Below are 54,985 nucleotides of genomic sequence, written 5' to 3'. Positions count from 1 at the left end.
GATCCGGATAGTCAAGGGGACCGATGCGGGCCGACGCCAGGAAGAACCGCGACCACCTGCTCGCAGTAGCGGGCACCGCTCTCGCCGAGGAAGGCGTCGAGGTGTCCCTGCGCGACATCGCGCGCAGGGCGGATGTCGGGCTCGCGACGCTGCTGCGGCACTTCCCGACGCGCGAGGCGCTGCTCGATGCCCTGCTCCGTACGAGCTTCGACGAGCTGACGGCGAAGGCGTGCGCGCTCGAGACGTCGAGTCCGCCCGAGGACGCTCTCGTCTCCTGGCTGCGCGACTGCGTCGCGTGGACGACCGAGTACCGGGGCGTGACCGTGCTGATGGCGGCCGCCATCGAGGACCCCGACTCCGCACTCCATGCTTCGTGCGTGACCCTGCGCGCGGCCGGTGCGCGGCTGCTCACGCGTGCCCAGGCGGCGGGCATGGCGCGCAAGGACATCGATGGCGCCGATCTGTTCGCGCTGGTGGCCATGCTCGCCTGGACGGGCGACCAACCCTCGCTCGCGCCAAGCGCCGATCACCTCTTCGAAGTTGTGGTGAGCGCGATTCTGACGACGGCGAGGAGCGGCGGTGCCGAGTAGTCGCCCGGTGCGATCGGCCGTCGAACGCCTCACCGCGCTCGTTCCGCCTCCGGGCCCGCGCCGCTCACGGGACTGGATCGCCGTGGAGCAACAGCTCGGCACGGCCCTGCCACAGGACTACAAGGAACTCGTCGAGGTCTACGGAGGCGGAATCTTCGACGAGGAGATCTGGCTCCTGGACCCCGAATGCCCCGACAAGGACTGCAACCTCCTTGACGAGGCCAAGGCGCGTGCGGAGATCCTGGCGAACTTGTGGGAGACCGAACCCAAGCCGCCTCAACTGCTGGAGGACGACGGCGCCCAGGTGCTGCCCTGGGCCTACGTCGAGGGCAGCGGCGCCATGCTGTACTGGCTGCGCCGTCCGGGGCAGCAGCCGGATGAGTGGACCACCCTGTTCAACGAGGGCCGGGGCCCTGAGTGGGAGCATCACCCGCACTCCTGCGCGCAGTTCCTCCTCCTGGTGCTCACCGGCGAAGCCGACACGGTCTACTTCGACGACTTGCCCCCCGAGCGGCACCAGTTCGAATCCAACGACGACGTCCTCTGACGGACGACCCGGGGGCAGGCCTTGAGGAAGCGGCGTCCGTCCTCGCGGCCAGGTGGCACCGGCTTGCCTACTGGGCGGAGCGGGGTATCCGGACGACGGCTGTGCCGCCCTCCAGATTCACCGTCGTCCTGTTCGGCGGCGCTCCGTCATCCTCGTTGTCGGGCATGACCAGAGCCGACTGCCGCTCCTTCAGTTCGTGCTGCTTGCCCGGTGACAGCGCCCCGTGCAGCTGCTCGAACCCGGTCGCCGACACCTGCCCCTGGCGGGCACTGTTGCGCCACGGCAGCATCCAGGCCTGTCCGGCGCGCAACAGCAGCTGATCGACGAAGGCCAGCAGCGTCAGCACCACGACCAGCCCGGGCAGCGTCATGAAGAAGACGAATTCCATACCGTCAGAACCCGCAGGGATGGCTCAAGGTTCCCTTGAGCCGCCTGCCGCCGCCTGCCGGCGCCATGCCGCCGTCTCGCCCGTGGCCGTGGAGCCCTCGCGATGATCCCCAGGTCACCCCACCAGATCAGGCGCACGCAGCAGCTGCGGCGGGATGCCCCAGGCGTCGACGAGGTCGGTGGCGAGGGGGCGGATCTTGCGGCACAGGTCGTTCACCTCGCGGCGGATCGCCTTCGAACGCTGTGTCGTCAGGCGGCCGTGTTCCATGAACCAGGCACGGTCCGCCTCGATGGTGGAGAGGGCGAAGAGGTCGCACAGCAGCCCCAGTGCGACCTTGTTGTCGCCGTCGGGCAACTCGCGCATCTTGTCGACGAACGCCTCGAGCACCAGGCGCTCCACATGAGCGTGGGCCACCGCGATGACGTGGTCCTGCACCTGCGAGAAGACGACGCCGGGATGGGTCTTCTGGTCCATTCCGCGCTTGAGGCGACGCGCGACGCCGGCGAGCATGTGTTCCTCGCGGAAGCGGAGCATGGCCAGTTGATACTCCGAGTCGAACAGGCCTGCTTCCTGGTCCCACTCGTCGCCGCCGGGCAGCAGGTCGCGTACCCGCTCGAGCAGTTTGTGGGCCGAGGTCTTCTCGATGACCGTTTCAACGGCGAGGTTGGTGACGTAGCGGACCATGCCGAGCTGGTCCAGGTTCTCGAACTCGCTGGCGTAGTGGGTGAGCAAGCCCTTCGCCACCAGCTGGAGCAGAACGTGGTTGTCGCCCTCGAACGTCGCGAAGACGTCGCTGTCGGCCTTCAGGGCGGCGAAGCGGTTCACGGCGAGGTAGCCGGCGCCGCCGCAGGCCTCGCGGCACTCCTGGATCGTGCGGGTGGCGTGCCAGGTGCCGAGTGCCTTGGTGCCTGCGGCCCGTGCCTCCAGTTCGCGTCGGGCGAGGTCGTCGTCATCGCCACCCGAGAAGACGTCGTGCAGCTGTGTGCGGACGACGTCCTGGGCGAAGTGCAGCGCGTAGGTGCGTGCGATGAGCGGGAGCAGTCGGCGCTGGTGCATGCCGTAGTCGAGGAGCACCTGCTCCTCGGTGTCCGAGGCGGCCTGGAACTGCCGCCTGCGCACGGCGTACTTGGTGGCGATCGCCAGGGCGACCTTGGCGGCGTTGATGGCGCCGCCGCCGACGCTGACCCGTCCCTGGACCAGCGTGCCGAGCATGGTGAAGAAGCGGCGGTCGGGGTTGTCGATCGGGCTCTGGTAGTCGCCTTCAGGGGTGACGTCGGCGAACTGGTTGAGCAGCGCCTCGCGTGGCACGCGTACGCCGTCGAACCAGATGCGGCCGTTGTCGACGCCGTTGAGTCCCATCTTGCGGCCGTCGTCCTCGATCCGGACGCCGGGGGCCACCTCACCGCCGACGCGGATCGGCACGACGAACGCGTGCACGCCCTCGCGCTTTCCGTCCACCTCGAGCTGGGCGAAGACGACCGTCAGCTCGGCGTGCCGGGCCGCGTTGCCGATGTAGTCCTTCCGAGCCTCGTCCCCGCCGGTGGTGATGACGAACTCCTGGCTGTCGGCGTCATACCGAGCCACCGTGCCGAGCGCCTGGACATTGGAGCCGTGCCCGGTCTCGGTCATCGCGAAGCACCCCATCAGCTCCCCGGTGATCAGGCGCGGCAAATAGGCTTCGTGGTGACGCCTGGTGCCCAGGTGCAGGATGGCTCCGCCGAAGAGCCCGAACTGCACGCCGACCTTCACCAGCACCGACAGATCGCCGAAGGCGAGCGTCTCGAACGCGGCGATCGACGCACCGATGTCACCGCCCCCGCCGTACTCCTTCGGGAAGCCCATGCCCGTCTGGCCCGTCGCCGCCATCTCGACGACGACCTCACGCACCCGCTCGCGGAACGCGTCGAAGCCGAGCTCCTCCGCTTCGTCCAGTACGCCCGCGTACGTCGTCAGGTTGGTGCGAACCAGATCGCGGACCTCGGCGTATTCGCCGTCGAGCAGCTCGGCGAGAGCCTGGACGTCGACGGTGGGCTGCGCGTAGCCGCTCGGGGAGGCAGAGCTTTCGGTGACCATGTCGCCCTGCTACCCGCGCGTAAGAGGATCAAATCGGTCGCCTGGTCCATCTGCGCCGCCGCCGCGAGGGTGCCCGATGAATGGAACCGTCGGGGGGCGGAATCGACGAGGGGGCGGAATCGTCGGCGGGGCGGTGCATGATCGGCGTATGACATGTCCTCCCACGTCGCTGAGCGGTGGCTGGGTCTGCTCCGTCCGGCTGTCCGGCTCGACGCGGCAGGGGAAGCGAGCACCGTGGTGGGCCGGCTCGGTGGTGTGCCGCGTCTCCCCGGCGGACGTGGAATGGCCGTCCTGGCAGGGGCACGGGCCCCTTTCCTTCGTGGCCTCGCTGGACTGCGGCGCGCTGCCCGTCGCCGAACTGGACATCGATCTCCCGTCCGAGGGAACTCTGTCGTTCTTCTACTTCGACGGACAGCTGGACGACGGCGACGCACAGGTGCTGGTGGAGGACCGCGAGAGCTGGGCAGGCGCGCGGGTCCTGTACACATCGCCCGACGAGACGGCGGCCGAGCGCGCCGCACCCCAGGGACTGCAGACGTATCCGCAGGTACTGCTCGCCGCCCGGCCCGGCCTGACCGCGGCCGAGCCCTGGCATCCTCAGGTCCGAGACGCCTTCGCGCCCGGGGCTCCGCTGGGACACCGTTACGACCATCCCGTGTGCGCGCAGGAATTCCTCGAGGCGGTGTGGGAGTTCGACGTCGCGGCGGGTCATCAGATCGGCGGTCACGCGCATGCGGTGCAGAACCCGGTGGAGATCGAGGTGGCGGAAGCGGTCCTCGGGGAGGCCGCGGCCGGCGACGCGCTGGCCCTCGGAGAGGAGGCCGGCAACTGGGTACTGCTGGCCCAGTTCGACAGCGACGACGACGCCGCCATGATGTGGGGCGACGCCGGCACGCTGTACTGGCTCATCCGCCCCACGGACCTGACCGAGCGGCGCTTCGACCGGGCGATGTTCACCTGGCAGTGCGGCTGATCAGTACGGCACTGTTCCGGTGCTTGGGCGCGTGTGCGCACGGAGCTCGCCGCACGGCAGACGTTGCTCCTGGAGGAAGGATCAGTCCGCAACGCCGCCCGCTGGCACCGCCTCACGGCTGAGAACCTCGACGAGGTGCGCGCCGGTTTCAGCCCGCGCGCCCTGCTGACCGTCTGGCCCGGCCTGGACCCCGAGGTCGGAGCGGTTCTCGCGGCGCTGCCCGAGGAGGGAACGGTGGACTTCGTCTGGGAGGCGCAGGACGGGACGATCAGCCGCATGATCGTCGACGACAGCGAGTACGAGGACCTCGCCGCCCTGGCCGCCGGCATGCGGGCGGCCTGCGCCCTGCCCATGGACCTCGACGAGCATCACCCGTTGCTCTGCGCCGCCCTGCCCGACAGCGACGGCGTGCTGCGCGCCACGTGGTGACCTGCCATCAGCCCCCGGGTGAGCCCGTGTGCGCGGGTTCTCAGCTCGCGGAGTATCTGAGTCTCCCGGCCCCCTTGCGCCGGACGTGGCTGCTGTAGTCCGCTGGCCCGCATGGGGAAGAGGAGCATTGCCGCAATGACCGCCGCCCTTGTCGCGGGGTCGCTTCTGACGGGCGTACCGCATGCCGGTGCGCAGGCCGCCGGGCATTCCGCCGAGAGCTCATCGCCGCCGACCGGGTCGCCTCACGTTGCCGGGGTCGACCTGGACACCGTGACGATTCCGGAGTTACAGGCGCGCATGGGGGAGGGGTCGCTGACCTCGTCGACGCTGACCAGGGCCTACCTGCGGCGCATCGCGCACGTCGATCCCAGGATTCACTCGGTGCTGCGCACCAGCCCGACGGCCCTGCGCCAGGCGGCCGCCAGCGATGTGCGCCACCGACGCGGGAAGACACTTGGGCCGTTGGACGGCATCCCCGTTCTGCTCAAGGACAACGTGAACACCCGGGACATGCCGACGACGGCCGGGTCGCTCGCGCTCGCCGGAAGCCCGCCGGACACCGACGCCGCGCTGGTGACCCGGTTGAGGAAGGCCGGGGCGGTGATTCTCGGCAAGACGAACCTGTCCGAATGGGCCAACTTCCGTGCCGCGAAGCCGACATCGGGCTGGTCGGCGGTGGGCGGCCAGACCAACAACCCCTACGTACTCGACCGCAATCCGTGCGGATCGTCCTCCGGTTCCGCCGCCGCGCTCGCCGCGTCCTTGTCGCAGGTGGCGATCGGCACCGAGACGGACGGCTCCATCGTGTGCCCGGCCGGGATGAACGGTGTCGTCGGCCACAAGCCAAGCCTCGGCCTGGTCAGCCAGTCAGGCGTGGTGCCGATCTCCGCCGAGCAGGACACCGCCGGGCCCATGGCGCGCAATGTGATCGATACCGCGCTGACGCTTTCGGTGCTGAGCGAGCGCGAGGGCTCGCGTGGTGACGGCGCCCGCTCCGGCACCCTCCCGGGCCTCTCAAGCCACCGCGGCCCGTCAGGCTTCGCGGCCAAGGACGCGGCGGCCGACCAGGCGGGCACCAGCCTCCGCGGCAAGCGGATCGGCCTGTGGCGCCTGCCCTCGCTGGGAGGGGACGTGGACGCGGTGATGACCCGTACGGCGAAGAAGCTGCGCAAGGCCGGAGCGGTGGTCGTCGAGGTGACACCCCCGTACCAGGCACGGCTGGCCGAACTCGAGTTCCCGGCGCTGCTCAGCGAGTTCCACCGGGACATCGACGCCTACCTCGGCACGCGCAAGGGGCCCCGTGACCTGGCCGAGCTGATCGAGTTCAACCGCGCCCACCCCGAGGAGCAGACCTGCTTCGCCGGACAGGAGCTGTTCGAGCAGGCCCTCGCGGCGCCGTCCACCAGCGACCCCGATTACCGGGCGATGCGCGCCGAACTGAAGGACCTCTCGAGGCGCTCCATCGACGAGACCATGTCCGCCCACCGCCTGGACGCCATCGCCGCGCCCACGAACCCGCCGGCCTGGACCACCGACTGCGCGCGCGGCGACAACGACGTCATCCCCTCCTCCACCCCGGCGGCCGTTGCCGGATACCCGTCCCTCTCGGTGCCCGCCGGGACCGTGAACGAACTGCCGGTCGGTCTGCTCCTGATGGCGGGCGACCATCAGGACGCCGAGCTCCTGTCACTGGGGGCCGGGGTGGAGGACCGTCTCAAGGCCTGGCGAGCACCGCGTTACCTGCCGACGGTCGGGTCCGGCGCGCAGAAGTGACCGGGCGGAGCTCGGCGAGCTCCGCCCGCGGCTCACTGCTTGATTCCTCACCAAGCTTTTTCCGTGGCCCTTAGGATTCACCGTTCGCGGAATGACAACAGGGGAGGGCGCGATGGCTGCGCAGGTCGCGGCAGTGAGCCGCAACGAGGTGTATTCGTTCAGCAAGCCCAATCGCGATGCCATCAACCTGCTCACGGGGCTCGGCGTGGAAGGAGACGTGCACGCAGGTAAGACGATCCGACATCAGTTCCGCATGACCTACGAGCCGGACCTGCCCAATGTGCGCCAGGTCCACCTGATGCACGAGGAGCTCTTCGACGAACTCGCGCTCAAGGGATTCACGGTCCGCGCGGGCCAGCTCGGTGAGAACGTCACGACGCGCGGGGTGGACCTGTTGGGGCTGCCCACCGGCGCTCTGCTGCATCTCGGAGAGCAGGCGGTGGTCGAGGTGACAGGACTGCGGAACCCATGCGCGAAGATCAACGACTTCCGCAGGGGTTTGCTCGGTGAGGTGTTCGCCATGGATCCCGTTTCCGGTGAGTTCACCTTCAAGAGCGGCATCATGGCTGTGGTCCGCCGTGGCGGGATCGTGCGCCCCGCCGATCCCATCCAGGTCGAGACCCCGCCCCTTCCGCACCACCCGCTCGAGCGGGTCTAGGGCCTACCGATGTCGTGTGTTCAACTGGCCGCACTGCGGGACTACTTGGCCTGGTAGGCCCGCAGAAAGGTCCGTACTCCCTCGACGATCAGCGGCCGGACCCGTGTGTCCTCCGCGGCGTTGGCCGAACCGAACCTGTTGAGCGCGACGTTGAAGGTCAGCGCGATGAACTGGTCGGCCGCGAGGCGGGCGTCGGGGACGTCGAGCAGGCCGGCCTCGGCGAGGGCGGCGAACCGCTCGGCGAGTGCCTCGTCGGGGGCGTCGGCCATGGAGTTCTCGCCGCCGTCCGGCAGTTGGCCGGACTGTGTTCGGACCAGCCTCTGCAGCGTGGCGTACTCCGCTGAGCCGAGCATGTCGGTCGCGATGCGCATCGAGAACGTGACCAGCACGTCCTCCAGAGCGGCGGTCTCGGTGAGGTCGGAGGGGTCGGTGAGGGTGTCGTCGAGGATGCGCCGGATCGTGGTGATCAGTGACTGGCCGATGCCGTCGACGACTGCTTGCAGCAGTGTCTGCTTGTCGCCGAAGTAGTCATAGACCGTCCGCTTGGACACCTCGGCCCGGGCGGCGACCGCGTCGACGCTGGTGCGGTCGAAGCCGTCGGCGAGGAACAAGTCCCGGGCCGCGGAGAGGATGGCGGCCCGCTTCTTCGTGGATCCCTCGCGCAGTGTCTTCGTGGTTGGCATGGCCGTATCTTAACTCGACTTTACTACACCGTGTAGTGTAATTCTTGGTCGAGGGGAGACCGCAACCCATCCGGCAACGAGGGAAGGGAAGTTCATGACCACCACAACCCTGGCGCCCCAAGTCCGTATCGGGAGAGCCGCGATCGCGGCTCTCGGTGCGCTGGCAGCCGCCACCGGGGCCCTGGAGTCGGTGGTGACACCGACGCTCCCGCTGCTGCAACGCGAGTTATCGATGAGCCGCGCGCAAGGGGCGCTTCTCGGCATCACCATGCTCATCACCGGTGCGCTCGTCACGCCCGTCGCGGGCAACCTCGGTGACCGCTACGGCGGAAAGCGCGTCATGATCCGGCTGATGGCGGTGGTCGCGGCGGGTGGTCTGGTGTCCTCGCTGGCCCCGAACCTGCCGGTGCTGTTGTTCGGTCAGGTACTGGAAGGCGCCATGGTCGGCGCGATGCCTCTTTCGTTCATCCTGGTACGCAAGCACCTCCCGTCGGGAGAGTCCCAGGTGGCCATCGGGGTGGTCAGCGGGCTGTTCGTGGGCGGAGGCATGCTGGGCACACTGATGGCCGGGCCCATCGCCGAAGGGCTGTCCCGGCACTGGATGTTCGCGATACCGACGATGGCGATCGTCGTGGCGACCCTGTTCGTCCACAAGCTGATGCCGGATGATCCGCCGGCCCGCTCGGACGCCAGGATCGACTGGCCCGGCCTTGCCCTGCTGAGCGGCATTCTGCTGACTCTCATGCTCGGGCTCTCGATGGCGCCCGAGGTCGGCAGCCGGCCGTTCGCGCTCGCCGCACTCGTCGTGCTCCTGGCCCTCCTGGTGACCGGATGGGTCGCCGTTCAGCGCCGGTCACCCTCGCCCATGGTCGATCTGCACCTGCTGGCCAAGCCCGCGATCTGGAGCTCGTACGTCGTCACCTTCGCCGTCTGCGTGGGTACCTCGGTGTCGATGTATCTCGTCCCGCAGCTGTTCGACGTGTCCGCCGACGGGTACGGCTTCGGGGCCAGCTCGACCGACATCGGACGGTATCTGCTGCCCGGCGCCATCGCGGGGGCGATCAGCGGGCCGCTGGGCGGGGCCGCGGCGCGGCGTTTCGGCTCAAGGACCGTGGTCGCGGCCGGAATCGGCGTCATGACGGCCACCCTGCTCTCCCTGGCGTTCCTGCACGCCGAGGTCTGGCAGCTCGTCGTCGGCAAGGCCCTGATCGCTCTGGCCAGCGGTGTCTGCATCACGGCGATGGTCGTCAAGACCGCCACCTCCGTCGATCACGAGAACACCGGAACGGCCACCAGCCTGGTCCTGGTGACGCGGGTGATCGGCTTCGCCGCAGGCGCCCAGATCTCCGGCGCCATCCTCACGGCCGGGACCCGCCCCGGAGCGGACGACCCGGCCGAATCGGCCTTCGCCACCGGCTTCGTCGTCGCCGGCACCGTCACGGCACTGTCCCTGCTCGCTGTCCGCGCCATGAACAAAGGAGTCAAGCGATGACCCGCACCGATCAGTTCACGGACAGCCGTACCGCGCCCAGGCGCAAGGTCCTGATATCGGGGGCCAGCATCGCGGGCCCCGCCCTCGCGTTCTGGCTGACCCGGCACGGATACGCGGTCACGGTGGTGGAGCAGGCGTCCACGCCGCGTAGCGGCGGCTACCCCATCGACATACGCGGCACCGCCCTGGAGGTCGTCCGCAGGATGGGCATCCTGCCCCAGCTACGGGACGCGCACATCGACACGCGCCGGATCACCTTCCTCGACGCGGACGGCGGCAAGGTGGCCGCGATCAACCCGCACACCGTCGCCGGCAGCGTCGCGGGCGAGGACATCGAGGTGCGGCGCGGGGACCTGACCGACGCTCTGTACGCGGCGGTCCGCGACGACGTGGAGTTTCTGTTCGACGACTCCATCGACACCCTCGACCAGTCCGGCCACGGGGTCGACGTCACCTTCCGCGGGGGCGGCAGGCGTACGTTCGACATGGTGTTCGGCGCGGACGGCCTGCACTCACGTACCCGGAAGCTGCTGTTCGGGCCCGAAGAACAGTTCCACCGATACCTCGGGTACTGCTTCGCCGTGTTCACCATGCGCAACACCTTCGACCTCTCCCACGAGGTCATGATGTGGAACACCCCGGGCAGAGCAGCCGCTCTCTACGCCGTGGAGAACACGGCCGCAGTGCACGCCTTCTTGAACTTCGCCCGACCGGAACCGCCCTTCGACGCGTTCCGCAGTCCAGAAGCCCAACGAGAGCTGGTGGCCTCGGCTTTCGCCGAGGCGGGGTGGGAGGTGCCGGGAATGATCGCCGCCCTGCACGACGCGGACGACCTGTACTGCGACGTGGTCAGCCAGATCCGCATGCCACGCTGGTCCAGCGGCCGGGTCGCACTGCTGGGCGACGCCGCGTACGCACCCTCGTTCCTCACCGGACAAGGCACCAGCCTCGCGCTCGTCGGTGCGTACATGCTCGCCGCCTCCCTGGCCGACCGGGACCCCACCGCGGGATTCGCCGCCTACGAACACAGCACCCGCGCGTTCGTGACCGTGAACCAGGGACAGATCAGCAAGGGGGAGGCCACCCTCTTCCCCACCACGACCCGCGCCCTCACCCAACGCAACAACATGCTGCGCAACCTCAGCACCATGCCCGCGAACCAGGGCCGACGGGCGCACGCGGCTCTCACCCTGCCCGAATTGACGCCCGTGAGGTGACGCGCTGCTCGCCGAGCGCGGGGGATCACTTCACACGATGCGGTCGGCCGGCCTTCCGTCCGCATCGTCGGCCAGGCCGAGAACCGCGGTGATGCGCTTGCCCGACGGTTCCCGGTCCACCTGGAGTTTGCGGCACACGGCCTGCACGACCTCCAGGCCGTGCTGTCCCAGGCGGTTCGGATCCGGCGCCGAGACCGCGGGCAGTGCGGAGTTGCTGTCCCGTACGGTGACCTTGATGTCGGCTCCCTGCACCGTGAGGGCGAGCAGACAGGGCCCTGGCGCGTACTTGCGGGCGTTGGTCACCAGCTCGCTGACCACCAGCTCCACCAACCCCGTGGTCTGACTGGACACGGGGAGCCCGTGAACGGAGCGTAGGTCTGCCAAGAAGTCACGGGCCAGATGCCGCGCGTGCGCGATCCCCTCGCTGCCCTCGAACAGCTGGGAGACCGACACCGCCCCGTTGGTTGCCGACGGCTGGCTGTCATCGCCCGCTGTTCGATCCATGCAGTCCGCCTTGCTCCTCGATCAGCCCGGCCTCATGCGGCCCGACTACCCCCATAACTGCGCTTAATCCGCCCCGGCGGAGGGCCTGGGCTCAGCGTACTGCTGCCGCCTGGCGCAAAGCTGTGAGGAGTTCCCTGTTGCTGGCACCTTTCAGTACGTAGGCAACGACGCCCGCGTTCTTCATCAGCTCGATGGAGCCCTTGTCGTCATAGGCGGAGAACGCCACGATGCGGCTGGCCGGTGAACACTGGGCGATGCCTTGGGCGACGACGTGGCCACCGCCGGGGAAGCGGAAATCCAGGACGACGAGGTCCGGTCGGCGGTGGGAGGCGAGTTGCAGCGCCTGCTCGCTGTCCCGCGCGGTGCCCACGACCTCCATGTCGGACTGTGCCCGCACGACCTCGCTCAGGGTGTCGAGGAGCAGTGCGTTGTCGTCGCAGAGTATGACGCTGAGAGGTGAACGGGGGCGGCCGTCCGCGGGAGTCGCCGCGGTCACGGCGCCTCGTCCGGTGCTGCCGCAGGTGACGGCGGAATCGGAAGGGGGTTCGGCAGCCAGAACTCGACGGTCGTGCCCGTGCCGGGACGGCTGTGCATGGACCACCAGCCGCCGGCCGTTTCGGCTCTTTCCCGCATTTCGATGACTCCGAAGTGATCACGGGCGCTGTCCCGGGAAATAGGTGCGCCGGTCCCGTCGTCCGCGACGCGCGTCACGATGCCCCCGTCGGCGGACGCGACACGCACGTCGACCCTGCTCCCACGCGCGTGCTTGTGCACATTCAGCAATGCCTCTTGGACGATACGGAAGATGGTGATGCCAGTCTCGGGTGAGGGTTCACGATCCAGCTGGTGCTCGAAGGAGTAGGGCATGCCCCAGGAATCGCCCACGACATCGGCCAAGTGGCTGGAAAGGCCGTCGACCAGGCCATGTCTGTCGATCCCGGGCGGATGCAGCCGGAAGGTCAGACTGCGCAGGCGGCTGATCGCCTCGCGCACCGATACGTCCAGGCGCTGCAGTTCCGCGGCGTACGACTCCGGCACCCGGTCCGCAAGGAGCTCCAGCCGCATCGCGACGGCGACCATGGCCTGGATGGAGTCGTCGTGGACATCCCACGCGATGCGGCGTCGTTCCGTTTCCTGCGCCTGGACCAGGTGATCGAACAAGCGTCGACGCTCGCTGAGGGCGTGCTGCGCCGCCCGCCGCTCCGACATGTCACGGGTGACCTTGCCGAATCCCCGTAGTACGCCCTTCTCGTCCCACAGGGCGGTGATGACGACGTTCGCCCAGAAACGGGAGCCGTCCTTGCGGACGCGCCACCCCTCGTCCTCCAGCCTGCCGTCGGCCACGGCGGTCTCCAGCTCCCATTGGGGCTTGCCGGAGGCCTGGTCCTCGGGCGGATAGAAGACGGAGAAGTGCTGTCCGACGACGTCTTCGGCTCGGTATCCCTTGATCCGTTCCGCTCCCGCGTTCCAGCTGATGATGTGGCCCTGGGGGTCGAGCATGAAGATGCCGTAGTCCAGCACGCCTTGAACCAGCAGGGTGAACGCGGCTTCCGACATCGGGGCCGCCTGTTTGCGCGCGCGCTTGTGCTGTCGCGGCTCCTGCATCAAGTGAGAAGCCCTTCACGTCGCGCGATCGTCACGGCTTCCAGCTGGGAACGCGCTCCCAGCTTCTCCAGCACCCGCTGGACGTGGTTGCGCCCGGTGTTGAGCGCGACTCCCAGCTGATCGCTGATCTCGGTGGTGCTGCGGCCTTGCCCCAGGAGCTGCAGAGCCTCCCGCTCCCGAGGAGTCAGGTTCGCGCCGAGGCTCGGCGTTCTGCCCGCCAGCCGTCCCAGTACGTCGCCCAGCAGCTCCTGGCTGAACACCACCTCCCCCGCCGCCACCCGGCGAACGGCATCCTCCAGTTCGCTCAGTCCACGGGCCTTCAGGATCAGGCCGGCCCCGCCCGTCTCCGCGACGCGCGCGGCCACCGATGCGCTGCCTTCGCCCGCCAGGACCAGTACCCGTGCATCGGGCCGGAGTGCCAGCAGATCGGCGATGGCGGTGACCCCGTCGCCGTCCGGCAGTCGTCGGTCCATCAAAACGACGTCAGGTTCACATCGCCCGGCATCGGCCAGCGCTGACGCCACCGACGCCGCGTGGCCCACGATCTGCAGATCGGGCGACCGCTCCAGGGCGAGGCGGATGGCCTCGGCCACCATGTCGTGATCCTCCACCAACAGGATTCTGATCGGTCGGCTGTGCGGGGGAGACGAAGGCATTAGTGCATCCTTGCAGGTGGCGGACTGCACGATCATGCCAGAAGGTCCCGAAGCGGCGACTCGTCGGTGGCCACAGCGCTACCGCGGTGGGTTGCGGCCGTGTCCGCAGCGTAGAGATCGGTTTCCGCCTCCGTGTCCGTAAAGGTGTTGCCCTCGGTGAAGATGCCGTCGGCCCCGATCAACGCGAGGAGCCGCGCCAACTGCGGCCCGACCCCTTCGACGTAAAGATCCACGCCACCGCGAAGAACGGAAATCCGCGCCGTCAACAAGGAGTTCAGGCCGGCGCAGTCGCAGAAGGAGATGCCGGCCAGATCGAGGCACAGGCTCGTCGGCTGCTTGGCCAGACAGGCGGCGACCGCCTCGAGGGCGCAGGGTGCGGTGTCGAAGTCGAGTTCACCGGCGAGCGTCACTCGGGCGTGGCCGGAGTGGACGACGGCGTGCGACGTGAACGGATAGAAGGTCACAGGGCCTCGCGCCTCTCAGTGCTCACGTGCGACGCGTACCGGCGCAGCGCGATCCCGCGGTCCCTGCCCGCGGAGGGAGCTCCTGCTGTCAGCTGCGGCATCACTACCTCATAGCCTCATAGTGCGAGGGCACCAGTTGCGCTCTAGTGAATCTGCACTAGGAGCGGAAGTCAACACGCGTCAGCGGAGGTTGACGGCGGCGAGTGGCGTGTGAGCTGCGGACGCCGGAGGGCCGACGTGTTGGGCGTGAGTGCTCCTGTGGCCGCTGGTGCGTCGGCCTCAGGGGTGGCGGCCCCATTTTGCGGACGGCGTCACCAGGGATCGCCCGACGAGTCCCAGGCTGAGGGCGGCCGGGCAACGGTCCTTATGGGTGCTCGGAGAGTCCCCGGCGGGCGGCCAGTCGCTCCATCAGGGCCGTGCTGCGCGCGAGCAACTCTCGCTCTTCGTCCGTGAGTTCCGCCTCGATGGCCAGGGCCAGCCATCCGGCCCTGCGGCCGCGTTCGGCTTCCAGCGCGGCCCGGCCCGCTTCGGACAAGTCGAGCAGGGTCTTGCGGCCGTCCGTGGGGTGGGGCATGCGGGTGAGCAGGCCCTGCTCGAGGAGGAGGCCGACCGCGCGGGCCATCGACTGCGGGCGTACGCGCTGGTCGGTCGCGAGGTCGCTGGTGGTCATGGCGCCGTCGCGGTCCAGGACGCCGAGTACGGCGACCTGCCCGTGCGGGATCCGGTCCTCGTGCTTCACGCGCCGGGTGAGCTTGCCCATCGCGGTGCGCAGTTCGGCGGCGACGGTGGCGGCTTGCGGGGTGGGCATAGGGCACTTTAACCCGGAACCGCCGTCATGCAGCAGAACTGAACAGCATGACTAAACAGCCGAACTGAACAGCAATGCTGTATTGTTCTGTCTCGTCGGGCCGAGCGCCAGCGTCGTCGCAGCCGCGGCCCGGCAGGCGACAACGGGAAGGAACTCCCATGCCCGCAGCTACAGTTGAGTCGACCAGTGTCCGCGGCGTCACCGCCCGCACCGTCCTCGACAGTCGCGGCAACCCCACCGTCGAGGTCGACGTCGTCCTCGCCGACGGATCGCTGGGCCGTGCCGCAGTCCCCTCCGGCGCCTCGACCGGTGCGCGGGAAGCGGTGGAGCTGCGCGACGGCGACCAGCAGCGGTGGCACGGCAAGGGTGTCGACCGGGCCGTGGCCCATGTGAACGGCGAGATAGCGGATGCCGTCACCGGGCGCGATGCCGACGACCAGGCCGGCCTCGACGCCGCGCTCGTCGCCCTCGACGGCACGCCCACCAAGGCGCGGCTCGGCGCCAACGCCCTGCTCGGGGTATCCCTGGCCACGGCGAAGGCCGCCGCCCTCTCGCACCGGCAGCCGCTGTACCGCTACCTCGGCGGGGCCGACGCCCGCGTACTGCCGGTGCCGATGATGAACATCGTCAACGGCGGCGCCCACGCCGACAATCCGCTGGACTTCCAGGAGTTCATGATCGCACCGGTGGGTGCGGGGACCTTCGCCGAGGCCGTCCGGATGGGCTCCGAGGTGTTCCACACGCTCCGCCGCGACCTGCTGGCCGCGGGCCACTCCACCGCCGTCGGCGACGAGGGCGGCTTCGCGCCTGCGCTGCGCACGGCCGAGGAGGCACTGGACTTCGTCATGGCCGCGATCGAGCGGACCGGGTATCGGCCCGGCCCGGACATCGGCCTTGTCATGGACCCGGCGTCGTCGGAGTTCTACCGGGGCGGCGTGTACGAGTACACGGGGGAGGGGGTGCGGCGTACACCCGCCGAGCAGGTCGACTACTTCGCCAAACTGATCGACGCGTACCCGATCGTCTCGGTGGAGGACCCGATGGCCGAGGACGACCACGACGGATGGCGCGAGCTGACGGAGCGGGTCGGGGCGAGGTGTCAGCTGACCGGGGACGACGTCTTCTGCACCAACGAGGCGCTCGTACGGGACGGCATACGTACGGGAGTGGGCAACGCGGTCCTGATCAAGGTCAACCAGATCGGGACGCTGACCGAGGCACTCGGGACGGTGAATACCGCGCGGCGCGCCGGCTGGGCGGTGGTCATTTCGCACCGCTCCGGCGAGACGGAGGACACGACCATCGCGGACCTGGCCGTGGCCACGGGGTGCGGACAGATCAAGACGGGATCGCTCTCTCGGTCGGACCGCACGGCCAAGTACAACCAACTGATCCGGATCGAGGAGGAGTTGGGGGAGTCGGCGATGTACGGATACGCCGCTGGGTGAGCCCCGTCCGGTCGGCGGCGGTCCCGAACAACCAGTCAGGCGAATCGAGCCGGCCCTCGTATCGTTGCGCCATGGCAAGCGACAGAGAGCCGCAGACCTTTGTGAACCGCTGGGGTGACTCGTCAACCCCGGGCCCGGGGAAGCCTGGAGGGCGCCAGGACGCCTGCGCGTGCTTCGACCAGTACGGGCCGGCTCCGCGCGCCCGGGTCGGGTTTCACGCCGAGCGCCAGGACACCTCCGCGCCGGGCTGGCTTCGTCTGCTGGAGATGATCGACGAGGCCGCCGCCGACGGGCGCGAGGAGTTCCGCCCTCTGGAGGAGTTGAGCCCGGAAGAGCGGCGGCAGATCGTCACCCTGCCTTCGCGCATCGCCCGGCTGACAGCAGTCAGGCATCTCGTGCTCTACCGCAGCAACCTGGTCCGGATCCCGCCCGAGATCGGGGCCATGACCAACTTGGAGGAGTTCACGCCCTATACCTCGCGCCGGCTGCATTGGTTCCCCTACGAACTCACCCGGTGCACCAGGCTGACCCGCAGCACGGTGAGCACGCGCGCGTTGTTCGGCAATTCCAGGTTCCGGCCGCCGTTCCCGCGGTTGCGGGCGGCCGAGCGTTCGGTCACGGACCTCGACCCGGCAGCCCTGGACCCCCGACGCCGGGGTGCCACGGCCATTCACCGTTGCAGCGTCTGCGACGGCCCGATCAGAGCGGGCGAGATCGACCAGAGGTGGCTCTCGCTGCGGGTGGCCACCGACGTACTGCCCATGCTGGTCAACGCCTGCTCATCGGCGTGTGTCGACTCCCTGCCCAGTGGCGCTGACGACCACATCCCGACGCCGCACAAGGGCGGCCGAGTCGACCAGCCGCCGCCCGACGAGGACTGACCGGCCAGGCGCTGTTTCGGCAGTCCGCCCCCCGGGGTTGCTTATGCCGCCGTGCTGCTGCCCTGGTTCGTGTCCGCGGTTTCGAAGGGGGCGGGGGTGGCGGGCTCCACCAGCATCAGCGTGGCCTCCCCCGGGGAGGAATCCCCGGCGTGCGCACGCAGCTCGGCCACCAGGCCGTCCAGCAGCCTGCTGGGTTCGCTGCCGTCGAGTGCGAGGGCCTTATCGGTGAGCGAGGGCGAAGTCGCGGCTGAGTCCGTGGTCGACGTTTCCGCCGCCTCACCTGTCGCCACGAGGAGCCGACGGTGGGGTGAGAGGGCCACCTTGGTCACGTATACGGGGATGCTCTTGCTGCTCAGTGCGAAGCGCCCCAGGGGCGGCACGGGCGTGAGGATCTGTACGGGGCTGATCGAGCCCTCGGTCAGGACGTACGGCGGTTGGTGTCCGCAGCAGACGATGTCGGCCTCGGAGCCGTCGGACGGAAGGCTCATGAGTACGAGCTTGGCGCGCACTGTGCTGTGCTGGCTGAGCCCCACGTCGAGCCTGCGGGCGATCTCGGCGAGGCTGCCCTCGGCCTCGGCGAGCCGTTGCCAGCGATAGCGCAGGTCACTGGCTGCTCCTGAGGCGGCCCCCGACTCGTCGGCGACGTCGGCGAGGAGCAGGCGGACCCCGAAGGGGGTGGCCTTCACGTCGTCAAGGAGGGTGCTGTTTCCGTGTGGGGCGGAACCCGGCACCCTGCGGAACTCTCCCCGCACCTGTGCGAGCTGCCAGGCTCCGGCCACCTCTTGGTCCGGGCGCCCGGATGGTGAGCCCTCTACGGCTCTGAGCGGGGCGGCAGTCGTGCGTGAGCGCCCGAGATACCAGATGACCCACGTGACCAGCACGATGTCGACGAGGGTGAACAAGACCACCAAGGGGCGACTGCGCCACTCGTCGGTGCTGACGAAGAGCGCCGTGGCGAAAGCGAGCACGCCGGGGGCGAGGGCCCGATGACGCGGGCCGGGCAGCAAGAGCCCGAACGCCGGGACGGCGGCGAGGCCGACCATGATTCCCCGGTGAGCGCTGTGGTAGGCGAAGTCGAGGATGCCGAGCGCGAACACGGCGCAGAGGACCGCGAGTGAGGTCAGGCGCATTTGCGGGCTGTCGCTCTTGCCGGACACGGGTTGGGGGTCCACCCGCATGCACCGTCCTCCCGTGCTCGCTGTGCGCACAGCGTATCGCCAATGCTAAGTGGCGCAGGGCGGTTTCGCGGCTGTCGCCCGTGTCGCGAACAGGTTCGGTCCTGTCCTGCGTGCGGGGGGACGAGAGACGGTGGCGGCGCCGCAGCACCACTCGACCGCACCGCCGAGACGAAATCGCTGAGCAGCCCCGCCGGGTTGAGGGTGACGGGGCGTGCGGATGAACAGCCTGTGCAGCCAACGGAGTTGTCGCATCGACGTGCTTCTCGTCGAGCGCGCTTGATGGTACGTGGCCTGCCTCCGTCAGGTCGTTGAACCCTGCACTGACTCTTCCCTTTGGGTAGGCGGGCGCGGAACGCGGAAGCCGTTGAGCTGCTCCCGGTGAAGGTTCGGCGTGCCGGGAGATTGGCGTTTCATGACCTGTGCACGACCAATCTGCGGGTTTGCAATGGTGTAACGCACGCGCCCTGCACTCACGTGCTTCAGTCGCGGAGTGCCTTGCGAAGGAGTTCGCCGAACTGGGCCGGATGCGTGGTCAGGCCGGTGTGCCCGCCGGGGAAGTGCAGGAGTTCCGTGCCGAAGCGCTCGGCCATCAACGCGGCCGGACGGTAGGGCAGTTCTCCTCGCGAGTCCTGTCCGGCGGCGAGCACGAGCTGGTCCGACAGCTCCGCCAGCCGGTGCAGGTCCGGGGTGTAGGACATGAAGGCGGGGACGATGCGGCCGACGAAGTACGGCAGGTTGGCCATGGTCTGTTCTGCCCTCGCCGCCGCCTGGGGCGGAAGCTCGATCTCGGCCTTCGGCTCGACGGTGCTGGTGCTGGTGCTGTTGCCGGCGTCGCTGTCGCTGTCCTTCTTGAGCCCTGCCGCGAACACCTGCATCGCAGGCATGAGTCCTTGCGTGCGGAACACCTCCTGCACGCGCGCTATGAGGGCGAGATGAGTGGAGGCATCCGGCAGGACCGCCACCGCCGGCGGCTCGTGTGCCACGACGCGCTGGACGCGCTCAGAGCGGGTGGTGAGCAGATGCAGGGCCGCGATGGCGCCCGAACTGGAGCCGAACACCCGGGCGGGCTCGCCGGGTGACAGCAGTTCCAGCAGTCGGAAGGCGTCGTCGGCGTGTTCGGCCACGTTCTGCTCGGCCTCGGGGTCGTCCAGCGTGCTGCGGGACATGCCGCGCGGATCGTAGGTGGCCACTGTGTATTCGACGGCCAGGTCGTCGGCGAGCTCGTCGAAGGAGGCCGCCCCGCCCGATCCTCCGGGGATCAGCAGCAAGAGCGGGCCCTGGCCGCGCACTTCGTAGTGCAGAGTTGCGCCGTTCACGCGCAGGCTGCCGATGGTCGGGTCAGTCATGGAGGGTCTCCTTCTCGGGACGGGGCCAGCTCTCCAGGAGGGTGTGCAGGGCGTCGAGGGCGCGAGCCCAGGAATGCTGCGGCGAACGCCGGTTGGCGAACCCGCCCGCGGCCTCCAGGGCGACGAACCCGTGGAAGGTGCTGCGCAGCAACCGGACCGCGTCGGTCAGGTCAGGCTCGGCCAGTCCGTAGCCGTGCAGCATGCCGTAGGTCAACTCGACCGCGCGCCGAGGGCCCGGCGCCTGCGCGGCGAGCTCGGGGTCGATCTGGATCTGGGTCTGGGTCGCCATGTAGCGGCCGGGGTGCTGGTGTGCGTACTCCCGCCAGGCGTTCGCGAAGGCGACCAGCGCGTCCTTGCCCGACCGGCCGGCGGTCGCCTCCGCGATGCGGATGGTCTTCTCGTCCGCCGCCAGCAACGCGATCCGCCCGCGCAGATCCTCCAGGCCGCGCACGTGCGTGTAGAGGCTCGCGTCCTTCACACCGAGCCGCCGGGCCACCTGCGACATGGTCACCTGGTCAAGCCCCGCCTCGTCCGCCAGTTCGGCGCCCGCGACGGTCACCCGCTCCGCCGTCAGCCCTGCCCGCACCATGTGCCCTCCACCTTGTTCCTAGGGGTCCTAGGTTAAACCTAGGACCCCTAGGAATGGCAAGTGGTCTGCTCGCTCAGCAGCTCAGCGCAGCGCCTGCGCTCCGATGACGGAGAGCAGCTGCAGCTTTTCGTGGCTCTCGCTGCCGGGGATGGCGGTGTAGACGAGCAGGAGATGCGACTGGTTCGGGTCGAGCAGCGTCTGGCAGGTCAGCTCCAAGGCGCCGACCTCGGGGTGGACGAAGTGTTTGACCTCGTTCGGCCGGATGCCGATCTCGTGGTCGCCCCACACCTGACGGAACTCCTCGCTCTGGGCGAGGAGCAGGTCGGCGTAGTGGGCCGCACGGGAACCGGGGCCCCGCAGCGTGGCGACCCCGCGCAGGCCCGAGACGAACATGCGGGTGAGGAACGCATGGTCGTCGGAGGCGTAGAGCTGGCGCGCGGCGGGGTCGGTGAACCATCGGTAGCCGAGGCTGCGGGCCGGGCCGCTGTAATGCGTCAGGTCGCCGGTGAGTGCGATGCCGAGCGGGGTCTGCCGCAGCGTCTCGCCGAGCTCGGTGACGATTTCCGCGGGGGTGTCGTGCAGCCGGTCCAGGATGCGCAGCAGGCCGGGGCTGATGTGTTCGCTGTCCGCGCCCCGCGGGGGAGGGGTCTGTCCGGCGAGCCGGAAGAGGTGGTCGCGTTCATCGAGGGAGAGATGGAGCCCCTGCGCGATGGAGGCGATCATCTGCTCGGACGGCTGCGGTCCGCGTTCCCGCTCCAGGCGCGCGTAGTAGTCGGTCGACATGTGGCACAGCGCGGCCACTTCCTCCCGCCGCAGCCCTCTCGTCCTCCTGCGCTGTCCGCGCAGGAGGCCCACATCCTCGGGTTGCAGCGACTCCCGGCGACGCCGCAGGAACTCCGCAAGGCCGGTCCGATCGATCACCGTGCGCGCCTCCGTCACCGTGCATGCCTCCGTACCTGCTCATTTCTACCGCCCGCGCATCTCGGCATCCACGGATCGTCGATCCCCCCTTCGCGGGTTGCCGCCCCTGCGGAGCCGCCCGAGGCTGTGTGACGTACCCGCTTGCGAAAGGACGAGGGCGCGGCCGGCTGGCTTCCCGGGCCGTTCGCGGCTCGCGGCTCGCGGCTCACGACGTACGGCTGCGGTTCGCGCCGGAGCCAGGACTTCCCGATCAGTGGATCGACCGGCCCTGAACAGCGCCGCCGTCTTGCCCGACGGTGGAGGCAACGACACAACCCCAGGAGTGGGCACATGCCACGCAAGACCATCGACATCACCGTTCCCGACCTGACCGGCAGGCGCGCCGTCGTCACCGGAGCGAGCGACGGCATCGGGCTCGGCCTGGCCACGAGGCTCGCGGCGGCCGGTGCCGAGGTGCTGCTGCCCGTACGCAATCCACGCAAGGGCGAGGCCGCGATCACGGCCATCCGGCAGGCGGTCCCGCACGCGAACGTGACGCTCCGCGAACTCGACCTGTCCTCCCTCGCCTCCGTGGCAGCTCTCGGGAAGACCCTGGGGGATGAGGGCCGGCCGATCCACATCCTTGTCAACAACGCCGGCGTCATGACTCCGCCCGACCGGCAGACGACCGCGGACGGGTTCGAGCTCCAGTTCGGCACCAACCACCTCGGGCACTTCGCTCTGGTGGCCCACCTGCTGCCGCTGCTGCGCGCCGGCCACGCGCGCGTGACCTCGCAGGTCAGCGTCGCGGCGAAGCAGAACGCCATCAACTGGGACGACTTGAACTGGGAACGCTCCTACGACGGCATGAAGGCCTACAGCCAGTCGAAGATCGCGTTGGGACTCTTCGGCCTCGAACTCGACCGGCGCAGCCAAGCCGATGGCTGGGGCATCACGAGCAATGTCGCGCACCCCGGGGTCGCTCCGACGAACCTGCTCGCCGCACGCCCCGAGGTCGGCCGCGCCAAGGACACCATGGGCGTGCGCCTGATCCGGGCTCTCTCTGCCCGCGGCATCGTCGTCGGGACGGTGCACACCGCGCAACTCCCCGCCCTGTACGCCGCCACCTCACCCGACGCCGAACGCGGCGGGTTCTACGGGCCGCGCGGACCCGGGCACATGGGCGGCCCTCCCGCGGAGCAGAAGCTCTACCCGCGCCTTCGCGGCACCGGGGAAGCCCGGCGCGTCTGGCAGGTCTCCGAAGAGCTCACAAAGGTTCCCTTCCTCGTCAGCTGAGAAGCCCGCGTCAGCTGAGCAGCCCTCGCCGGCTGGGAAGCCCGCGTCGGCTGAGGAGCCTGCCGCCGCGTCGCGCCCGGTCGCCCGCCCCCGCGCCGGTCTAGGCGTCCGGAGCGGGCTGGGCGTCCGGAGCGGGCCGGGCGGCTCCGCGCCAGTCCAGGATCATCACGGTCGCGTCGTCCTTGAGGTTGCCGCGGCAGGCGTTCAGGACCGCCGTCGTCAGAGCGCGAACGGCCTCCCGGGGATGCAAGGCGCGGGTCTCGCGTACGAGAGAGGCCAGATCAACGGCCGACGCGCCGCGTTCCTGCATCCCGTCGGTCAGCAGGACCAAACGGTCGCCTGGGCTCAACTGAAGCTCCTGCAGCCGGTACGAGACGGGTGATGCCACCCCGAACGGCAGGTTGATGCCCAGCTGCACCTCCTCGACCTCTGTGGCGCCCTCCCGCAGGCGCAGAGGCCAGGGGTGCCCCGCGTTGATCAGTTCACAGGTGCCCGACTCCAGGCGGATGCAGAGCAGTTGCCCGGTGGCGAGCCCGCGATTGTGGGCCAGCAAGGCCTCGTGGGCGCGACGGGCCTGTTGCAGCGCGTCGCAACCGGTGCGGCGGGCGCCGCGCAACGCGGCCATCACCAACGTGGCCAGCAGAGCGGAGTCGGTGTCATGGCCCATGGCATCGGTGATGGACAGGTGGAGTGTGTCCTGATCAAGCGTGTAGTCGTAGGTGTCGCCACCGATGTCGTCGGCCGGGACAAGTCCCGCGGCGAGGGTGAACTGGGGAGCTTCACAACAAGAGGCCGAGGGGAGCAGCTGGTGCTGGATCTCGGCGGCCAGACTGGTCCGGGTCGTGCGCCGGCCCGCGTGGTAGAGGTCGGTGAAGCGGCGGTCCGTGACGATGATGTACGCCAGTGCGTGAGCTGCTTCGCGGATCTGTCCGAGCACACCGTCGTCGGCATACTGCAACGTCACCTCCAGTACGCCGATGCAGTCGCCGCGGTTGGTCACCGGCGAGATCACGCGCCGTCCGCCCTGATCGTCCGGCTCCACATGCTGGCGCTGGTCGCGCAGAACTGCTTCGTAGACGCTGCCCTGCAAATCCAGCTGCTCCGTGGCGTTCGCCGCCTCTCCCTCGGCGGGGGCACTCAGGCGCAGGAGTTGCTGTTCCATGAGATCGACGAACAAGAACGACACACGATCCGCCCCGAACCGCTTGCGCAGATCGTGCGCTATGACACCGACGGACTCCCCGGGCGGCGCTGACTCCGCGGCGGCCAGAAGCTCGCCCAGTTCCAGATCTCTACCATCCATGGCAACCTCCATCGTCTCGCCGCCACTTCTTCCCCGGGATTCGCCGATCTCACCCAATACGTTCGTCACTCCCGGCCGCAGCTCCGTTCCTTCCGGCCGGGCACGGGGCGTGGCACGGGGATATGCCCGCAGCGCATGTAATGCGTTGACCTGCACGTTTTCCCTCGTCGCCGGTCCGAGAAGCAGAGGTGCTGTCGCTCGGTCAGTGCGTGCCGAGGCTCACACAGCCCGATCACGGAGCTGCGGGCAGCGGGTGACCGGTTCAACCGATCCGGTTGATGAAGTCGAACGGGGGTACGTTCTTTTGACTGAGGTGCGGTCGAACAGTCACCCAGCCCGCTCACGCACGTGCTTGGTCGGCCGTTGCGCCGGAATCCGCCTCAGATGCCCCGTACCGGGATCGCGTCCGCATGCCCCAGCGTTCAAGCGGCGGGCCGACGGCGCCCACTGCCGCGAAGAACACGCCGAGAAACAGCCAGCCGGTGGTGCCGTATCCCAGCACGAGGGTGGTGAGGACGGCCGGGGCCAGCGCCTGGCCCGCGCTGAAGCCAAGACCGAGAAGACCTTGGTACTGGCCCTGGGCATGGTCCGGTGCGAGGCCGAACCCGAGGGCGAATCCGGCCGAGGACTCCCAGATCTCACCGAGACTGTGGATGCAGATCGCCGCGACCACCAGGGCGACGGCCACCCAGACGGGAGCGTGTGCGGTCAAAGCGATCAGCGGACAGCTGACCAGGAAGAGGAGCCCCGCGGTCCCAAACGCCCGGCCGCCGTCGCGCGGGGTTTCGATGCGGGAGCCGATTCTGGTCTGCAGCAGGACACAGACGGCGGCGTTCAGCGCGGACATCGTGGGCACCGTCCAGCGTGGTGCGTCCGTGTGTTCCGAGATCCAGATCGGAAGCAGCAGGGACACGACGGGGTACTGCAGCCCCATGGCCCCGAAAAGGGCTGTGAAGGTGACGAAGGGGCGGTCGCGGAGTGCGATCCAGCGGCGCTGCTGCGGCGGAGGCGGCAACGCCTTGTAGTGGGGGAGCAGAAACAGGAGAAGGGCGCAGAGCGCGAAACTTGCGGCATTGCCAAGAATCAGCACAACGTAGGCGGTTGGGGTGTTGGCTGCCACGGCGAGTCCGGCGCCGACGGTGCCCAGGACGACGCCCAGGTTGACGTAGGTGCGCAACTTGGCCCGGAAGAGCGCGGGTTGCTCGGTCCCGACCCGGACGACGAGGGCTCCCCACGCCGCTCCTCCCGCGGATGCGGCAAGTTGGTCGATGGTGGCGATGACGGCGAGAGCGGCCCAGCTCTCGACGAGGACCAGGGCAGACATCGCCGCCGCCTGAACGGCGAGAGCCAGCATCATGATGGTGCGAGGACCTCGACGATCAGCGAGGTGGCCTCCCGGGATCCCCGCGAGCAGACCGATCAGTCCGGCGACGGTGAGGGCGAGGCCCACCTGCACTGCGGGGAGTTGCACGACCAAGGTGAAGTACAGCGCCGATGCGCTGTTGAAGAGACCATTGCCGACCCGGTTCACGAAACTGGCCAGGATCAGCACTCGTTCCGACCGGGTGTCTCCCGCCATGCGCGCTATTCGTCCGGCTGATCTCCCCCTGATCATGGAACGCAGATTAACAGCGGCCGTACGAGGCAGCCGGGGACGCCGGGCGCGACCGGTGACGCGAGGGTGCCCAGAGACGAGTCACTCGATGCCGAGGGGGCCGAAGCCCAGATCCTCGCGCATACGGCTGCGCATCTCCGCCATGGCCGTGCGGCGTTGTCGGGTGAAGGCCCTGTCCTCCGGGGAACCGACCTCGACCCCGCGGGCGTAGGCGTCACGCATCTGACGCAAGCTGTGAAACGCCTCGTTCCCGGCCGCGACAACGGCCGGCGGGCCCACGAGCCAGAGCTGTTCGCTGGCCGTGTGCAATCCGGTTCCGCGAAAGGCTTCGCGCACCGCCGCATCACGCGCTGACTCGGACATGTGATCACCCAGGGCCACGGCCCGGATCTCTTCCCCCGCGTCCTTGAGGGCGGAGGCGTACTCGGTGTACACGCCACGCCGCACCTCCAGAGCGTGCCGCCCTTCCTCGCGACGCCACCTGTTGCGATCGGCGACGAGAGTGGCAGCGATGCCGATGGCAGCACCTGTCAGCGTGGAGAGCAGAGGCATCCAGTCCATGCGCGGCATGCTGTCTCAACTGCCGCGGCAACACCAGCGGCCTCCGCGGCATCCCCTGGAGAGGGCCCACTCCCACGAGTCACCCTCTTGTCGGCCTCGTCGCCTCAGCGGGCGCCGTCGGACTTCGGTGCGCCGGGGACGCGACGATCGCCGCCGTTGCGGTCCTGCCACAGGCAGTAGACGTCCACGGCGCTGTCGCGCGGCTCGTGGCGCATCGGCAGGCGGCGCTCCTGCCAGGGTTTGGCGAACTCGTCGTAGAACGCCGCTGCGCGCGCAGGTGACCGAGCGGGGGCTGCCGCTCGCCGGGCAGGGCGGGGATTGAGGCTGCCGGGGAGGTGGGTGAACTGGCTGCTGGCGCACGGTTGTTGTCGACAGTGGTGGCTCGGCATGATGGATGCCGTTTACGGCGAAGTGACGTCGGCCATCGCCTCTTCGCTGTTCGTGGGTGAGGCCCAGCAAGTCCAGCAAGGCAAGCCCGGGCCTGGGGCGGCTTGGCCCGGCTTGAATGTATGTCGCGATATAACGTTAGTCTCTTACGCGCGCCGCTGCCCGCGTCGCGCAGAACGTTCTACACGACCAGGACGGAAGCATGTCGGGAGATAATCCGCCCACCGGTAGGCACGCCGGCCCAGGCTCGACGCCCGAGCTGCGGGCCTCTCATGCGGACCGGGACCGGGTGGTCGATGTGCTGCGTATCGCGGCGGGCGACGGCCTTCTGACCGCGGAGGAGTTGGACGAGCGCCTGGAGACTGCTCTGTCGGCGCGGACTCTGAGTGAACTGGCCGCGCTCACCACCGACCTGCCGCCCGTATCGGTCAAGGATGGGACGACTGCGGCAGAGGTCAAGGACGTCGTCCGGATCGAGCAAGTCCACAGCGGTGCGGTCGAGCGCCTGGGACGCTGGGTGGTGCCGAGGCGGCTGGAGCTCGCGGTGACTTGGTGCGACGTGACGCTCGACTTCACCGAGGCCGTGATCACGCGGGACACCCTTCGGATCGACGTGGCCATGGCGGGCAAGAGCCTGACGCTGATCACAGGGCCGGGCATCGAGGTCGATGCCGACGGCCTGACCCTGGTCCACTGCAAGCTGGTGGACCGTGGCACGCGGACGCCCCCAGGCGCGCCGACCAGGCTGCGCGTGGAGTTGGTCGGCCAGAAGGCCCACGGTCGGGTGGTGGTGCGGCCCCCACGCCGGACGTTCGGGCAGTGGCTGTCGCGCAGGCCCGCGTCCTTGGGCTGAGCGATTTCGTGTCGACGACGTACCTACACCAGACTGTCCCGCAATGCCACGCAATGCCACGCATGCCCCGACCAGTGGCCGAGGTGTTCGCCCACTCGACAGGTGCTCTCTTGTGGTTACTGAGGAACCATAGGAGAGTGGCAGCCGACAGGTGGAAGAACGCACTTCTGGTGACTGGGGAACCCATGGGGACCAAGCAGCAACTCAAGGGGCTGCCTGAGGACGCCGACCTGAGGCGCGCGGACTCGTTGGCACGGGAGATCTTCTCGGACGTCGCCAACAAGTGGGCGCTCCTGATCATCGAGGCGCTGGGCGAACGCACCCTGCGCTTCAGCGAGTTGCGCAACGAGGTCGAGGGCGTCAGCCACAAGATGCTCACCCAGAACCTGCGCATGCTGGAGCGCAACGGACTGCTCAGCCGGACGGTGTACCCCACTGTGCCGCCGCGGGTCGAGTACACCCTCACCGAGCCGGGCCGCGCCCTGCGCGCCGCGGTCGATGCGATGTGCGGCTGGACCCATCAGTACCTCGGACACATCGAGGACGCGCGTGATCGCTTCGGCACCTGACGGACACGCACCGCCTTGCCGTGGCCCAAAAGGCGGTGCCTGACGGCTCATCGGCCGAGGCTGCCCCGGCACAATGTCACCGTGCCCGGGTCCGTGACGCCCTCGGCCATGTCGCACACGATCTTGCCGTCGTAATTCTTCGGACGCGGAGGACGGGGCGCCAACGGTTTGGGGCGCGGCTCGGACCGTTGCGCCACGGGCCGGGGCGGCGTTGACGTCCGCTGGACCGACGTGCGGGCCGGGGCTGGTGACGGGAACTCACGGCCGGCGGCCGGTGCCTGGCGGCGAGGCGTCGGCTCCGCGCCCTCCCTGTCCTCCGCGCTCTTCGGCTTGCCGCCGCCGCTCCTCACCAGCGCGTCACGCGCCGAGGCCTGGGTGGCCCGCACGCGAACCTCCCGCGAAGCCGGCGTCTGACCCCCTGCAGGTTTCAATGACGGGGCGACCCCCGGCGTCACGGAGGTGCACCCCGCGGTACTCAGCAGGGCCAGGACAGCGAGCATGACGAGGGGGCGGCGCATCGGGCCACCGTCCCGCAATGCTGAGTCTGATCGCAGCCATCTGCGGCCGGACCACCGGAGTGAGTGACGGGGACGCTGCGCCTTCCCGCTCAGCTATCCGAACCGGTCTCTGTTGCTTCGCGTGCCGCGGCGAGGGCTTGCTGCCTGACTTCGCCGAACAGCTGGATGGTGGTGGCGGCCAGGACGTCATCTCTGTCGATGGTCCGGCTGTCTCCCCTACGGGTGGGTTGGGGCAGGACGGACTCAGGCACGGAGGGGCGCGTGTCGGTCGGTTCGCCCGGCATCGTCAGGGTGACCGCGCCGAACCGTTTGATCCCGCCCTCCCGCACGACCATGGCCGCGTCCCGGGCGAGGTCCGTCAGGAACACGCTCGCGAGCCCATCCAGATCGCGGACCATCGCCGGGACAGCTGCCACACCCCGGTCGCGCAGCAGTTTCCTGATTCCGGCCTCGAACCTGTGGGCGCCCACCACGGCACTGGGCTTGAGTGACCTGCTGCGCTTGGGAGCGCGTACGACGGCACCCTTGGCGTCGTACACTACGCCGGTCAACTCCTTGAACGTCGGGCTGTGGTGGTACCACTGGCCTCCCACCTCCAGCTCGACGTCCCGGTCGATGACTGTCACGAGGTCCCTGGGAATTAGCTTCCTTCGGGCTTCCTCCTCCGCCGCTCGCCGCGCGCCGTCGATGATGGCCGTCAGTACTGTCTGCGTCACCGACGCGCCGGCCCGCGCGGCGGTCCGCGAGACGTGCAGTGGGGTGACGTCCCTGAACACTGCCCTGACCAGAGAAGGCTTGAACGAGGGGACGGCCGTGCCCTCGGCGGACGCGGAACCGGTGCGCTCGGGACGTATGGGTTGTGCGGGTTGTGCGGGCATCGGAAGGGCGCTCCCTGCTGTCGGTATGCATCGGACCCGCTTTGCCGCGCGGACCCGCTTGCTCGCGCTATCCTCCGTCGATCCCGCGCTCGATCAAAGGTCTGACGGCACTGTTGTGTTGCCGGCGCGGTGTCCCACCTCGGACGCCGCGCACGGCCGCGATGTCTTCAACAACGATGCCGTCGGGGCGTGTTCGGTCCACTGCGGCCATGATCCGGGGGACCGATAGGCTGATCTTCATGGAGACCGAAAGGGCCGGGGAGCCGGTGGGCGTGGTGTGTCCCGGGTGCGGCGGTGTCGATGTGCGGACCGTCGAGCAGGCACGCGGCGGCAAGGGCGCGATGCGTGAGGGCCTGAACGGTCGGCTGGAACCGGGGCCGAACAAGACCGGCGACGGATGCATGCACTTCGCGGAAGGCATGGTGCTGACCGGCATGGGCGTCGCCCTCGCCTACATGGGCGTCCAGCAGGACAAGCCGCTGTACACGGTCGGCGGGGTCGCCCTCGCGCTGATCTGCTTCTTGGGCACCATTGCGGTCGTACGCGGTGACCGGCGTGAGAAATTCGCCGCCGAGGCAGGCGAAGCCCGCGCGGAACGGCTGTGGCAGCCGGCGCATTACTGCTACGGCTGCACCTCGGTGTTCTGCCCCGGCGGCACTCCGTGGCAGGGACTGCTCACACCGGAAGAGTTCAAGAAGCTGGTGTGGACCGAGGCGGGTTACGCCGATCAACTCCCGCCGGGGGACAAGGCGAAGGACGCGGAGCTGCCTCAGGGCGTGCTGCAGGAACGGCCGTAGGGGCCTGGGTCCGGTTAGGTCCAACTGAAGGCGCGAGCGTCTCACTCCTCGCGGAGAGCAAGGAGTGAGGTGACGGCGTCGCTGAGCCGGTGGGGGCGCAGGGTGCCCGCGAGGTGTGGTCCTGCCCAGCCGGGGCCGGCCACCATGACGGTTGAATGCGTACGGGCTCCGGGGACGCCCCATTGCAGAGAGCTGAAATGCGTGGCAAGGGGGCGGCTGGCGGTGCCGTAGGACTGCGCCCACAGCACGATCGCGGCAGGACCAATGCGGCGTACGGCTTGGTCGAGCGCCTCGGCCGGTACCGAGGACCCGAACATGCTCACCGGAACGCCTCGCTCCGACAGCGCCGCCGCGAGAGCTTCCAGCGGCAGGGTGTGCGCCTCGCCCGGCACGCAAGCGAGGAGCATGGGCGAGATCGGGGCCCCGGCTGCGCGCTGCATCGCGCCGTAAGGCCTCGTCACGCGCCGCAGAGCCGTTGACACCTGCCACGACAGCAGATGCTCGACCTCGACGTAACGCTCGCCCGAGGTCTCCCACTTACGGCCGACCGCGTGCAGGGCAGGCATGATCACTTCGTCCCACGCGGGGATCAGCCCCAACTGCGAGATCGCCGTACTGAGCAGGCTTTCGACGGCGGGGGAGTCGAGCCTCAGTGCCGCACGGCTCAGCCCACGCAGGTGCTTTCGGGTCTGGCCGGGCGAAACGGGCCGTTGGAGCGAAGAGGGCCGGCCGCTCAGATCAGGATGCAAAGGTTCCTGAGTCAGAGGTTCCTGGGCCGCAGGTTCCTGGACCAGAGGTTCTGGCCGGCTCGACGAAGCCACGGAGGTCTGCAGGGCGGTCCGAGCGGCTTCGGATGGTGGCACGCCCGTACTGGTGAGCCGGCACATGTGCTCCAGGACCGCGATGTCCTCGGCCGTCCACCGGCGATGGCGTCCGCTCTGGTGGCCGGCGGGGCCGACGCCGTAGCGCTGGCCCCACGAACGCAGCGTCGTCGGCGCCACGCCGAATCGTCTGGCGACAGCCCCGGTACTCAGGCCCGCCACGGTCGGCAGGGGGTGCTGTAGCTCGATGTCCCTCATAGGTTCACCGTACGACGCAAGACCGACGCATGTTGCACGGCCCGGCGCGTGATCGTGACTCTTGGCCCATCACAGCGCGCAAGACGCTCGGTGGAACCGGACTGCGGTGAGCCCTCGCAGCCCCGCCGAGCCGACTGGACCGAGCTCACCGGGCCGCCTGGCCTGGCAGGAGGAAACCCATGGCGGTGAAGGCGGCACCCGTTCCCACAGCGGTCCCCTCGCATGTGCCGGTCGAGGAGAACCAGGACGCCGAGGAGATCGCGGCCGGCTTCGTCCGTGGCGACGAACGCTGCGTCGCAGCGCTCTATCAGCGCTGGGGCGCCCTGGTGCACACGCTCGCAGCTCGCGCTCTGGGCGATGCCCGGGAGGCGGAAGACGTCACGCAGCAGGTCTTCCTCGCCGCGTGGCGCGGCCGGGCGGGGTACCGGCCCGACCGTGGGCCTCTCTCGGCGTGGCTCGTCGGCATCACCCGCCGGAAAACGGCGGATGCGCTGACTGCCCGCACCCGTCGGCTCGCGCTCGCCGCGGCCGCGGGTGTGCAGGGCGAGACCGGGGTGCTTCCGGCGCACGATCACCCGGAAGCCGCGCTGGACAGGGTGCTCATCGTGCAGGAGCTCGGCAAACTGCCGCCGGTGCAGCGGCTCATGCTGGGTCTTGCGTTCTACCAGGACCTCACGCAGGTGCAGATCGCCCAACAGACGGGCCTTCCCCTGGGCACCGTCAAGAGCCATATCCGCAGGGGTCTGCACCGGCTGAGGCACACCCTCGAAGGTGAAGACGCTCCGGTGGACGGCTAGGCGGGACGACGCAGAAGCGATGCGGTTTCGGCGCGGCCGCGACGCATCCGTGAGTGGTCGGACCTCCTCCCGCATCCGAATCCGCATCCGTCGACGTGCCATCGCGGGAAGTAGTCCGAGATCCCGCAGCGCGCGGAATCCGCCGCGAAGGGGCGTATGAGATCTGCGATGCCGGAGCAGCGCGGGCAAGGTGGACGAGGTGGGTGAGCCGGGTGCGAGGTAGGCGAGGCAGGCCATCATGAAGCACGTCGACTCATCGGACCTCGCTGAACTCGCTCTCGCCGAGGCCGACGCGGCGCGCTCTGGGCCCGTCGGCGCCCACCTTCACCAGTGCGGCGCGTGCCGGGCGCATCTCGACGCGTTGCGCCGGGTTGTCGACGCGGCGCGGTCGGTGTCCCCTGCCGACGTACCGACGCCGCCACCGCAACGAGTCTGGCAGGCCATCTCCGCGGAGTTGACTGTCGACCCGGGCTCCTCGCGGGCGCGACTGCCGCATTCCGCCGCTGTACGAGACACCGCAGGTCGAGGGCCGACCGGACACGGCACTTCGGTGCGCCGCGCCGGACGCCGGTCCGCGCTTCTGCTCGCGGCAGCCTGTCTGCTCGTCGGCGCGGCGCTAGGGAGCGCCGCCACCTGGTGGCAAGCGCAGGTGCAGGTGCACGTACGGCAGGAAAGCAGCGGAACGATCCGCCGGGGCGCCGAAGCCACCCTCGCTCCACTGGCCGTTGCCCGCGCCAAGGGAGTTGCGCACCTCGTCGTGGACGGCAGCGCGCACAACACTCTGCGCATCAGCGTGAAGGGGCTGCCCAGCACCAAGGGGTACTTCGAGGTGTGGTTGATGGACTCGACCCACAAGAGGCTCATCGCGGTCGGCGTCCTTGGGCCCGACGGGTCGGCCACACTGCCCCTTCCCCGCGGCGTGGACCTGTCCGGCTACCCCGTGGTGGACGTCTCCGACCAGGCGTACAACGGCGATCCCACGCACTCCGGCAAGAGCATCGTCCGCGGCGCTCTGTGAGCTGGGGGTGGTCATGTACTGGTCGGTTGGCGTACGGCGCGCCGATGGGTGGCTCTCGTACCCATGTCTGTGCATCCAACGGCTCCCTTCGTAGGGAATGCTGGCTGCAAGGGCTGACGCACGGTCAAGGTACGAGCTGACGCACGGTCAAGGTACGAGGGGCGGCATGGACGACGCGGAGATCGCCATCGTGGGCGCCGGCGCGGCCGGACTGTCCCTGGCCTATCGGCTCTGCGCCGCCCCTCCGGCACGCACCAGGCCTTCGGTCGTTCTCATTGATGCCCCGCACGGCCCGCTGAGGCCGCCCGAGCGGACCTGGTGCTTCTGGGAGGAGAGCGAGGGTGAGTTCGACGCGTCGCTGTCCGGCGTGTGGGACACCCTGCGGGTACGCGCCCCCGACGGAACATCCGTGATCGGTTCTCCGGCGCCGCTGCGCTACAAGATGCTCCGCTCCGGCTCCTTCGAGGATCTGGTCGCGGCGCGAATCGACGGTGAGGGTCGGGTGCGGCGCGTGGAGGCCGAGGTCAAGGAGGTGCGTGACCTGCCGCAGGGAGCAGAGGTGCGCGGCAGCACGCCGCGGGGCGAGTCGTTTGCCCTGCGCGCCCGGTGGGTGTTCGACTCTCGCCCGCTCACGACGTTGCCGCCCGCCAGGACCACGCTGCTGCAGCATTTTCGCGGCTGGTTCGTCAGCGCGGACCGGCCCGTCTTCGAGGCCGGACTGGCCGACCTGATGGACTTTCGCACGCCTCAGCCCGCGCACGGTCTCTCCTTCGCGTACGTGCTGCCCATGACGCCCTACCACGCCCTGGTCGAGTACACGGAATTCTCCGGCGCCGTGCTCGAGGAGCGTGCCTACGACGAAGCGCTGCGCATGTACGTGACGAAGCGACTTGGCCTGGAGCGCTATGAGGTCGGGCGTGTCGAGCAGGGCGTCATCCCCATGACCGACGCGCGCTTTCCCTCTCGCTCCGGCCGGTCGGTCTTCCGTATCGGCACGGCCGGCGGGGCGACCCGCCCTTCCACCGGCTACACGTTCGCGGCGGTGCAGCGGCAGGCTTCCGCCATCGCGGCCGCCTATCACCTCGGGCGTACTCCCCAGCCCCCGCCCGTCCACGCCAGGCGCTCGCTGGCCATGGACTCCGTCATGCTGCGGGCCCTGGACACCGGACGCGTGGACGGGGCCGCGTTCTTCGCCGGACTGTTCGGCAAGGTGCCCATGGAACGGCTGCTGCGCTTTCTCGACGGACGTACCCGCTGGGACGAGGACTTCAGGATCGGTCTGCGTACGCCTGTCCTGCCCATGCTGCGTACGGTCGCGGAGCTGCCGTGGCTGCCCCGGCACCACACGGCTACTACGTAGTCGTGACCGTCAACCAACCGAAGGAGACGCCGAGATGACGCTGTTGCGTGACGACGAACTGTCCGCCGCGTTCGATCACGCCGCCCACACCTACGACCGGCTGGTGTCCGCCAATCCCGGCTACCACGCCCATCTGCGACGCTCCGCCCGGCGTCTGGGGCTGGCGGACGAAGGTGCCGGACTGCGCGTGCTCGACCTGGGATGCGGCACCGGCGCGTCGACCGCCGCCCTGCTCCACGCGGCACCGCGCGCCGAGATCGTCGCGGTGGACGCCTCGCAAGGCATGCTGGACCGCGCCGCGGCCAAGGCGTGGCCCCCTGGCGTGCGCTTCGTGCATGCGCCCGCCGAGCAGCTCGCCCGGGTCGGAGTCGAGGGACCCTTCGACGCGGTCTTCGCGGCCTACTTGTTCCGCAATCTCGACGACCCGGACGCGGTGCTCACCGCCACCCGCGAACTCCTCGCCCCGCAAGGCCGGTTGGGCGTGCACGAGTACACGCTCAGCGGCCGGGCGCTGGACCGCGCGGTGTGGACCGCCGTGTGCAAGGGCGTGGTCCTGCCGGCCGGCACGGTGGCCGGCGACCGCGACCTCTACCGGCACCTGTTTCGCAGCGTCGTCGACTTCGACACGGCGGCCGCGTTCGCCGCACGGGTACGGCGGGCGGGCTTCCGCCAGGTACGTGTGCTGCCGATGCCGGGCTGGCAGACGGGCATCGTGCACACCGTGGTCGCTGCGGCTCCGGACGCCGCGCGATGAGCGGACGCGATGTGGCGAGCGGACGCGGAGTGGTGAGCGGACGCGGCGCGGCGAACGGCGGCGCGAGGCGTCACGGACGTGATCGGCGGGCCCGCGTGGTGCCGGGCCCGCAGGGGACGGGACGCGTCTCGGGTGAGACGCGGCGCGTGGCGGTCATCGGCGGGGGCATCGCCGGACTGGCCGCGGCAACCGCGCTGGCGGAGCGGGGCGTTGAGGTGACGCTCTACGAGCGAGACGACCAGCTCGGGGGCCGGCTCGCGGGATGGTCCACGGAACTGGCGGACGGCTCCACGGTCACGATGAGCCGCGGATTTCATGCCTTCTTCCGCCAGTACTACAACTTGCGCGGGCTGTTGCGTCGGGCCGACCCCGCCCTGAGCATGCTCCAGGGCCTGCCCGACTATCCGCTGCGGCACAGCGGCGGCCTGCAGGACAGTTTCGCGCGGGTGCCGCGCACCCCGCCCTGGAGCGCGCTCGGCTTCGTGGCCCTGAGCCCCACCTTCGGCTGGCGTGACCTGACCCGGATGAGTCCGCGCTCGGCGTTGCCGCTGCTCGACGTACGGGTGCCCGACGTCTACCGGCGCTTCGACCACATCAGCGCCTGGGATCTGCTGGAACGCATCCGATTCCCGCAGGCGGCCCACCACTTGGCCTTCGAGGTGTTCTCCCGCAGCTTCTTCGCCGACCCGCGGCAGCTGTCGGCGGCAGAACTCGCCCTGATGTTCCACATCTACTTTCTCGGCTCCAGCGAGGGGCTGCTGTTCGACGTGCCCCGGGCTCCTTTCCCGGCCGCGTTGTGGGAACCGCTGGCCCGGTATCTGGCGGGCCATGGTGCCGACATCCGCACCGGCCAAGGGGTCGAGAGCATTGAGCCCGCGGGCGATGGCGGCTTCCACGTCGTCACCCCGGATGGACACAAGCGGCACGACGCCGTCGTTCTGGCCCTGGACATCAAGGGTCTTCAGCAGGTGGTGGAACAGTCTCCGCTGCTCGTCGACCGCGAATGGCGTACGCGGATCAAGGGCCTGCGGACCGCGCCGCCCTTCCTCGTCTCCCGGCTGTGGCTCGACCGCCGCCCGGCGCCCGATCGGCCCGGTTTCCTGGGCACGAGTGGATACGGGTCCCTGGACAACGTCAGCGTGCTGGAGCGCTGGGAGAGCGAGGCGGCTGAATGGTCGGCCCGTACGGGTGGCTCGGTCGTCGAACTGCACGCCTATGCGGTTCCCCCGGGAGCGGACCGGGCAGCGGAACAGCGCGGTTTGCTGGCCCAGTTGCACCGGGTCTACCCGGAGACCCGTGACGCGAAGATCGTCGACGCACGGCATGAGTGGCGCGCCGACTGCCCGCTGTTCCCCGTCGGCGGATACCTGGACAGGCCCGCAGTGCGCACCTCGGACCCGGCCGTCACGCTGGCCGGCGACATCGTGCGCAGCGATCTGCCGGTCGCGTTGATGGAGCGGGCGGCAACGACCGGCTTCCTCGCGGCGAACGCCCTGCTCGAACGCTGGGGCGTGGCCGGACAAACGCTGTGGACCGTCCCGGACAAGGGCAGGACAATGGCGCTGAGGGCCCTCAATCAGGTGGCCGGAATCTGAGAAGCCCTCGGCCGGCTGCGCACGACTGACGTGGGCTACCGGTGGACGAGATGAGAGGTGCATTGGGTGGCTCACACACCGGCTGAGCGCGTCCTGGCCCGGACATTCACCTCCGATGACGGCGCGATCCGGTTCAATGTCACCGACCTGACGGTGGACCACCACCCGGACCGGAGCGTGACATTGATCTACCGGCTCCTCATCGAACGGAAGGGGCAAGCCGAGGAGAGCTGGGTGTGGACACTGCCCTGGAGCGACCGGTCCTTCGTGGACGTGTTCACCTCGTCCGCCCCTGAACCCGAGCGTCTTCGCCACCTGGTGGAACTGGTGCACGGCCTCTTGGAAGAGTGGTGGGACACCAAAGGGAAGAACCGTCAGTTCGCCAAGATGGGGCGCCGGTGTCCCTGATCGCGCTCGCAAGGGTTTCGTAGGCGCAGTATGCGGCGGCCCCGTACTCAGCGGCCGCCGCCCCAGGTGCTCAGCCCGGGAAACGCCCCGTGCTCCGCAGCGCCCAGCGCCTTTCCGCGTAGGCCATGTCATCGCGCCACAGTCGCCCGGCTGCCGCCCGCATGGCGGGGCGCAGCAGCGAGGTCAGAGATCTGGCGACCGCGAACCCGCGCCGGTCGGACGCGGCGATCACCGCTTCGAACACGGCCGTACGAGGCTGTCCCGCGGCATCCGGCTCGAGCGGTGTGGCGTGGGTTTCCACGACGGAGCCCGCTCCCTCGCCCTGGGTGATGTGCATGACGACGGTGCGCGGTTCGGGGGCCGTGAAGACGGCCGTGACGGGTACCACGGCGCGTGCGGCCACCTTGAAGGACACCTCTACGGCGAACTTGTCCTCGGCCTCGCTCACGGGCCCGGCTCCGGGCTCGTCCACCACGCGGAGATCGACGAATGAGTAGGGGTGGAACCAGGCGCCGTGCCAGGGATCCAGGCGATTGGCGATGATGTCCTCGGGTTCGCAGGTCCCGGTGGCAGTGCAGACCGCCGACACGCTCCCGGCCAACCGTGGGCGCTCGGGAATCACCGGCCGGTCCAGGGGCTGCTCACCGCCGATGGTGTCGAGGCGTACCCAGGCCAGAACCCCGTCGTCGTGGGCGGGGTAGGGCTGCCAGCCCGCGCGTGCCGATCCGTCGAGGGCCAGCCCGTGCCAGTGACAGAAGAGGGTGCCGCATCGCACGACGCTGTCCTTCAGCGGTGCACCGAGGTGGGGGCAGGCGCCAGGGCCGGCCCGCAGAGCTCCCGAGGCGTCGCGCCACGCGACGACCTCGGTGCCGGCGATGGTCCGGCCCAGCGGTCGCTCGGCGGTGATGCTGCGGGTGTCTCCCAGGACGTACCAGTTGCCGGACGGCCTGGCCTGGGCGCGCTTGAGTGCCTGCGCGATGACGGCCGGCCTCGCCTCGCGCCAGGTCGGCTGCTGCCGCTCCCAGGCCACGGGACGACGCCGCAGCCTCAGCGGATAGCGGCCGGTGCCGGAGAAGCGCCCGGAGCTCATACGGCCTCCTTCCTGGGCTGCCGAGTGCGCGCCTGCGCGGTGTGCGGCATGTTCAAAGGTGGCGGTGCGTCAGGTGCGCCCGCGACGGGGGCGCTCATGGAGCGGGCGCGCAGGCGGGCCATGGCCAGGCGGGCCAGGCCGTCACAGGCGACCGCCGCCCGGCGACGGCGGGGCACCACGGCACGGCGGTGCAGAACGCCGAATCCGTCCCGTGCGATGGCGTCGAGGATCGCGCCGTACAGCACGAAGGCGGTGCGGATGCACGGCCGGGACACGGGGTCCAGCAGCGGCAGGCCGGGCGCCGCCTCGCGGTAGACGCGCCGGGTGAGCGCGGCGGCGTCCTGCAGGGCCGCGGTGATGCGCCGGTCATGACGCCCGCTGTCCCTGCTCCAGCGCAGGAGGGCCCGGTCGACGCCGTGCGCGGCCAGCAGGTCCATGGGGAGGTAGACGCGTCCGCGGTCGAGGTCCTCTCCGACGTCCCTGAGGAAGTTGGTCAGTTGGAAGGCGACGCCCAGGGCGGCGGCGTGCGGGGCGGCCTCCTCGCGGGGGACGACCGTGCCCAGAACGGGGAGCATCTGCAGGCCGATGACGGCGGCCGAACCGTGCATGTAGTTCCGCAGGTCCGCGTAGCGCGGATACTCGGTGACCTCCAGGTCGAGCCGCATCGACGTCATGAAGTCCGTGAAGAGCTCCGGGGCGATGGCATAGCGGGCGGCGGTGTCGGACAGTGCCGCCACCACCGGGTCCGTGCTGATTCCCTTGCGCAGTCCGACTTCGAGATCTTTTTGCAGGAGGTGCAGCGCCGAGGCGCGCTCACCTGCCGTGGCCGTGGAGTCGAGGTCGTCGACGATGTCGTCGGCCCAGCGGGCGAACCCGTACAGGGCGTGTACGGCGGGTCTGCGCTCGACGGGCAGCAACCGTGTGGCCAGGAAGTACGTCTTGCCGTGCCGTGCGTTGAGCCGGCGGCAATGGGTATAGGCGGCGCGCAGGGCGGGGTCGGTGATGCCGGCGCTGTCGAGTTCCCGGGCGGTCATGGCGCGAGGCCCTTCGTGGTGGTCGGAGCCTGGATCCGGGCGGGTGACGTCGGCCGCGGGCCGGTGACGCGTGCCGCGGCGAGCTTTCCGGAGATCAGGACGGTCGGTACGCCGACGCCCGGGGTCGTGCCGCAGCCTGCCAGGACGGCGTTCTCGACGCCGCGCACGAGGTTGCGTGGGCGGAAGGGGCCGGTCTGCGCGAAGGTGTGGGCGGCGGAGAACGGGGTGCCGGCCGCGTGTCCCTGCGCGGTCCAGTCCGCCGGAGTCACCAGGCACTCCTCTTCGATGGCGGAGGCCAAGCCGTGCAACCCGCGCCGTTCCAGCTCGGCCAGGAGACTGTCGCGGTAGCGGGGCGTGAGGTCGCGCCACTCGTGGGCCGAGGGGCCGATGCGGGTGTTGGGGCAGGGCGCCAGGACGTAGTGCAGATGGCGTCCTTGCGGGGCGAGCCCCGGGTCGGTGGCCGTGGGACGGGTGATCAGCAGGGACGGGTCGGACATCAGGCTGCCGGTGCGGGTCAGTTCGTGAAAGGTGCGCTTCCAGGCGGACCCGAACGAGATGGTGTGGTGGGCCAGTTGGGGCCAGGTGCGGTCGGTGCCCGCGTGCAGGACCACCGCCGAGGGAGAGTGGCTCAGGCGCACGGGGCGGCGCGGCTGTGTACCGAGCAGGCGGTAGGCGACCGGCAGATCCGGCGTCAGGACGACGGCGTCGCACGGGAACCGTTCCTGATCGGTGACCACGGCCGTGACCCGGCCGCCGCGGCGTTCGAGGCGCGTCACCTCCTGCCCGAAGCGCAGTTCGGCCCCGGCGTCGGCGGCCGCCGCCGCCATGGCCCGCGGCAGGGCGTGCATCCCGCCCCGCGGAAAGTAGACGCCCGCGATGGTGTCCATGTACGCGATGACGGCGTACGCGGCCAGCGCGCGGGCCGGCGGCACACCCGCGTACAGCGCCTGGAAGGTGAAGACGCGGCGGAGCCGCTCGTCGGAGATGAACCGGCCGATGCGCGCGTCCAGGCGGCCGAAGCCGCCAAGTGCCGCCAGACGGACCAGATCCGGTGTCAGCAGCCCCAGGGGAGAATCGAAGTTGGTGTCGATGAACCGGCGCATCTGGGCTGTGTACAAGTGCTGCAGCCAGGTACGCAGCCTGCGATATCCGGCGGCTTCCCTGGCTCCGGCGAAGCGCTCGATCTCCGCTTCCATCGCCTCCGCCCGGGTGTGGACGTCCAGACTGCTGCCGTCGGCGAACCGCGCCCGGTAGGCCGGGTGCAGCTCAAGCAGCTCCACCCGGTCGCTGAGCCGGTCGCCGACCGCGGCGAAGGCTTCGTCCGCCAGGTCGGGCATGGTCAGGACGGTGGGCCCGGTGTCCATCCGGTATCCGCCGCGTTCGAGCAATCCGGCCCGGCCGCCGGGCTCCAGGTCCCGCTCGACCACGGTGACTCGCCGTCCGGCGCCCAGCAGGTGCAGCGTGGCGGACAGCCCCGCCAGGCCCGCTCCGACGACCACCACATGATCCGTCGGCCCTTGCAGACGCCTCATTACTTCCCCTCTTCGCGAGCAACAGCGGCGGCCCCTGTAGCGGCGGCAGCGGCGAGCAGGGGGTCCGATACCCCGTCCGCGTGTGGTGTGCAGCGTGTCGCGGCACCTTGCGCCGCGCTGCGCGAAACGCCGCTGACCAGGTAAAAGAGCTCTCGGAGTTGCGCCTCGGCCGCGTGGCGGGGGAGCGCGGCGTCGGCGAGATGCCGCACACTCTGCGCGGCGAGCCGCCGTACGCGGTTCTCGACGACGCCGCGGGCTCCGGTTGCCTCCAGCACGCTGCGTACGCGGTCCAGTTCGATCCCCGCCGACTCGGCCCGGCCGCCGAGAACGGCATCGAGGACGGTGAGCGAGTCATGATCGGCGCCGGCCTCGGCGCGCTCCCGGGCCACGGCCATCAGATACGTCGCCTTGCCTTCGCGGATGTCGTCGCCCGCAGGCTTGCCCGTGTCATCGGGTTCCGCGTAGACCCCCAGCAGGTCGTCACGCAGCTGGAAGGCGAGGCCCGCACAGCGGCCTGCCGCGCACAGTGCCCGCGTGGTCCGGCCATCCGCACCGGCCAGCGCCGCACCGAAGGCCAAGGGCCGTTCCACCGAGTACAGGGCGCTTTTCAGCGTGGCCGTGCGGGCAGCCCGGGCAAGGGAACGAGAAGCGGTCGCCTGCCCGTGCAGGTCGAGGTACTGGCCCGCGACCATCTCCTCCCGCATGGCCCGCCACAGAGCACGGACGGCCCGTGCGGTGCCCGCGTCGAGCGCCGTGTCGGCCACCAGGTCATCGGCCCAGGCCAGGGCCAGGTCGCCGACCAGGACGGCTGCGGATGTCCCGAACGAGGCACCGGCTCCCCGGGCAGTGGTGCTGTAGCGGGCCTCGAGCTCGACGTGGACGGCTTGTTGCCCCCTGCGGAGTGGCGAGCCGTCCATCACGTCGTCATGCACCAACGCACAGGTCTGGATCAGCTCAAGGCCGACGCTGAGGCGCAGCGCGGCCCGGACCTGTTCGGCGTCGAGGGTCTCGGTGCACGCCCGTAGCCCCCACCAGAGGAAACGCGGGCGCAGGCGTTTGCCACCGTTGGAGGTGAAGTGGGCGACGCGTCCGGCCACGTCTTCGGCGAAGGTGGGGTCGATTGTGCGGGCGGCTTCGAGGCGTTCGGCCAAGACGCGCTCCAGCGTGCGGCCGACGGCTGCGGGAACATCCGCGTCGATGACGGCCGGATCTTCTGCGCCGTGCGGTACGTCCCGCGCCTGCGCCATCCCGGGCGAGGGGCCGTGAGCTTGCCCAGGCCTCACCCGACCGGGTCCGTGGTCGTACGCGCTCCTCGGATCGCCCGGGTCAGGGGCGAGGAATGCCTCCGTCCGGGCGCGGTGCATCGCGTTTCCTCTCGTCGCATTCGATCGGCAGCACGTTTCCCTCCCCTTCCGTCCGCCCGCACGGGACGGATGCAGTTCCCCCGCAAACCTTTGAGGAGCAGGCTCGGGGGCGGCCTGGCAGGGGTGGGGTATCCGCGGCCGAGAGCACCGGAGCTAGAGGCCCGCCAGGCGTGCGACGAAGAACGCGGCAACGAGTACGGCTCCCAGGACGATGAGCCATAGCCACCATCCCGGGTGCTCCCAGAGGCCGCCGTCCGGTCGCTCCTCGTGAGCTTCGGCTATGGACCCCTCGACGGGGGGCGTCTCGTGGGGCGGGACGAGTGGACGAGTCATGAGCCCACCGTCTCGCGGTGTGACCAGACGCGCATGTCGGCGGGCCCCTCTCAGGGCCCTCTCACGGGCTGCTCTCGCGGGCCGCTCATCAGGAAGCCGCCCCCTGCATCCAAAAGCGACGTAACACCTGAAACATGGACATGAAGCTGCGAGATGAACTTCCGGTCGACCACCACTTGGCGACCGTCTACCGCTGCGGCGCGGCCTTCTGCGGGCTGGTGCTGCTCGTTTTCGCGGGCCTGGGCTTCGCTGACGCCCTCGACCCCTTCGCCACAGCGGGCGACACGATCGCGGGCATGACCACCAACGTCGCGCTCAGCACGATCTCGGTCATCGTGGGGGGCGCGCTCCTGGCCGGGGCCGTGATCGGCGGTAACTTCGCATCCACGCTCAACGTCACCGTGGGCGCGCTGTTCGTACTCAGCGGCTTCGCCCACCTCTTCATCCTCGACCGTGCGGCCAATGTCCTGAACTTCGGCATGACCAACGTGATCTTCAGCTTCGTGATGGGACTGCTCATCGCGACGTTCGGCATGTACGGCCGGGTCTCCAGCAAGCTGCCGCACGACAACCCCTACTGGCGTCGTCGGCACATCGCGTAGGGCGGGAGCCCGACGGCTGTGAACGCCCCAAGTGCCGCCGCCGCACCAGCACGGTCGGACGGCCGCATCCCCCCACGTCACGGCCGTCCGACCCCATCCAGGCCGGGCCACCGGTGAAGGGGCCGAACTGGAGCTTTTCGTGTTCGCTCACGGACAAGAGTGGCGCAGCGGGTGATCGAGGATCGACGTGATTTGGCCTAGCCCGAATAACGACATCTTGATCAGGCTCTGCGCATGCCCCTACGTATCCACTTCACCGCCGCCGACCTGGCCCGCACCCGGCTGGCCGAGGGGCCTCGTCCCATGCTGGAGCTGGATATCGCGCTGCGACTGCTGCAAGAAGGCAGCCATGCGACCCGGTTCGGGGCCTGGCGCAGGGAATCGCTGCGCCGTCTGTCGCCCAGGGTGAGGCGACTGTTCGATCTGATCCCGCCGACGGGCTGGACCGTGGACTTCCTCGACCAATCGACCGCCGAGTGCATCGACGAGGCAGTGGAGCGAGTGCGGGCCACGCCCGCCACCCGTATCCGCGGGGATACGGAGACCTGGGCCGGTCGCGGCCAGCAGCGTGCCGTGCCGCCGTGGACACAGTCACTCGGCAGCGACGCACGACTGCTCACGGAACTGGCCGACACCGTCGCTCACGCGCACAAGCAGGTCATCGCCCCGTACCAGCGGCACATGGACGCCCTCAGCCGCGCGGATCAGGCACTGCGCGCCCGCCAGGCCACCCACGGCGGGCTCGACGAGCTGCTGTCCGGCCTCAACCCCCGCCACATCCGGTGGAAATCACCCGTGCTCGAACTCACCATGGCGTCAGGCAGCACCGGCGACATTCATCTCGCGGGCCGTGGCCTGCTCCTGATTCCCTCGGTCTTCGGGGCGGTGTACCCGGCGCTGGACGACACAGCCGAACCACAGCCGTGGCTGACCTACCCGGTCGGCCTACGTGACACGGACCTCTGCCTGCCGTCCACCGACACCGCACGAGCCCTCAGCACCGTCCCCCATTCACTGACCGCGCTCCTCGGCCACACCCGCGCGGTGGTGCTGTGGACCATCGCCCACCACCCTGGCTGCACCACCACGGAACTCGCCCGCCGCGCCGGCATCTCCCCGGCCAGCGCCAGCCAACACGCGACCGTACTGCGCACCGCGGGCCTCTCCCACACCACACGCCACCACAACACCGCTTTGCACACCACCACGTCCGCGGGCACCGACCTCCTCAACACCGCGGCCTGAGAACATCACCCCGCCACCTCACAAGCGCGCCAGGAGCATCCAGGAGCGATCCAGTCACCGCGGTAATTCGATGGCGCACATGCAGCGGTGTGATCACCCTGATCCTGTGACAGAACCCAAGCACCAGATCCGAGCCCTTCACACGCCCTCAACGGTCACCGTCTACCAGGCCTACTCGCCGGCGATCGGCCGCCCGGCGGCCCGGGACGGACGTTTTCCGGCGGCGTGGCAGCGGGATCGGATGACGTGGATCAAGCCGTCGTTCCTGTGGATGATGTACCGCTGCGGGTGGGGCACCAAGGAAGGCCAGGACACCGTTCTCGCTGTGGAGATCACCCGGGAAGGCTTCGCGTGGGCGCTGCGACACGCCTGCCTGTCCCACTATGAGCGTGGACTTCACACTGACCAAGCCGCATGGAAACGGCAGTTGAAGCGAGCTCCTGCTCGGGTGCAATGGGACCCCGAGCGCGATGTGCACCTTCAGCCGCTTCCCCAGCGCGCGCTACAACTTGGTCTCACCGGGGAAGCCGCACATCTCTACGCCGACGAGTGGATCGTCTCCATCGCTGACGTCACGCCGCTGGCCCGATCGGTCCATGCTCACGTACAAGCCGGAGAGGTGGACGTCGCCCGGCAGCTCCTGCCGCATGAACGGCCCTACACCGTGAGCGATGAGGTTCTGACCCACATACACCTCTAGAGGCAACGGCACTGTCTCTACGCCTTGATTCGTGCGGTTCGTGTTGGGACAGGGCTCCGGCCACCACGGCACGTGGCGCGCTGAGTCTCCCGGCGGCGGGAGCGCGTTTTCTGGACGGGCTGCCGCGTTAGTTGGGCAGACGTCGCACTGGCGGAGCGGAAAGATGGTCACTTGGGCCGACTCGGTGCGCGCAGGCCGGCCGCTTCCCGGACCCCGAACGGCCGCCTGCGACGCGCGGTTCATGTGCCGTGGACGGCAACGCTCAGCTATACGGGCGAAACGCCGTCCACGCGGCGGCAGTGGGCTTCGCGGGAGTGGGCCCACAAGGGTCGCGTGGACGGCGGGTGGCGGTGTGGTCGTAGGCCGTTGGGTTGTGGACCGCCGGTAGTTGCCGGGTGAGGGGCTTCTCAAGCGTTTTGACGCCAGTTGTATGGCGTCTCAAGCGAGGTGACTGCCCCGACGCAGCGTCGTGGCCGGAGATCGGCCGAAGGCGTCGCGGTAGTGGCCGGCGAAGCGGCTGGTGTGGGCGAAGCCCCAGCGCGCGGCGATCTGGGTGACGGTCGATGTGTCCGGGGTGGCGGCCTGCAGATCGCGGTGCGCCTGTTCGAGGCGGGCCCGGCGCAGGTAGGCGAGCGGGGTGGTGTCGCGGTGGCGGCGGAAGGCCTGTTGCAGGGCTCGGGGGGACGCGTACGCAGCTCGGGCGATGTCGGCGAGCGTGATGTTCTGGTGGGCGTGGGAGTCGATGTAGGCGAGGGCACGTTGCAGCGTCGCGGGTGTCGCGTCGGTGCTGTCGATCCGGAGACGGTCAGGAGTCTGGTGGGGGAACAGGGCCAGCATGGTCGTGGCGAGCAGACGGGCCAGCTGCCCGGACAGCAGGGCCGGCACCGACTGCACGCCGTCGAGCCGGTGGGATGCGAATGAGGTCGCGGCTTGCCACAGCCGGGCTCCGGCAAGGTCCGGAGCCTGCAGCTCGAGGAAGTGCAGCTGGGTGCGGTCCTCGGGGCGGGTGCCCAGCGTGTCGTGGAGGAGGGCGGGGTCGATTGCGGTCACGTGCATCACCGCTGTCTCGCTCACCACCCGGTAGGGCTTTCCGTACGGTGTCAGCAGGGGAGTGGAGGGGCCGGGACGGTCGCTGCGGCCCTGGAAGTCGACCCCCAGGTGCCCTTGGCCGACCATGCTCACCACGGGACGGCTCAGCGGGTCACAGGTGAAACGCAGCGTGCCGGGCAGAACCACGCGGTCGACCGTGAACTGGTCGGTCCCCACACGGGAGAAGCGCAGGTCCTCGCCCTCCAGGCGGCCGCTGAGCCGCAGGCTCGCTCCGTAAGAGGCATCCATGAATTCACGGGCCAGCGCGGTCTCTTTGGTGGCGAGAGCGCTGCGTACCAAAGGCACATCATCCGGCGCACCGTCCACAGCCGCCCCCTTGCCCCTGGGTCACGAGCTGTCGATCCTTGCGTCACTGCGTTGACCGACACACAGAATCTACTCGGAACCGCGGACCAGATACAGGGCCGAAACCAGCGTCGCTCCTGCGCTTAGCCGAAGAGGAGCTTGACCTTCTTGTCCACGCTGGTCCGCAGGACAGCGACCAACTCGCTGACGTCTGCAATTCGCCGTCGGTAGACCGGGTCGCTGTCGTTGGCCGGAGGCTGGTTGAGCAGTGCTTCATCTCGGCGAGCACGAACCCCTCGGCCTGAGCCAGCCACTTCCTGAACATGCTGAAGCCGGTGTACGACCAGGAGACATCGGGCTCGCCACGTCGTCGTCACCGGGGAAGAGCATCAGCCCCATTCCCTACCCCCCCCGAAGCAGTCAAGGCAGTCAGCAGGTCAACGAGGCGATCCGCAACGCGATCACGTGTCGAAGACCCCCAGCCGGTGGGCGATGGCCGCGGCCTCCCCGCGGCCCGAAGCGTCCAGCTTGGTCAGGATGTTGGAGACGTGCACGCTCGCCGTCTTCGGTGAGATGAAGAGTTCCTCCGCGATCTGCCGGTTGCTCCGCCCGGCGGCGACCAGGCGCAGTACTTCCCCCTCCCGGGCGGTCAGGCCCAGGGCCGCCGCCGGTGTCGGGGGTAGGGACGCCGTCTTGGTGTCGTCCTGGTGCAGCGGTATCCGCGCGCGATCGGCCAGCGCGGTGATCTCCCTCTCGAGCGGCGCCGCACCCAACTCGCCTGTCACAGCCTTGGCTTGTCGCAGCAGCTCGCCGGCCGATGCGCGGGGACCGGCGCCTCCCTGGGCGATCAAGCTTTCCGCGAGCCGCAACCGGGCGACGGTCACCAGCGCCGGGGCCTCAAGCTGTTCGGTGGCGGTCAGAGCCTGCTTCCATCGGGCGGTCGCGTCGTGGCCCTCGGCGGTGAGCAGTTCGGCCTGGATCATCTGGGACTGCGCGGCCCACAGCGGTACGAACTCCGGCTGCCCCTTCATGGCCTCGCGGATCCGCCGCACCGCCGCCGCGCGACCCGGCTCGGCCACCGCGAGTCCGCGGGCCCGCGCCTCCGCCGCGGCGGCCTCGTACAGGAGCGGCCAGCCGTAGCGGTGGTGGCCGGGGGCGATGGCCTCGCCCACCGCCGTCTCCAGCAGCGAGCGCACGTCGAGGATGCGGCCGTCGGCGGCTGCCAGCGCGATGGCGATCCGGGCCACGGCCAAGGTGTGCTGCAGCTCCGGGTAGGGGCTGCTGGTCCGGGCGCCGGACTGCTCGAGGTGGCACAGGGTTTCGGCGAACGCGCCTCGGACCAGGGCCAGTTCGGCTCGATGTTCGGCGATCTGGGCCAGGGTCCGTGAGCTCACCCCGCGGCGGCCGGACGCCCGGTCGAGCACTTCGTCGGCGTCTGTCCAGCGGCCGAGCTGGATGAGGGACTCGGCGAGGTTGCCGTCGATGAACGAGGCGGTGTCCGGCAAGCCGTACCGCTCGGCCAGCCCGCTGCCTTCCTCGGCGACCGCGACGGCCTCGCTGTAGCGGCCGAGGCCGTGCAGCGCCGTGGAGAGGTTACCGAAGCCGAGCAGCAGGACGTTGGCGTTGTCCGGCTTCAGTTCCTGGGCGCACACCTCCCGGGCCTGCCGGAGCCCGGCCTCGACGTCACCCGCGTGGATGGTGAGCCAGGCAAGGATGTGCCGCGCGGTCAGACCGCTGGTCTCCGCGCCCGTGATGCGGCAGAGCTCCACCGCCTGCTGCGCGATCTCGATGGCCTTCGCCCCCGGCTGATGCACCACGTACCAGTGCGCCGCATGCGTGAGCGCGTAGGCGTGTACGACGGACGGCGGCAAGCCTTCGAGCAGCTCCAGGGCGTGGGAGATCTCGTCCCAGCCGTCCGAGCGGGAGAGGGCACGCATCAGCTGGTAGCGCTCGGTCCAGAACCAGGCAGCCCGCAGAGCGTCGTTGCCCTCCAGCTCACGCAGCGCCCGCTTGCAGATGGCGAGTGCCCGCTCCCGCTCTCCCGTCAGCCGGGCGGCGACGGTGATCGCGGCGAGGAGGTCCACGAAGTCGCCGGGTGTGTCCGGGGACATGGCCGGATACAGGCCGCCGTCGACACCTTGTCGCATCGTCTGGCGGCGCAACTCCTCGGGAACGTCGTCCCACAGCTCCAGCGCCCGCTCCAGCAGATGGTGCTGTTCGGCGAACGCATGGCGGCCGCGGGCGGCGCCCGCCGCGGCGAGCACGGCGGGCAGCGCCTTGGCGGGGTCGCGGGCGTCGAACCAGTAACCGGCAAGGCGCCCGGCACGCTCCTCGGACCGTACGAGGGTGGGGTCGGCCTCCAGCTCCTCGGCATAACGGCGGCTGAGCCGGGAGCGTTCGCCGGGCAGCAGGTCACCGGCCACGGCCTCGCGCATCAGGGCATGACGGAAACGGAAGGACTCACCCTCGTCGGAGGGCTGCAGGACAGCGGCACCGACAGCGGTACGCAGGGTCTCGATCAGCGCGTCCTCGGCCAGCCCCGTCACGGCGGCCAGCAAACGGAACTCCACCGCGGAGCCCCCCTCGGCGGCGATCCGCACCACGCGCTGCACCTCTTCCGGCAGGGCCTCGACCCGGACCAGCAGCAGGTCGCGCAGCGAGTCGCTGAGGCCGCCGGGGGAGCCCCCGAGGATGCTGCGGGCCAGTTCCTCGACGAAGAACGCGTTGCCCTCGGAGCGTGCGAAGACGCGGTCAAGGAGCTGCTCGGACGGGGTTTCGCCGTTGATGGCGGCGAGCTGGCGGCGCACTTCGGTGCGCTCGAAGCGGGGGAGGTCGAGGCGGGTGACGGTGCGCAGCCGCTCGTACTCGGCGAGGGCGGGGCGCAGCGGGTGGCGGCGGTGCAGGTCGTCGGCGCGGTAGGTGGCGACGATGAGCAGGCGGCTGTCGGTGAGGGCGCGCAGCAGGTAGCTGAGCAGCTCGCGGGTCGAGCGGTCGGCCCAGTGCAGGTCTTCGAGGGCCACGACGAGGGTGCGGTCCGTGGAGAGCCGCTCGAGAAGGCGGACGGTGAGCTCGAAGAGGCGGGCACGGCCGTCGGTTTCGGGGCGATCGAGGTCCATCTCGCCGAGCTCGGGCAGGAGCCGGGCGAGCTCGCCCTCCTGACCGGCGACGGCGGCGTCCAGTTCCGCGCCGAGTTGTCGGCGCAGGGAGCGCAGGGCCGCCGAGACGGGGTGGTACGGCAGGGCGTCGGCGCCTGTTTCGACGCAGCCGCCCAGGGCGACGACGGCCCCGCCCGCGGCAGCCCGGCCGAGGAATTCCCGAAGCAGCCGGGTCTTGCCCACGCCGGCCTCGCCGCCCAGGAAGACGGCGCCGGACTCCTCGGCATCCGCCCGGGACAAGGCTTCGCCGAGGGTGGTCAGTTCGGTGCTGCGACCCACGAGAACTGGGCTTGTATGACTACTGTGCACAGCGCTGAGCATGGCATCTCGTACGCGGTGAGGGACAGCGGGTTCGGTGTCCTGGGGCGGCCGGCGCCGGTATGAGGGCGCCGCTGCTGCTCAATCGACGCAGAACTCGTTGCCCTCGATGTCCAGCATCGGGATGCACGAATCATTGCCGTCATACAGCGTTTGTACGTGGACCGCCCCGAGCGGGATCAGTCGTGCGCACTCGGCCTCGAGCGCGGCGAGGCGCTCTTCGCCCACGAGTCCCGTGCCGACCCGCACGTCGAGATGCACCCGGTTCTTGGCGGCTTTCCCTTCGGGGACGCGCTGAAAGTACAGACGCGGCCCGTCGCCCGAGGGGTCGACGCATGCGCACCACGCGTCTTGCTGCTCGGGCGGCTGGGAGCGCGTGAATTCGTCCCACGTGGCAAATCCACCCGGTGGCGGCGGTATGACGTAACCCAGCACCTCACACCAGAAACGGGCGAGACGCTCGGGTTCCGCGCAGTCGAAGGTGACTTGGAACTTCTTGATCGACGTCATCGGGGCACCGTATGCGGCCATGGCGCTCAGCGACACCCAGGGTGTCGAGACGTGGCCGCGGTGCCCGGTCGGCCGGGCACCGCGGTCGGTAGAACGGGTGTCGGTCAGGTGTGGTCGAGGGCCCAGGCCAGGGCGTGGTCGGCGATCTCCTCCCAGCCCTCCTGCGCGGGCATCAGATGGCAGCGTCCCGGATATTCGACGATGTCGGTGACGGTGTCGGACTTGTAGTGCTTGGCGTTGGACTGCTGGATCTTCGGCGGCATCAGGTGGTCGTGTTCGCCCGAGACGAACAGCAGCGGAGCCCGGTCGTCGTTGCGGTAGTTCACGTAGGAGTCGGCGTGGCCGGGGTGGATGTTGGCCAGCGCGCTGCCCCAGAACACATGGCCGGAGGCAGGGATGTGGTAGCGCTCGTACAGGGCGCGGGACTCGTCCTCGGGGAAGGTGTTGGTGAAGGCGTAGCGCCATTGGTCGTAGGTGAAGCCGACGGCCTTGTGACGGTTGGCGGGGTTCTTGAGCACCGGGAACGTCGCTTTGAGCTGCGACAGCGGGACCGTCGTCACGCCTTCGGTGGGCGCGGAGTTGATGGCCACTCCGGCGCTGCCGTATCCGTGGTCGAGGAGGATCTGGGTGAACACCCCGCCCGCGGAGTGGCCCATGATGATCGGCTGGGTGCCGAGGCCGTCGATCAGTTTCTCCAGTGACGCGATGATGGAGGGGACGGTGAGTTCCTCGATCGGGGTGGGGTCGGCGTTGAGCGCCTCGACCTCCACCTCGAAACCGGGGTAGGCCGGGGCCAGTACGCGAAAGCCCTGGGACTGGTAGCGGGTGATCCAGTGTTCCCAGCTGCGGGGTGTCACCCAGAAGCCGTGGACGAGGATGATGGTGTCCGGTTTCATGAGCGTTCGCTCCTTCAACGGGTGGCGGCGTGGGCCGCCTTGATGATGTCGGCGGCGGCTTCGGGGTGAGAGATCATGACCACGTGTGAGGACCGGATCTCGGTCACCTTGCTGCCTGCGCGCTTGGCCATGAACCGCTGGGCGGCGGGCGGGATGACCTTGTCCTGGGTCGGGATCAGGTACCAGGACGGGATGGTCTTCCAGCCGGGTGCGCCGCTGGGGCCACTGAGGCCCTGGACGCTGCCGGGGCGCTGGGTGGCCGCCATCAGACGGGTCTGGGAGGCGGGCAGGTCGGCGGCGAACACGGCCCGGAACTTCGCGGCGTCGATGTAGCCGTCGGTGCCCGGTTTGCTGCCGGGGATCGGATAGTCGCGGGCGATCAGGGCGGGGGCCAGTTCGCTGCCGGGGAACTGGCCCGCCAGTTGCAGCGCGCTCTCGCCCTCGGCGGGCGCGAACGCCCCCATGTACACGAGAGCCTTGACGTTGGCGTGACCGCGCGCGGCGTTGGTGATGACGACGCCGCCGTAGGAGTGGGCGGCCAGGATGACCGGGCCGGAAATGCTGTCCACCACGCTGGAGATGTACGCGGCGTCGCCGGCGGTGTCCCGCAGCGGGTTGGCCGGTGCGATGACGGGGAAGCCCGCCTTCCGCAGCAAGGCGATGGTGTCGTTGAAGCCGGAGGCGTCGGCGAACGCCCCGTGCACCAGGACGACGGTCGGCTTGGGCCCCTTCGCCTGGGCCTGGACCGGCGGGTGGGAGGTCGCCTGGGCGGCGACCGAGCCGGTGACCAGGAGGACGGCGGCGGCCAGTGCCGTCAGCAGACGGCGCGGAGCAGGTACACGCATGACGAACCCTTTCGGACGGAGGGTCGGACGGTGCGGCGGTGCCGGCTGAGCGGTGCGATGGCGTGTGGGCGGGCGTGTGGGCGTGGGTGTGGGCGTGATGTGGTGCAGGTTCGCGCTCGGGTGCTGGTGGCGGTGTGGGCCGGAAGCGTTCAGGAGGCGAGGAATGCGAGCAGGTCGGTGTTGAACTCGTCCTTGAAGGCGCCCACGAGACCGTGCGGAGCACCCGGATAGACCTTCAGCGTCGCGTCCTTGACGAGTTTGGCCGACTCCAGGCCGGCGGCCACGATCGGCACGATCTGGTCGTCGTCGCCGTGGGCGATGAAGGTGGGGATGTCGAAACGCCCCAGGTCCTCGGTGAAGTCGGTCTCGGAGAAGGCGCGGATGCAGTCCAGTGCGCCCTTGAGTCCGACCTGCATGCTCTGCAGCCAGAACGCGTCCGACACTCCCTGCGAGATCTTCGCACCGGGCCGGTTGAAGCCGTAGAAGGGCAAGCTGAGCTCGGTGTAGAACTGCGACCGGTCGGCCGACACACCCGCACGTATGGCGTCGAACGCCTCGATGGGAAGGCCCTGCGGGTTGGCGTCGGTCTTGAGCATGAGGGGCGGTACGGCACCCAACAGGACAGCTTTGGCGACTCGCGACGTACCGTGCCGGCCGATGTAGCGGGTCACCTCACCGCCGCCCGTCGAGTGCCCGACCAGCACGGCGTCGCGCAGGTCGAGCGTCTCGATCAGCTGGGCGAGATCGTCGGCGTAGGTGTCCATGTCGTTGCCGTCCCACGGCTGGCTCGAGCGGCCGTGGCCGCGCCGGTCGTGCGCGATCGCGCGGTAGCCGTGCGAGGCGACCAGGTGCAACTGGTCGTCCCAGGCATCGGCGTTCAACGGCCAGCCGTGGCTGAACACCACCGGCCGCCCGGTGCCCCAGTCCTTGTAGAAGATCTCCGTGCCGTCGTGCGTCGTGATGAAGTTGCGCATGGGAGCGCTCCCGTCAGCAGCCGTGTGGGCCTCGATGTGGGTGTCGGTGCCCGTCTTCGGTGAGGGGGATCGTGCCAGTGACGGGGGTCCCGTTCTTTTCCGTGCGCGCCAAGAACTGTGCCCTGGGCGCCAAGGTGGCGATCGTGCCGGTGACTGGCGCGGCGGGAGTTGGAGATCCATGCGTGTGTGACTCAGCGGTACTTGAATGACTCAGCGGCGGTTGCATCTGCCTGCCCAAGTCGCCCGCGGTGTTGAAGAATCCGGGAGACGGCACGGCAGCGGGAAGGCCGCTGCCGCCGTCCCTGGGGGGGCCATGCTGGTTTTGGACACGGAGGACTTACCTGCCGCCGACCGGGTCGAGGCATTTCACGCCGTGGCCGTGGGGAGAGCGGCAGCTGCTCGGTCGAGCAGGAAGACTCGGCGGCCGGCGTGCGCAAGAGGCTGGAGGTCTGGAACTTCGGCCCGCTGACCCTGTTCGCCACGCGCGGCTCCGGCATGCGCATCTGGCGCACCCCGCGCCACTCGCGATTCGACTCGATGAACAGCGTCTCGATCATCACCCAGAGCCGCGGGACGGGCTCCTTCACCTGGAACGGCCATCAACAGCGCGTCGGGCCCGAGTCCCTGGCCCTGGCGCACAAGACCGCCGGCTATGAGTACGGGTGGTCCGGGGACGGAGTGTCGGTCGCCTTCATGGTCGACGCCGAACGGCTCGGCCTGCCCGAACACCTGGTGCGGACCGCGATACCGCTACTGGAGCACAGCAGTGTCGCGCCGTTGCTGCTGCATCACCTGCGGAGCCTGCACCACCGCGCCGACCAGCTCAGCGGCGACCCCGGTGCCGAGGCGCTCGGCTCGGCCACGCTGGAACTCACCCGCGCCCTCGTCGTCTCGGTGTCCGCCGACGAACGCACCCGGCGGACGGTCGCGAAGGACACCCTCCTGACCCGCGTCCTCGCCTACGTCCGCGCGCATCTGACCGACCCCGGGCTCACGCCGCAGAGCATCGCCGCGGCGCACAACATCTCCGTACGGAGCCTCTACCGGCTCTGCGAGCAAGGCGGCCTCGGCCTCGAGAAATGGATCATCCGTCGACGCCTGGAAGGCACGCGCCGCGACTTGGCCCTGCCCGAGCACGCCCACCGCACGATCGAGGCCGTCGCCCGATCCTGGGGCCTGACCAACCCGGCCCACTTCTCCCGGCGCTTCCATCAGACCTACGGCGTCACTCCTCGCCAGTGGCGCCGCCTCCAGAACCCGGCAGCCTCGCCGCCCTCGGACGCGTGACGAGCGGCGTTCCGTTCCGGCAAACGCGTGGTCGCGCGGTCCGGCAGTGACTGCCGGACCGCGCGACCAGGAGCTGCGATCAGTACTGCTGGGTCTCCACGAACCCGGCGTCCGCGTCGTCCGCGGCGGCGAGGGAGTCCACAGCGGCGACGGGGTCGAAGCCGGGCGGGCTGTCCCGGAGCGCGAGGCCCATGCCGGCCAGCTTGGCCTTGATCTCGTCGATCGACTTCGCACCGAAGTTGCGGATGTCGAGCAGGTCCGCCTCGGAGCGGGCCACGAGCTCACCCACGGAGTGGATGCCCTCGCGCTTGAGGCAGTTGTACGACCGGACGGTGAGGTCCAGGTCCTCGATGGGCAGGACCAGGTCGGCCGCCAGGGCCGCATCGGTCGGCGAGGGGCCCATGTCGATGCCCTCGGCGTCGACGTTGAGCTCACGGGCCAGACCGAACAGCTCGACCAGGGTCTTGCCGGCCGACGCCATGGCGTCACGCGGGCGCATGGCCTGCTTGGTCTCGACGTCGACGATCAGCTTGTCGAAGTCGGTGCGCTGCTCGACACGCGTGGCCTCGACCTTGTACGTGACCTTCAGGACCGGCGAGTAGATCGAGTCGACCGGGATACGGCCGATCTCCTGGCCGACCTGCTTGTTCTGCACGGCGGAGACGTAGCCGCGACCGCGCTCGACGGTCAGCTCCATCTCCAGCTTGCCCTTGCC

Annotated in this window: 53 protein-coding genes and 1 pseudogene; 24 read left to right on the top strand and 30 right to left on the bottom strand. The window is 69.6% G+C overall.

Annotated features, from left to right (window positions below):
• Positions 1-23 precede the first annotated feature (23 nt).
• Both ACWD02_RS39235 and ACWD02_RS39230 read left to right on the top strand, forming a co-directional pair.
• Positions 24-590 (top strand): TetR/AcrR family transcriptional regulator, encoded by a 567-nt coding sequence (locus ACWD02_RS39235; RefSeq protein ID WP_451220564.1) that lies wholly within the window; start codon positions 24-26, stop codon positions 588-590.
• Positions 591-597: 7 nt separating this feature from the next.
• Positions 598-1,137 (top strand): SMI1/KNR4 family protein, encoded by a 540-nt coding sequence (locus ACWD02_RS39230; protein ID WP_451220765.1) that lies wholly within the window; start codon positions 598-600, stop codon positions 1,135-1,137.
• A gap of 67 nt (positions 1,138-1,204) precedes the next feature.
• Here ACWD02_RS39230 and ACWD02_RS39225 read toward each other — a convergent pair whose 3' ends face one another.
• A complete protein-coding gene (locus tag ACWD02_RS39225; protein WP_451220561.1) occupies positions 1,205-1,525 on the bottom strand; it encodes a DUF6191 domain-containing protein in 321 nt (106 codons plus the stop codon).
• 114 nt (positions 1,526-1,639) lie between these two features.
• Entirely contained in the window at positions 1,640-3,598 is a 1,959-nt protein-coding gene (locus ACWD02_RS39220) for an acyl-CoA dehydrogenase family protein (protein WP_451220558.1), read from the bottom strand.
• A gap of 148 nt (positions 3,599-3,746) precedes the next feature.
• Between ACWD02_RS39220 and ACWD02_RS39215 the strand changes: the two genes are divergently transcribed.
• The 4 genes from ACWD02_RS39215 to ACWD02_RS39200 all read left to right on the top strand — a co-directional run bounded on the left by ACWD02_RS39215 (position 3,747) and on the right by ACWD02_RS39200 (position 7,431).
• Entirely contained in the window at positions 3,747-4,571 is an 825-nt protein-coding gene (locus tag ACWD02_RS39215; protein WP_451220555.1) for a YwqG family protein, read from the top strand.
• Positions 4,572-4,604: 33 nt separating this feature from the next.
• A complete protein-coding gene (locus tag ACWD02_RS39210) occupies positions 4,605-5,000 on the top strand; it encodes a hypothetical protein (RefSeq protein ID WP_451220552.1) in 396 nt (131 codons plus the stop codon).
• 111 nt (positions 5,001-5,111) lie between these two features.
• Positions 5,112-6,773, top strand: a complete 1,662-nt coding sequence (locus tag ACWD02_RS39205; RefSeq protein ID WP_451220550.1) for an amidase family protein — start codon at positions 5,112-5,114, stop codon at positions 6,771-6,773.
• Between the two features lie 112 nt (positions 6,774-6,885).
• A complete protein-coding gene (locus ACWD02_RS39200) occupies positions 6,886-7,431 on the top strand; it encodes an MOSC domain-containing protein (protein WP_451220547.1) in 546 nt (181 codons plus the stop codon).
• A gap of 41 nt (positions 7,432-7,472) precedes the next feature.
• On the opposite strand, the gene ACWD02_RS39195 is transcribed toward ACWD02_RS39200, so the two are convergent.
• Positions 7,473-8,114: a TetR/AcrR family transcriptional regulator gene (locus ACWD02_RS39195; RefSeq protein WP_451220544.1), complete on the bottom strand. Its 642-nt coding sequence runs from the start codon at positions 8,112-8,114 to the stop codon at positions 7,473-7,475.
• 94 nt (positions 8,115-8,208) lie between these two features.
• On the opposite strand from ACWD02_RS39195, the gene ACWD02_RS39190 reads away from it, so the two are divergent.
• A complete protein-coding gene (locus ACWD02_RS39190) occupies positions 8,209-9,606 on the top strand; it encodes an MFS transporter (protein WP_451220541.1) in 1,398 nt (465 codons plus the stop codon).
• The gene (locus ACWD02_RS39185) at positions 9,603-10,823 is read left to right on the top strand and encodes an FAD-dependent monooxygenase (protein WP_451220538.1); all 1,221 of its coding nucleotides are present in this window, start codon (positions 9,603-9,605) and stop codon (positions 10,821-10,823) included. Before ACWD02_RS39190 ends, ACWD02_RS39185 begins: the two co-directional genes overlap by 4 nt.
• 30 nt (positions 10,824-10,853) lie before the next feature.
• On the opposite strand, the gene ACWD02_RS39180 is transcribed toward ACWD02_RS39185, so the two are convergent.
• The 6 genes from ACWD02_RS39180 to ACWD02_RS39155 form a co-directional block, all read right to left on the bottom strand.
• Positions 10,854-11,327: an ATP-binding protein gene (locus ACWD02_RS39180; RefSeq protein WP_451220535.1), complete on the bottom strand. Its 474-nt coding sequence runs from the start codon at positions 11,325-11,327 to the stop codon at positions 10,854-10,856.
• 91 nt (positions 11,328-11,418) lie between these two features.
• Positions 11,419-11,823: a response regulator gene (locus ACWD02_RS39175; protein ID WP_451220532.1), complete on the bottom strand. Its 405-nt coding sequence runs from the start codon at positions 11,821-11,823 to the stop codon at positions 11,419-11,421.
• The gene (locus tag ACWD02_RS39170; protein WP_451220529.1) at positions 11,820-12,932 is read right to left on the bottom strand and encodes a PAS domain-containing sensor histidine kinase; all 1,113 of its coding nucleotides are present in this window, start codon (positions 12,930-12,932) and stop codon (positions 11,820-11,822) included. Before ACWD02_RS39170 ends, ACWD02_RS39175 begins: the two co-directional genes overlap by 4 nt.
• Complete coding sequence (locus ACWD02_RS39165; protein ID WP_451220526.1) at positions 12,932-13,543, bottom strand: response regulator; 612 nt, start codon at positions 13,541-13,543, stop codon at positions 12,932-12,934. The genes ACWD02_RS39170 and ACWD02_RS39165 overlap by 1 nt, the downstream gene beginning before the upstream one ends.
• 77 nt (positions 13,544-13,620) lie before the next feature.
• The gene (locus ACWD02_RS39160) at positions 13,621-14,052 is read right to left on the bottom strand and encodes an STAS domain-containing protein (RefSeq protein WP_451220523.1); all 432 of its coding nucleotides are present in this window, start codon (positions 14,050-14,052) and stop codon (positions 13,621-13,623) included.
• 364 nt (positions 14,053-14,416) lie between these two features.
• Positions 14,417-14,860 (bottom strand): MarR family winged helix-turn-helix transcriptional regulator, encoded by a 444-nt coding sequence (locus ACWD02_RS39155; protein ID WP_451220520.1) that lies wholly within the window; start codon positions 14,858-14,860, stop codon positions 14,417-14,419.
• A gap of 158 nt (positions 14,861-15,018) precedes the next feature.
• Here ACWD02_RS39155 and eno point away from each other — a divergent pair, with 158 nt between their 5' ends.
• Entirely contained in the window at positions 15,019-16,308 is a 1,290-nt protein-coding gene (eno, locus tag ACWD02_RS39150; protein ID WP_451220517.1) for a phosphopyruvate hydratase, read from the top strand.
• A 71-nt stretch (positions 16,309-16,379) separates the two neighbouring features.
• Entirely contained in the window at positions 16,380-17,189 is an 810-nt protein-coding gene (locus tag ACWD02_RS39145; RefSeq protein WP_451220515.1) for a leucine-rich repeat domain-containing protein, read from the top strand.
• 41 nt (positions 17,190-17,230) lie between these two features.
• Here the strand turns inward: ACWD02_RS39145 and ACWD02_RS39140 are convergent, their stop codons facing one another.
• From ACWD02_RS39140 to ACWD02_RS39125, 4 genes are all read right to left on the bottom strand, one after another.
• On the bottom strand, positions 17,231-18,361 hold the full coding sequence (locus tag ACWD02_RS39140; RefSeq protein WP_451220512.1) for a SpoIIE family protein phosphatase: 1,131 nt from the start codon (positions 18,359-18,361) through the stop codon (positions 17,231-17,233).
• Positions 18,362-18,846: 485 nt separating this feature from the next.
• Positions 18,847-19,713, bottom strand: coding sequence for an alpha/beta fold hydrolase (locus ACWD02_RS39135; RefSeq protein ID WP_451220510.1), 867 nt, complete (start codon positions 19,711-19,713; stop codon positions 18,847-18,849).
• The gene (locus ACWD02_RS39130) at positions 19,706-20,302 is read right to left on the bottom strand and encodes a TetR/AcrR family transcriptional regulator (RefSeq protein WP_451220507.1); all 597 of its coding nucleotides are present in this window, start codon (positions 20,300-20,302) and stop codon (positions 19,706-19,708) included. Before ACWD02_RS39130 ends, ACWD02_RS39135 begins: the two co-directional genes overlap by 8 nt.
• A gap of 81 nt (positions 20,303-20,383) precedes the next feature.
• Complete coding sequence (locus tag ACWD02_RS39125; protein WP_451220504.1) at positions 20,384-21,223, bottom strand: helix-turn-helix transcriptional regulator; 840 nt, start codon at positions 21,221-21,223, stop codon at positions 20,384-20,386.
• Between the two features lie 330 nt (positions 21,224-21,553).
• Here ACWD02_RS39125 and ACWD02_RS39120 point away from each other — a divergent pair, with 330 nt between their 5' ends.
• Positions 21,554-22,498 carry an SDR family oxidoreductase gene (locus ACWD02_RS39120; protein ID WP_451220498.1) on the top strand — a complete coding sequence of 315 codons (945 nt, stop codon included), beginning with the start codon at positions 21,554-21,556 and terminating at the stop codon, positions 22,496-22,498.
• A gap of 100 nt (positions 22,499-22,598) precedes the next feature.
• Here the strand turns inward: ACWD02_RS39120 and ACWD02_RS39115 are convergent, their stop codons facing one another.
• From ACWD02_RS39115 to ACWD02_RS39105, 3 genes are all read right to left on the bottom strand, one after another.
• Positions 22,599-23,801, bottom strand: coding sequence for a PP2C family protein-serine/threonine phosphatase (locus ACWD02_RS39115; RefSeq protein ID WP_451220762.1), 1,203 nt, complete (start codon positions 23,799-23,801; stop codon positions 22,599-22,601).
• Positions 23,802-24,141: 340 nt separating this feature from the next.
• Positions 24,142-25,380, bottom strand: a complete 1,239-nt coding sequence (locus ACWD02_RS39110; protein ID WP_451220496.1) for an MFS transporter — start codon at positions 25,378-25,380, stop codon at positions 24,142-24,144.
• Positions 25,381-25,497: 117 nt separating this feature from the next.
• Positions 25,498-25,986: a hypothetical protein gene (locus ACWD02_RS39105; RefSeq protein WP_451220493.1), complete on the bottom strand. Its 489-nt coding sequence runs from the start codon at positions 25,984-25,986 to the stop codon at positions 25,498-25,500.
• A gap of 580 nt (positions 25,987-26,566) precedes the next feature.
• Between ACWD02_RS39105 and ACWD02_RS39100 the strand changes: the two genes are divergently transcribed.
• Both ACWD02_RS39100 and ACWD02_RS39095 read left to right on the top strand, forming a co-directional pair.
• Positions 26,567-27,217 (top strand): DUF1707 SHOCT-like domain-containing protein, encoded by a 651-nt coding sequence (locus tag ACWD02_RS39100; protein ID WP_451220490.1) that lies wholly within the window; start codon positions 26,567-26,569, stop codon positions 27,215-27,217.
• A gap of 185 nt (positions 27,218-27,402) precedes the next feature.
• Positions 27,403-27,786 (top strand): winged helix-turn-helix transcriptional regulator, encoded by a 384-nt coding sequence (locus ACWD02_RS39095; RefSeq protein WP_451220487.1) that lies wholly within the window; start codon positions 27,403-27,405, stop codon positions 27,784-27,786.
• Positions 27,787-28,393: 607 nt separating this feature from the next.
• Here ACWD02_RS39095 and ACWD02_RS39090 read toward each other — a convergent pair.
• Positions 28,394-29,182, bottom strand: coding sequence for a hypothetical protein (locus ACWD02_RS39090; protein ID WP_451220485.1), 789 nt, complete (start codon positions 29,180-29,182; stop codon positions 28,394-28,396).
• Between the two features lie 239 nt (positions 29,183-29,421).
• Here ACWD02_RS39090 and ACWD02_RS39085 point away from each other — a divergent pair, with 239 nt between their 5' ends.
• Positions 29,422-29,979 (top strand): hypothetical protein, encoded by a 558-nt coding sequence (locus ACWD02_RS39085; protein ID WP_451220482.1) that lies wholly within the window; start codon positions 29,422-29,424, stop codon positions 29,977-29,979.
• A 41-nt stretch (positions 29,980-30,020) separates the two neighbouring features.
• Here the strand turns inward: ACWD02_RS39085 and ACWD02_RS39080 are convergent, their stop codons facing one another.
• Positions 30,021-31,058, bottom strand: coding sequence for a MerR family transcriptional regulator (locus tag ACWD02_RS39080; protein ID WP_451220479.1), 1,038 nt, complete (start codon positions 31,056-31,058; stop codon positions 30,021-30,023).
• Positions 31,059-31,237: 179 nt separating this feature from the next.
• Here ACWD02_RS39080 and ACWD02_RS39075 point away from each other — a divergent pair, with 179 nt between their 5' ends.
• The 6 genes from ACWD02_RS39075 to ACWD02_RS39050 all read left to right on the top strand — a co-directional run bounded on the left by ACWD02_RS39075 (position 31,238) and on the right by ACWD02_RS39050 (position 36,990).
• A complete protein-coding gene (locus tag ACWD02_RS39075; protein ID WP_451220476.1) occupies positions 31,238-31,855 on the top strand; it encodes a sigma-70 family RNA polymerase sigma factor in 618 nt (205 codons plus the stop codon).
• Between the two features lie 238 nt (positions 31,856-32,093).
• Entirely contained in the window at positions 32,094-32,873 is a 780-nt protein-coding gene (locus tag ACWD02_RS39070) for an anti-sigma factor domain-containing protein (protein ID WP_451220473.1), read from the top strand.
• Between the two features lie 166 nt (positions 32,874-33,039).
• Entirely contained in the window at positions 33,040-34,233 is a 1,194-nt protein-coding gene (locus tag ACWD02_RS39065; protein ID WP_451220470.1) for a lycopene cyclase family protein, read from the top strand.
• A 34-nt stretch (positions 34,234-34,267) separates the two neighbouring features.
• The gene (locus ACWD02_RS39060; protein WP_451220467.1) at positions 34,268-34,987 is read left to right on the top strand and encodes a class I SAM-dependent methyltransferase; all 720 of its coding nucleotides are present in this window, start codon (positions 34,268-34,270) and stop codon (positions 34,985-34,987) included.
• Complete coding sequence (locus tag ACWD02_RS39055) at positions 34,984-36,582, top strand: FAD-dependent oxidoreductase (protein ID WP_451220464.1); 1,599 nt, start codon at positions 34,984-34,986, stop codon at positions 36,580-36,582. Before ACWD02_RS39060 ends, ACWD02_RS39055 begins: the two co-directional genes overlap by 4 nt.
• 66 nt (positions 36,583-36,648) lie before the next feature.
• Positions 36,649-36,990, top strand: a complete 342-nt coding sequence (locus ACWD02_RS39050; RefSeq protein ID WP_451220461.1) for a hypothetical protein — start codon at positions 36,649-36,651, stop codon at positions 36,988-36,990.
• 70 nt (positions 36,991-37,060) lie between these two features.
• Here the strand turns inward: ACWD02_RS39050 and ACWD02_RS39045 are convergent, their stop codons facing one another.
• The 5 genes from ACWD02_RS39045 to ACWD02_RS39025 form a co-directional block, all read right to left on the bottom strand.
• Entirely contained in the window at positions 37,061-38,080 is a 1,020-nt protein-coding gene (locus ACWD02_RS39045; protein WP_451220458.1) for a DUF5914 domain-containing protein, read from the bottom strand.
• Positions 38,077-39,114, bottom strand: coding sequence for a phytoene/squalene synthase family protein (locus tag ACWD02_RS39040; RefSeq protein WP_451220455.1), 1,038 nt, complete (start codon positions 39,112-39,114; stop codon positions 38,077-38,079). Before ACWD02_RS39040 ends, ACWD02_RS39045 begins: the two co-directional genes overlap by 4 nt.
• The gene (locus tag ACWD02_RS39035; RefSeq protein WP_451220452.1) at positions 39,111-40,646 is read right to left on the bottom strand and encodes a phytoene desaturase; all 1,536 of its coding nucleotides are present in this window, start codon (positions 40,644-40,646) and stop codon (positions 39,111-39,113) included. Before ACWD02_RS39035 ends, ACWD02_RS39040 begins: the two co-directional genes overlap by 4 nt.
• Complete coding sequence (locus ACWD02_RS39030; RefSeq protein ID WP_451220449.1) at positions 40,646-41,893, bottom strand: polyprenyl synthetase family protein; 1,248 nt, start codon at positions 41,891-41,893, stop codon at positions 40,646-40,648. Before ACWD02_RS39030 ends, ACWD02_RS39035 begins: the two co-directional genes overlap by 1 nt.
• 270 nt (positions 41,894-42,163) lie before the next feature.
• Positions 42,164-42,343 carry a DUF6480 family protein gene (locus ACWD02_RS39025; protein ID WP_451220447.1) on the bottom strand — a complete coding sequence of 60 codons (180 nt, stop codon included), beginning with the start codon at positions 42,341-42,343 and terminating at the stop codon, positions 42,164-42,166.
• 140 nt (positions 42,344-42,483) lie between these two features.
• On the opposite strand from ACWD02_RS39025, the pseudogene ACWD02_RS39020 reads away from it, so the two are divergent.
• The 3 genes and pseudogenes from ACWD02_RS39020 to ACWD02_RS39010 all read left to right on the top strand — a co-directional run.
• A pseudogene (locus ACWD02_RS39020) lies at positions 42,484-42,936 on the top strand (DUF4383 domain-containing protein); the annotation flags it as partial.
• A gap of 243 nt (positions 42,937-43,179) precedes the next feature.
• Positions 43,180-44,190 (top strand): winged helix-turn-helix domain-containing protein, encoded by a 1,011-nt coding sequence (locus ACWD02_RS39015; protein WP_451220444.1) that lies wholly within the window; start codon positions 43,180-43,182, stop codon positions 44,188-44,190.
• Between the two features lie 79 nt (positions 44,191-44,269).
• Entirely contained in the window at positions 44,270-44,890 is a 621-nt protein-coding gene (locus tag ACWD02_RS39010) for a DUF4291 domain-containing protein (RefSeq protein WP_451220759.1), read from the top strand.
• Between the two features lie 438 nt (positions 44,891-45,328).
• On the opposite strand, the gene ACWD02_RS39005 is transcribed toward ACWD02_RS39010, so the two are convergent.
• From ACWD02_RS39005 to ACWD02_RS38980, 6 genes are all read right to left on the bottom strand, one after another.
• Positions 45,329-46,228 (bottom strand): helix-turn-helix transcriptional regulator, encoded by a 900-nt coding sequence (locus ACWD02_RS39005; protein WP_451220442.1) that lies wholly within the window; start codon positions 46,226-46,228, stop codon positions 45,329-45,331.
• A 518-nt stretch (positions 46,229-46,746) separates the two neighbouring features.
• The gene (locus ACWD02_RS39000; RefSeq protein WP_451220439.1) at positions 46,747-49,719 is read right to left on the bottom strand and encodes a helix-turn-helix transcriptional regulator; all 2,973 of its coding nucleotides are present in this window, start codon (positions 49,717-49,719) and stop codon (positions 46,747-46,749) included.
• A 120-nt stretch (positions 49,720-49,839) separates the two neighbouring features.
• Entirely contained in the window at positions 49,840-50,268 is a 429-nt protein-coding gene (locus ACWD02_RS38995; protein ID WP_451220437.1) for a VOC family protein, read from the bottom strand.
• Positions 50,269-50,372: 104 nt separating this feature from the next.
• Complete coding sequence (locus ACWD02_RS38990; protein ID WP_451220434.1) at positions 50,373-51,164, bottom strand: alpha/beta hydrolase; 792 nt, start codon at positions 51,162-51,164, stop codon at positions 50,373-50,375.
• A gap of 14 nt (positions 51,165-51,178) precedes the next feature.
• Positions 51,179-52,009: an alpha/beta fold hydrolase gene (locus ACWD02_RS38985; RefSeq protein WP_451220431.1), complete on the bottom strand. Its 831-nt coding sequence runs from the start codon at positions 52,007-52,009 to the stop codon at positions 51,179-51,181.
• A gap of 149 nt (positions 52,010-52,158) precedes the next feature.
• The gene (locus tag ACWD02_RS38980) at positions 52,159-52,983 is read right to left on the bottom strand and encodes an alpha/beta fold hydrolase (protein WP_451220429.1); all 825 of its coding nucleotides are present in this window, start codon (positions 52,981-52,983) and stop codon (positions 52,159-52,161) included.
• Between the two features lie 429 nt (positions 52,984-53,412).
• Here ACWD02_RS38980 and ACWD02_RS38975 point away from each other — a divergent pair, with 429 nt between their 5' ends.
• On the top strand, positions 53,413-54,270 hold the full coding sequence (locus tag ACWD02_RS38975) for a helix-turn-helix domain-containing protein (RefSeq protein ID WP_451220426.1): 858 nt from the start codon (positions 53,413-53,415) through the stop codon (positions 54,268-54,270).
• Positions 54,271-54,349: 79 nt separating this feature from the next.
• Here ACWD02_RS38975 and ACWD02_RS38970 read toward each other — a convergent pair.
• The coding region (locus ACWD02_RS38970) for a DNA-directed RNA polymerase subunit alpha (protein WP_451220423.1) at positions 54,350-54,985 on the bottom strand (636 nt) is incomplete at its 5' end.

This window comes from Streptomyces sp. NPDC002853, from assembly GCF_053591915.1.
The sequence above is the reverse complement of the archived record's forward strand: the minus strand, read 5'-3'. Positions and strand labels throughout refer to the sequence as shown.

Bases quoted from the DNA above. Each gene is read 5' to 3' on its own strand.
- ACWD02_RS39235 (WP_451220564.1), top strand. From the start codon at position 24: ATGCGGGCCGACGCCAGGAAGAACCGCGACCACCTGCTCGCAGTAGCG.
- ACWD02_RS39225 (WP_451220561.1), bottom strand. From the start codon at position 1,525: ATGGAATTCGTCTTCTTCATGACGCTGCCCGGGCTGGTCGTGGTGCTG.
- ACWD02_RS39220 (WP_451220558.1), bottom strand. From the start codon at position 3,598: ATGGTCACCGAAAGCTCTGCCTCCCCGAGCGGCTACGCGCAGCCCACC.
- ACWD02_RS39215 (WP_451220555.1), top strand. From the start codon at position 3,747: ATGACATGTCCTCCCACGTCGCTGAGCGGTGGCTGGGTCTGCTCCGTC.
- ACWD02_RS39205 (WP_451220550.1), top strand. From the start codon at position 5,112: ATGGGGAAGAGGAGCATTGCCGCAATGACCGCCGCCCTTGTCGCGGGG.
- ACWD02_RS39200 (WP_451220547.1), top strand. From the start codon at position 6,886: ATGGCTGCGCAGGTCGCGGCAGTGAGCCGCAACGAGGTGTATTCGTTC.
- ACWD02_RS39195 (WP_451220544.1), bottom strand. From the start codon at position 8,114: ATGCCAACCACGAAGACACTGCGCGAGGGATCCACGAAGAAGCGGGCC.
- ACWD02_RS39190 (WP_451220541.1), top strand. From the start codon at position 8,209: ATGACCACCACAACCCTGGCGCCCCAAGTCCGTATCGGGAGAGCCGCG.
- ACWD02_RS39185 (WP_451220538.1), top strand. From the start codon at position 9,603: ATGACCCGCACCGATCAGTTCACGGACAGCCGTACCGCGCCCAGGCGC.
- ACWD02_RS39180 (WP_451220535.1), bottom strand. From the start codon at position 11,327: ATGGATCGAACAGCGGGCGATGACAGCCAGCCGTCGGCAACCAACGGG.
- ACWD02_RS39170 (WP_451220529.1), bottom strand. From the start codon at position 12,932: ATGCAGGAGCCGCGACAGCACAAGCGCGCGCGCAAACAGGCGGCCCCG.
- ACWD02_RS39155 (WP_451220520.1), bottom strand. From the start codon at position 14,860: ATGCCCACCCCGCAAGCCGCCACCGTCGCCGCCGAACTGCGCACCGCG.
- eno (WP_451220517.1), top strand. From the start codon at position 15,019: ATGCCCGCAGCTACAGTTGAGTCGACCAGTGTCCGCGGCGTCACCGCC.
- ACWD02_RS39145 (WP_451220515.1), top strand. From the start codon at position 16,380: ATGGCAAGCGACAGAGAGCCGCAGACCTTTGTGAACCGCTGGGGTGAC.
- ACWD02_RS39135 (WP_451220510.1), bottom strand. From the start codon at position 19,713: ATGACTGACCCGACCATCGGCAGCCTGCGCGTGAACGGCGCAACTCTG.
- ACWD02_RS39130 (WP_451220507.1), bottom strand. From the start codon at position 20,302: ATGGTGCGGGCAGGGCTGACGGCGGAGCGGGTGACCGTCGCGGGCGCC.
- ACWD02_RS39120 (WP_451220498.1), top strand. From the start codon at position 21,554: ATGCCACGCAAGACCATCGACATCACCGTTCCCGACCTGACCGGCAGG.
- ACWD02_RS39115 (WP_451220762.1), bottom strand. From the start codon at position 23,801: ATGGATGGTAGAGATCTGGAACTGGGCGAGCTTCTGGCCGCCGCGGAG.
- ACWD02_RS39110 (WP_451220496.1), bottom strand. From the start codon at position 25,380: ATGGCGGGAGACACCCGGTCGGAACGAGTGCTGATCCTGGCCAGTTTC.
- ACWD02_RS39105 (WP_451220493.1), bottom strand. From the start codon at position 25,986: ATGCCGCGCATGGACTGGATGCCTCTGCTCTCCACGCTGACAGGTGCT.
- ACWD02_RS39100 (WP_451220490.1), top strand. From the start codon at position 26,567: ATGTCGGGAGATAATCCGCCCACCGGTAGGCACGCCGGCCCAGGCTCG.
- ACWD02_RS39095 (WP_451220487.1), top strand. From the start codon at position 27,403: ATGGGGACCAAGCAGCAACTCAAGGGGCTGCCTGAGGACGCCGACCTG.
- ACWD02_RS39090 (WP_451220485.1), bottom strand. From the start codon at position 29,182: ATGCCCGCACAACCCGCACAACCCATACGTCCCGAGCGCACCGGTTCC.
- ACWD02_RS39085 (WP_451220482.1), top strand. From the start codon at position 29,422: ATGGAGACCGAAAGGGCCGGGGAGCCGGTGGGCGTGGTGTGTCCCGGG.
- ACWD02_RS39080 (WP_451220479.1), bottom strand. From the start codon at position 31,058: ATGAGGGACATCGAGCTACAGCACCCCCTGCCGACCGTGGCGGGCCTG.
- ACWD02_RS39075 (WP_451220476.1), top strand. From the start codon at position 31,238: ATGGCGGTGAAGGCGGCACCCGTTCCCACAGCGGTCCCCTCGCATGTG.
- ACWD02_RS39070 (WP_451220473.1), top strand. From the start codon at position 32,094: ATGAAGCACGTCGACTCATCGGACCTCGCTGAACTCGCTCTCGCCGAG.
- ACWD02_RS39065 (WP_451220470.1), top strand. From the start codon at position 33,040: ATGGACGACGCGGAGATCGCCATCGTGGGCGCCGGCGCGGCCGGACTG.
- ACWD02_RS39060 (WP_451220467.1), top strand. From the start codon at position 34,268: ATGACGCTGTTGCGTGACGACGAACTGTCCGCCGCGTTCGATCACGCC.
- ACWD02_RS39055 (WP_451220464.1), top strand. From the start codon at position 34,984: ATGAGCGGACGCGATGTGGCGAGCGGACGCGGAGTGGTGAGCGGACGC.
- ACWD02_RS39045 (WP_451220458.1), bottom strand. From the start codon at position 38,080: ATGAGCTCCGGGCGCTTCTCCGGCACCGGCCGCTATCCGCTGAGGCTG.
- ACWD02_RS39040 (WP_451220455.1), bottom strand. From the start codon at position 39,114: ATGACCGCCCGGGAACTCGACAGCGCCGGCATCACCGACCCCGCCCTG.
- ACWD02_RS39035 (WP_451220452.1), bottom strand. From the start codon at position 40,646: ATGAGGCGTCTGCAAGGGCCGACGGATCATGTGGTGGTCGTCGGAGCG.
- ACWD02_RS39030 (WP_451220449.1), bottom strand. From the start codon at position 41,893: ATGGCGCAGGCGCGGGACGTACCGCACGGCGCAGAAGATCCGGCCGTC.
- ACWD02_RS39025 (WP_451220447.1), bottom strand. From the start codon at position 42,343: ATGACTCGTCCACTCGTCCCGCCCCACGAGACGCCCCCCGTCGAGGGG.
- ACWD02_RS39015 (WP_451220444.1), top strand. From the start codon at position 43,180: ATGCCCCTACGTATCCACTTCACCGCCGCCGACCTGGCCCGCACCCGG.
- ACWD02_RS39010 (WP_451220759.1), top strand. From the start codon at position 44,270: ATGCAGCGGTGTGATCACCCTGATCCTGTGACAGAACCCAAGCACCAG.
- ACWD02_RS39005 (WP_451220442.1), bottom strand. From the start codon at position 46,228: ATGGATGCCTCTTACGGAGCGAGCCTGCGGCTCAGCGGCCGCCTGGAG.
- ACWD02_RS38995 (WP_451220437.1), bottom strand. From the start codon at position 50,268: ATGACGTCGATCAAGAAGTTCCAAGTCACCTTCGACTGCGCGGAACCC.
- ACWD02_RS38990 (WP_451220434.1), bottom strand. From the start codon at position 51,164: ATGAAACCGGACACCATCATCCTCGTCCACGGCTTCTGGGTGACACCC.
- ACWD02_RS38985 (WP_451220431.1), bottom strand. From the start codon at position 52,009: ATGCGTGTACCTGCTCCGCGCCGTCTGCTGACGGCACTGGCCGCCGCC.
- ACWD02_RS38980 (WP_451220429.1), bottom strand. From the start codon at position 52,983: ATGCGCAACTTCATCACGACGCACGACGGCACGGAGATCTTCTACAAG.